This is a genomic window from Celeribacter marinus (assembly GCF_965656515.1).
GTDB classification, from domain to species: Bacteria; Pseudomonadota; Alphaproteobacteria; order Rhodobacterales; family Rhodobacteraceae; genus Celeribacter; species Celeribacter marinus_D.
In genome coordinates this window covers 7897-61640 of record NZ_CBFHKW010000011.1, presented here as the reverse complement: position 1 = coordinate 61640, position 53744 = coordinate 7897, and the positions used below count along the sequence as shown (strand labels likewise).

The 53744-nt window shown below is 59.1% G+C and carries 54 protein-coding genes; 34 read left to right on the top strand and 20 right to left on the bottom strand.

Annotated features, from left to right (window positions below):
* From ACTG34_RS04445 to mltG, 3 genes are all read left to right on the top strand, one after another.
* A partial coding sequence (locus ACTG34_RS04445) for a transposase (RefSeq protein WP_439103800.1) occupies window positions 1-266 on the top strand: 266 nt, incomplete at its 5' end.
* A gap of 440 nt (window positions 267-706) precedes the next feature.
* Complete coding sequence (fabF, locus tag ACTG34_RS04440) at window positions 707-1969, top strand: beta-ketoacyl-ACP synthase II (protein ID WP_439103799.1); 1263 nt, start codon at window positions 707-709, stop codon at window positions 1967-1969.
* Window positions 1969-3135 carry an endolytic transglycosylase MltG gene (mltG, locus tag ACTG34_RS04435; RefSeq protein WP_439103798.1) on the top strand — a complete coding sequence of 389 codons (1167 nt, stop codon included), beginning with the start codon at window positions 1969-1971 and terminating at the stop codon, window positions 3133-3135. Before fabF ends, mltG begins: the two co-directional genes overlap by 1 nt.
* Window positions 3136-3178: 43 nt before the next feature.
* Here the strand turns inward: mltG and ACTG34_RS04430 are convergent, their stop codons facing one another.
* On the bottom strand, window positions 3179-3952 hold the full coding sequence (locus tag ACTG34_RS04430; RefSeq protein ID WP_439103797.1) for an ion transporter: 774 nt from the start codon (window positions 3950-3952) through the stop codon (window positions 3179-3181).
* A 322-nt stretch (window positions 3953-4274) separates the two neighbouring features.
* On the opposite strand from ACTG34_RS04430, the gene ACTG34_RS04425 reads away from it, so the two are divergent.
* The 18 genes from ACTG34_RS04425 (at window position 4275) to cysE (ending at window position 19922) form a co-directional block, all read left to right on the top strand.
* Window positions 4275-4616, top strand: a complete 342-nt coding sequence (locus tag ACTG34_RS04425; RefSeq protein WP_439103796.1) for a hypothetical protein — start codon at window positions 4275-4277, stop codon at window positions 4614-4616.
* Window positions 4582-5895 carry a DNA-packaging protein gene (locus ACTG34_RS04420; RefSeq protein WP_439103795.1) on the top strand — a complete coding sequence of 438 codons (1314 nt, stop codon included), beginning with the start codon at window positions 4582-4584 and terminating at the stop codon, window positions 5893-5895. Before ACTG34_RS04425 ends, ACTG34_RS04420 begins: the two co-directional genes overlap by 35 nt.
* A 188-nt stretch (window positions 5896-6083) precedes the next feature.
* Window positions 6084-7274, top strand: a complete 1191-nt coding sequence (locus ACTG34_RS04415) for a phage portal protein (protein WP_439103794.1) — start codon at window positions 6084-6086, stop codon at window positions 7272-7274.
* A gap of 13 nt (window positions 7275-7287) precedes the next feature.
* On the top strand, window positions 7288-7908 hold the full coding sequence (locus tag ACTG34_RS04410; RefSeq protein WP_439103793.1) for an HK97 family phage prohead protease: 621 nt from the start codon (window positions 7288-7290) through the stop codon (window positions 7906-7908).
* On the top strand, window positions 7905-9110 hold the full coding sequence (locus ACTG34_RS04405) for a phage major capsid protein (protein ID WP_439103792.1): 1206 nt from the start codon (window positions 7905-7907) through the stop codon (window positions 9108-9110). The genes ACTG34_RS04410 and ACTG34_RS04405 overlap by 4 nt, the downstream gene beginning before the upstream one ends.
* 183 nt (window positions 9111-9293) lie before the next feature.
* Window positions 9294-9881, top strand: coding sequence for a head-tail connector protein (locus ACTG34_RS04400; protein ID WP_439103791.1), 588 nt, complete (start codon window positions 9294-9296; stop codon window positions 9879-9881).
* The gene (locus tag ACTG34_RS04395) at window positions 9881-10192 is read left to right on the top strand and encodes a head-tail adaptor protein (protein WP_439103790.1); all 312 of its coding nucleotides are present in this window, start codon (window positions 9881-9883) and stop codon (window positions 10190-10192) included. Before ACTG34_RS04400 ends, ACTG34_RS04395 begins: the two co-directional genes overlap by 1 nt.
* On the top strand, window positions 10189-10599 hold the full coding sequence (locus tag ACTG34_RS04390) for a DUF3168 domain-containing protein (RefSeq protein WP_439103789.1): 411 nt from the start codon (window positions 10189-10191) through the stop codon (window positions 10597-10599). The genes ACTG34_RS04395 and ACTG34_RS04390 overlap by 4 nt, the downstream gene beginning before the upstream one ends.
* 27 nt (window positions 10600-10626) lie before the next feature.
* Entirely contained in the window at window positions 10627-11040 is a 414-nt protein-coding gene (locus ACTG34_RS04385; protein WP_342842696.1) for a phage major tail protein, TP901-1 family, read from the top strand.
* Between the two features lie 3 nt (window positions 11041-11043).
* Entirely contained in the window at window positions 11044-11358 is a 315-nt protein-coding gene (locus ACTG34_RS04380; protein WP_439103788.1) for a gene transfer agent family protein, read from the top strand.
* A 10-nt stretch (window positions 11359-11368) separates the two neighbouring features.
* Window positions 11369-11620, top strand: a complete 252-nt coding sequence (locus tag ACTG34_RS04375) for a rcc01693 family protein (RefSeq protein ID WP_342842694.1) — start codon at window positions 11369-11371, stop codon at window positions 11618-11620.
* Window positions 11613-12275, top strand: coding sequence for a phage tail tape measure protein (locus ACTG34_RS04370; protein WP_439103787.1), 663 nt, complete (start codon window positions 11613-11615; stop codon window positions 12273-12275). The genes ACTG34_RS04375 and ACTG34_RS04370 overlap by 8 nt, the downstream gene beginning before the upstream one ends.
* A 29-nt stretch (window positions 12276-12304) precedes the next feature.
* Window positions 12305-12937, top strand: coding sequence for a phage distal tail protein, Rcc01695 family (locus ACTG34_RS04365; protein ID WP_439103786.1), 633 nt, complete (start codon window positions 12305-12307; stop codon window positions 12935-12937).
* The gene (locus tag ACTG34_RS04360; RefSeq protein ID WP_439103785.1) at window positions 12937-13845 is read left to right on the top strand and encodes a DUF2163 domain-containing protein; all 909 of its coding nucleotides are present in this window, start codon (window positions 12937-12939) and stop codon (window positions 13843-13845) included. Before ACTG34_RS04365 ends, ACTG34_RS04360 begins: the two co-directional genes overlap by 1 nt.
* On the top strand, window positions 13845-14300 hold the full coding sequence (locus ACTG34_RS04355; RefSeq protein WP_439103784.1) for an NlpC/P60 family protein: 456 nt from the start codon (window positions 13845-13847) through the stop codon (window positions 14298-14300). Before ACTG34_RS04360 ends, ACTG34_RS04355 begins: the two co-directional genes overlap by 1 nt.
* Complete coding sequence (locus tag ACTG34_RS04350) at window positions 14300-18241, top strand: baseplate multidomain protein megatron (protein ID WP_439103783.1); 3942 nt, start codon at window positions 14300-14302, stop codon at window positions 18239-18241. Before ACTG34_RS04355 ends, ACTG34_RS04350 begins: the two co-directional genes overlap by 1 nt.
* Window positions 18234-18941 (top strand): DUF2793 domain-containing protein, encoded by a 708-nt coding sequence (locus tag ACTG34_RS04345; protein WP_439103782.1) that lies wholly within the window; start codon window positions 18234-18236, stop codon window positions 18939-18941. Before ACTG34_RS04350 ends, ACTG34_RS04345 begins: the two co-directional genes overlap by 8 nt.
* A gap of 162 nt (window positions 18942-19103) precedes the next feature.
* Window positions 19104-19922, top strand: a complete 819-nt coding sequence (gene cysE / locus ACTG34_RS04340) for a serine O-acetyltransferase (protein WP_439103781.1) — start codon at window positions 19104-19106, stop codon at window positions 19920-19922.
* 91 nt (window positions 19923-20013) lie between these two features.
* Here cysE and ACTG34_RS04335 read toward each other — a convergent pair whose 3' ends face one another.
* The 6 genes from ACTG34_RS04335 to ACTG34_RS04310 form a co-directional block, all read right to left on the bottom strand.
* Window positions 20014-21315 (bottom strand): pyruvate dehydrogenase complex dihydrolipoamide acetyltransferase, encoded by a 1302-nt coding sequence (locus ACTG34_RS04335; protein ID WP_439103780.1) that lies wholly within the window; start codon window positions 21313-21315, stop codon window positions 20014-20016.
* A gap of 11 nt (window positions 21316-21326) precedes the next feature.
* On the bottom strand, window positions 21327-22700 hold the full coding sequence (locus ACTG34_RS04330) for a pyruvate dehydrogenase complex E1 component subunit beta (protein ID WP_439103779.1): 1374 nt from the start codon (window positions 22698-22700) through the stop codon (window positions 21327-21329).
* A gap of 21 nt (window positions 22701-22721) precedes the next feature.
* On the bottom strand, window positions 22722-23723 hold the full coding sequence (gene pdhA / locus ACTG34_RS04325; RefSeq protein ID WP_342842684.1) for a pyruvate dehydrogenase (acetyl-transferring) E1 component subunit alpha: 1002 nt from the start codon (window positions 23721-23723) through the stop codon (window positions 22722-22724).
* A 239-nt stretch (window positions 23724-23962) separates the two neighbouring features.
* A complete protein-coding gene (locus ACTG34_RS04320) occupies window positions 23963-24265 on the bottom strand; it encodes an FtsB family cell division protein (protein ID WP_439103778.1) in 303 nt (100 codons plus the stop codon).
* Window positions 24266-24462: 197 nt separating this feature from the next.
* Window positions 24463-25392 carry a class I fructose-bisphosphate aldolase gene (locus ACTG34_RS04315; protein ID WP_439103777.1) on the bottom strand — a complete coding sequence of 310 codons (930 nt, stop codon included), beginning with the start codon at window positions 25390-25392 and terminating at the stop codon, window positions 24463-24465.
* A 242-nt stretch (window positions 25393-25634) separates the two neighbouring features.
* Window positions 25635-26810, bottom strand: coding sequence for a phosphoglycerate kinase (locus ACTG34_RS04310; RefSeq protein WP_439103776.1), 1176 nt, complete (start codon window positions 26808-26810; stop codon window positions 25635-25637).
* Between the two features lie 211 nt (window positions 26811-27021).
* On the opposite strand from ACTG34_RS04310, the gene ACTG34_RS04305 reads away from it, so the two are divergent.
* The 3 genes from ACTG34_RS04305 to ACTG34_RS04295 all read left to right on the top strand — a co-directional run bounded on the left by ACTG34_RS04305 (window position 27022) and on the right by ACTG34_RS04295 (window position 28968).
* Window positions 27022-27528 carry a peptidylprolyl isomerase gene (locus ACTG34_RS04305; RefSeq protein ID WP_439103775.1) on the top strand — a complete coding sequence of 169 codons (507 nt, stop codon included), beginning with the start codon at window positions 27022-27024 and terminating at the stop codon, window positions 27526-27528.
* Window positions 27521-28078, top strand: a complete 558-nt coding sequence (locus tag ACTG34_RS04300) for a peptidylprolyl isomerase (protein ID WP_439103774.1) — start codon at window positions 27521-27523, stop codon at window positions 28076-28078. Before ACTG34_RS04305 ends, ACTG34_RS04300 begins: the two co-directional genes overlap by 8 nt.
* A gap of 89 nt (window positions 28079-28167) precedes the next feature.
* Window positions 28168-28968, top strand: coding sequence for a purine-nucleoside phosphorylase (locus ACTG34_RS04295; protein ID WP_439103773.1), 801 nt, complete (start codon window positions 28168-28170; stop codon window positions 28966-28968).
* A 61-nt stretch (window positions 28969-29029) separates the two neighbouring features.
* Here the strand turns inward: ACTG34_RS04295 and tyrS are convergent, their stop codons facing one another.
* Window positions 29030-30286: a tyrosine--tRNA ligase gene (tyrS, locus tag ACTG34_RS04290; protein ID WP_342842678.1), complete on the bottom strand. Its 1257-nt coding sequence runs from the start codon at window positions 30284-30286 to the stop codon at window positions 29030-29032.
* 72 nt (window positions 30287-30358) lie between these two features.
* Between tyrS and ACTG34_RS04285 the strand changes: the two genes are divergently transcribed.
* Window positions 30359-31456: an anhydro-N-acetylmuramic acid kinase gene (locus ACTG34_RS04285; RefSeq protein ID WP_439103772.1), complete on the top strand. Its 1098-nt coding sequence runs from the start codon at window positions 30359-30361 to the stop codon at window positions 31454-31456.
* A gap of 57 nt (window positions 31457-31513) precedes the next feature.
* On the opposite strand, the gene eno is transcribed toward ACTG34_RS04285, so the two are convergent.
* From eno to ACTG34_RS04265, 4 genes are all read right to left on the bottom strand, one after another.
* Entirely contained in the window at window positions 31514-32791 is a 1278-nt protein-coding gene (eno, locus tag ACTG34_RS04280; protein WP_439103771.1) for a phosphopyruvate hydratase, read from the bottom strand.
* Between the two features lie 154 nt (window positions 32792-32945).
* The gene (locus ACTG34_RS04275; RefSeq protein WP_439103770.1) at window positions 32946-33824 is read right to left on the bottom strand and encodes a DMT family transporter; all 879 of its coding nucleotides are present in this window, start codon (window positions 33822-33824) and stop codon (window positions 32946-32948) included.
* Between the two features lie 82 nt (window positions 33825-33906).
* Window positions 33907-34314, bottom strand: a complete 408-nt coding sequence (locus ACTG34_RS04270; protein ID WP_439103769.1) for a Fur family transcriptional regulator — start codon at window positions 34312-34314, stop codon at window positions 33907-33909.
* Window positions 34315-34401: 87 nt separating this feature from the next.
* Window positions 34402-35118, bottom strand: coding sequence for an endonuclease/exonuclease/phosphatase family protein (locus ACTG34_RS04265; RefSeq protein WP_439103768.1), 717 nt, complete (start codon window positions 35116-35118; stop codon window positions 34402-34404).
* A 105-nt stretch (window positions 35119-35223) separates the two neighbouring features.
* Here ACTG34_RS04265 and ACTG34_RS04260 point away from each other — a divergent pair, with 105 nt between their 5' ends.
* Window positions 35224-35892 carry a hypothetical protein gene (locus ACTG34_RS04260; protein ID WP_439103767.1) on the top strand — a complete coding sequence of 223 codons (669 nt, stop codon included), beginning with the start codon at window positions 35224-35226 and terminating at the stop codon, window positions 35890-35892.
* Window positions 35893-35896: 4 nt separating this feature from the next.
* Here ACTG34_RS04260 and ACTG34_RS04255 read toward each other — a convergent pair whose 3' ends face one another.
* From ACTG34_RS04255 to ACTG34_RS04245, 3 genes are all read right to left on the bottom strand, one after another.
* Complete coding sequence (locus ACTG34_RS04255) at window positions 35897-37300, bottom strand: protein adenylyltransferase SelO (protein WP_439103766.1); 1404 nt, start codon at window positions 37298-37300, stop codon at window positions 35897-35899.
* A 39-nt stretch (window positions 37301-37339) separates the two neighbouring features.
* Window positions 37340-38299, bottom strand: coding sequence for a nucleoside hydrolase (locus ACTG34_RS04250; RefSeq protein ID WP_439103765.1), 960 nt, complete (start codon window positions 38297-38299; stop codon window positions 37340-37342).
* 64 nt (window positions 38300-38363) lie between these two features.
* Window positions 38364-38867 (bottom strand): hypothetical protein, encoded by a 504-nt coding sequence (locus ACTG34_RS04245; RefSeq protein WP_439103764.1) that lies wholly within the window; start codon window positions 38865-38867, stop codon window positions 38364-38366.
* 150 nt (window positions 38868-39017) lie between these two features.
* Here ACTG34_RS04245 and ACTG34_RS04240 point away from each other — a divergent pair, with 150 nt between their 5' ends.
* Complete coding sequence (locus tag ACTG34_RS04240; RefSeq protein ID WP_439103763.1) at window positions 39018-39428, top strand: SufE family protein; 411 nt, start codon at window positions 39018-39020, stop codon at window positions 39426-39428.
* A gap of 16 nt (window positions 39429-39444) precedes the next feature.
* Here the strand turns inward: ACTG34_RS04240 and ACTG34_RS04235 are convergent, their stop codons facing one another.
* The 5 genes from ACTG34_RS04235 to ACTG34_RS04215 form a co-directional block, all read right to left on the bottom strand.
* A complete protein-coding gene (locus tag ACTG34_RS04235) occupies window positions 39445-40080 on the bottom strand; it encodes a DUF1638 domain-containing protein (RefSeq protein WP_439103762.1) in 636 nt (211 codons plus the stop codon).
* Complete coding sequence (locus ACTG34_RS04230; RefSeq protein ID WP_439103761.1) at window positions 40077-40772, bottom strand: corrinoid protein; 696 nt, start codon at window positions 40770-40772, stop codon at window positions 40077-40079. The genes ACTG34_RS04235 and ACTG34_RS04230 overlap by 4 nt, the downstream gene beginning before the upstream one ends.
* Before the next feature lie 76 nt (window positions 40773-40848).
* Window positions 40849-41883, bottom strand: a complete 1035-nt coding sequence (gene bmt, locus ACTG34_RS04225; RefSeq protein WP_439103760.1) for a betaine--homocysteine S-methyltransferase — start codon at window positions 41881-41883, stop codon at window positions 40849-40851.
* Window positions 41884-42032: 149 nt separating this feature from the next.
* Window positions 42033-44066, bottom strand: a complete 2034-nt coding sequence (locus tag ACTG34_RS04220; RefSeq protein WP_439103759.1) for a phosphatidylglycerol lysyltransferase domain-containing protein — start codon at window positions 44064-44066, stop codon at window positions 42033-42035.
* Window positions 44067-44366: 300 nt separating this feature from the next.
* A complete protein-coding gene (locus tag ACTG34_RS04215; protein WP_439103758.1) occupies window positions 44367-44681 on the bottom strand; it encodes a DUF1476 domain-containing protein in 315 nt (104 codons plus the stop codon).
* 238 nt (window positions 44682-44919) lie between these two features.
* On the opposite strand from ACTG34_RS04215, the gene purC reads away from it, so the two are divergent.
* The 7 genes from purC to ACTG34_RS04180 form a co-directional block, all read left to right on the top strand.
* Entirely contained in the window at window positions 44920-45687 is a 768-nt protein-coding gene (purC, locus tag ACTG34_RS04210; RefSeq protein ID WP_062218693.1) for a phosphoribosylaminoimidazolesuccinocarboxamide synthase, read from the top strand.
* A 26-nt stretch (window positions 45688-45713) separates the two neighbouring features.
* Entirely contained in the window at window positions 45714-45944 is a 231-nt protein-coding gene (gene purS / locus ACTG34_RS04205; protein ID WP_342842663.1) for a phosphoribosylformylglycinamidine synthase subunit PurS, read from the top strand.
* A 161-nt stretch (window positions 45945-46105) separates the two neighbouring features.
* Entirely contained in the window at window positions 46106-47143 is a 1038-nt protein-coding gene (locus tag ACTG34_RS04200; RefSeq protein ID WP_439103757.1) for a zinc-dependent alcohol dehydrogenase family protein, read from the top strand.
* A 134-nt stretch (window positions 47144-47277) separates the two neighbouring features.
* Window positions 47278-47946 (top strand): phosphoribosylformylglycinamidine synthase subunit PurQ, encoded by a 669-nt coding sequence (purQ, locus tag ACTG34_RS04195; RefSeq protein ID WP_439103756.1) that lies wholly within the window; start codon window positions 47278-47280, stop codon window positions 47944-47946.
* A gap of 146 nt (window positions 47947-48092) precedes the next feature.
* Window positions 48093-49895, top strand: coding sequence for a sensor histidine kinase (locus ACTG34_RS04190; protein WP_439103755.1), 1803 nt, complete (start codon window positions 48093-48095; stop codon window positions 49893-49895).
* Between the two features lie 57 nt (window positions 49896-49952).
* Window positions 49953-51290 carry a sigma-54-dependent transcriptional regulator gene (locus ACTG34_RS04185; protein ID WP_062218682.1) on the top strand — a complete coding sequence of 446 codons (1338 nt, stop codon included), beginning with the start codon at window positions 49953-49955 and terminating at the stop codon, window positions 51288-51290.
* Window positions 51291-51832: 542 nt separating this feature from the next.
* The coding region (locus tag ACTG34_RS04180; protein ID WP_439103754.1) for an Rne/Rng family ribonuclease at window positions 51833-53744 on the top strand (1912 nt) is incomplete at its 3' end.

The following is a 53744-nucleotide window of genomic DNA, read 5'->3' as shown; positions in this document are numbered from 1 at the left end:
TTCAGTCAGGGGAGCACGACAATCCTGGCCGAATATCGAAGGCAGGAGACCGAGATGTTCGTGCAACTCTATATGCAGCCGCCAACGCATTACTGATGCGAACGATGGCAGGGTCGCAGATTAAATCATGGGGCATGCGGTTGATGCGCACCAAAGGTCGCCGACGCGCCGTTGTCGCCGTCGCCCGCAAGCTTGCCGTCCTACTTCACCGTATGTGGGTCGATGGCAGTGAATTCCGTCAGGAACAGGTTGGAGGCACGGCATGAACAAGTAACTTACCACCCAACCTGACGGGATCGTCCAATCCGGACGAGGTTCGTGGACGAAGCCGAAAATGTCTGCTGCGCAACTTGAAGCGCGCCGGAAAGCAGGGCTCTCCACTTCCATTCCGACACATGCATGCAGCGGCGCACTTCGAACGCCAAACCAGACTGCGAAGAGAAGCGTGACCCGGAGAAACGATCCTTGAACATTTAAAAGAAGGAAAAACGAGCTTGACCCAGACACCCAATTAGAGAAGCTGCCATTGTCGTTGACCGAGCAGACTGTGACTTAGTCCGCAACGCGGGCATAGAGGCTTAAGCGCTCAACCAACACCACTCACCAAAATCCGCCAATCCGCCCTTAGGGGGCGTGCGGGGTCTTTCATCGGAGTGCGCACCCGTGTAATAAACGTCTAAACAAAATTTTAGAGGGGGCAGAGCACATGCGCCGCGTCGTTGTCACAGGACTTGGAATGGTATCACCGCTTGCGTGTGGTGTGGAAGAAACATGGACGCGTTTGCTCGCCGGAGAATCGGCCGCAGGCACGATTCAGCGGTTTGACGCGAGCCATTTGGCCACGGACTACGCGTGCGAAGTGCCGCGCGGTGACGGGACCAACGGGACATTCAATCCCGACGACTGGATGCCCAAGAAAGACCAAAAGAAGGTCGATGATTTCATTCTCTACGGTATTGCGGCGGCCAATCAGGCGCTGACTGATGCGAATTGGTTGCCCGAGGACGAAGAGGACCGGTTGCGCACGGGTGTTCTGATCGGGTCCGGCATTGGCGGGTTGTCGTCGATTGCGGATACGGCGATTTTGCTCAAGGAAAAGGGGCCGCGCCGTGTGTCGCCGTTCTTTATCCCCGGCTCTTTGATCAACCTCATCTCGGGGCAGGTATCGATCCAGTATGGTTTTAAGGGTCCAAACCACTCTGTTGTGACGGCCTGTTCGACGGGGGCGCACGCCATTGGCGATGCGGCGCGTTTGATCATGCTCGACGATGCGGATGTGATGGTTGCAGGCGGTGCGGAAGCCGCGATTTGCGAGTTGGGCATCGCGGGTTTTAATGCGTGTAAAGCGCTGTCCACCAAACGCTCCGACGATCCCAAAGCGGCGAGCCGTCCCTATGATGACGACCGTGACGGGTTCGTTATGGGTGAGGGTGCGGGCATTGTTGTGCTTGAGGAATACGAGCACGCCAAAGCGCGTGGCGCAAAGATTTATGCGGAAATCGTGGGGTACGGCCTATCGGGCGATGCCTATCACATCACGGCGCCCGCGTCCGATGGCGATGGTGGCTACCGTGCCATGGAAGCTGCGATCAAACGTGCGGGCCTGATGCCCGATGATATCGATTATATCAACGCGCATGGCACGTCGACCATGGCCGACACCATTGAGTTGGGCGCGGTTGAGCGTCTGATGGGCGATGCGGCGTCAAAGGCTACGATGTCGTCGACCAAATCCTCCATCGGCCACTTGTTGGGCGCGGCGGGTGCGGTTGAGGCGATTTTCTGTGTGCTTGCGATCCGCGATCAGGTGGCACCACCTACGATCAACCTCGACAACCCAGCAGTTGAGCCGAAACTCGATCTCGCGCCAAATGCGAAACGCGAGCGCGAGATTAACGTGGCGCTGTCGAATTCGTTCGGATTCGGGGGCACGAATGCGTCCCTCGTGATGAAGAAGGTCACAGACTAATGTGGCGATCTATCGCGTCTAACGCATTGACGCTGTTTGTTTTTGTTCTCATCGCGGTGGCGGGCGTCATCGGGTGGGGCAAAAACCAGTATACCGCAGATGGACCGCTCTCCGAGGCGATCTGTTTGCGTGTCCTGTCGGGTTCAAATTTCACGCGGGTGTCGGATGATCTTTATTCCCAAGGGGCCGTGACCAGCGCGTCCATCTTGCGGATGGGGGCCAAGTATTCCGAAAAGACATCACAGCTCAAGGCGGGTGCGTTTTTGATCCCTGAGGGCGCGTCGATGGGCGAAATCGTGGATATTGTCACCCGTGGTGGCGCGTCCAGTTGCGGGACCGAAGTGGTCTATCGCATCGGTGTGAACCGCACGCAGGTGCAGGTGCGCGAACTGGACCCTGCCACGCAAGCCTATGTCGAGACGGCAGAATTCCAACCGGGTGAGGCGGGCGACGAGGGGGATGTGATCCCTGCGGCCTTTACGGCGGTGCGCAGTGCGGCTGATACGCGGTACCGCGTGTTGATCGCCGAGGGCACAACGGTGTGGCGTGTGGTCGAAAGCCTCAAGGATGTGGACGTTTTACAAGGTTCTGTGGAGGCCGATGAGATGCCCGCCGAAGGGATGCTTGCGCCCGATAGCTATGAGGTTCTGGACGGCTCGGACGTGGATGATTTGATCGCCCGTATGGTGAGCGCGCAAGAGGCGCGGATTGCAGACGTCTGGGCAAAGCGGTCTGATGATCTGCCCATCTCGACGCCTGAGGAGATGCTGACCCTTGCCTCTATCATTGAGAAAGAGACTGGGATTGCCGAGGAGCGCCGCCAAGTGGCGTCTGTGTTCGTGAACCGCCTCAATCAGGGCATGCGTTTGCAAACCGATCCGACGGTGATCTACGGTGTGACCAATGGCGTTGGTTATCTGGGGCGCGGTTTGCGTCAATCGGAGCTGCAATCTGATAGCCCGTACAACACCTATGTGATCAATGGCCTGCCACCTGCGCCGATTGCCAACCCTGGTGTGGCGTCTTTGGAGGCGGCGGTTGATCCGGATACGACACCGTTTATCTTCTTTGTTGCGGATGGAACGGGGGGGCATGCCTTTGCGGTCACGCTGGCCGAGCATAACGCCAATGTCGCCAAGTGGCGCAAAATAGAAGCCGATCAATAGACAAAGAGAGCGCCCGATGTGGCGCTCTTTTCACGTGTGCGGGCTAGTATTGTCCTTCGGTTTCGATATGCACAATCGCGCCGCAATGTTTGCAATGTGTGGCATCAGCGTCATGGAGGAGTAAGCCGCAATCTTTGCATTCAAAGCGGACTTTGGACGGGCGAAACAACACTTGGGCCAGTCGCAAGAACAGCGTGACGCCAAAGAACATGACCCCGATCGACAACAAGCGCCCCGTTGTGCCCTCAAGGGTGATATCGCCAAAGCCCGTTGTTGTGAGCGTGGTGATGGTGAAATAGAGCGCATCGGCGTAGTTGCGGATATTGGGATTGTGGCCGTGCTCAATCGCGTAGATCAGCCCCGTGGTGACAAAGATGAACACCAACAGGTTGATTGCGGCGACGATCACCTCTTCGCGGCGACGAAAGAAGGTGAAGTCCTGACGTAGGCGGTTCATCAACTGGTAGGTGTGCAAGAGGCGTAATGTGCGCAAAATGCGTAAAAATCCCAAACCTTCGCCCGCAAGCGGCGCGATGAACGAGATCATCGCGGCAATATCGGCCCATGTGGCGAAACTGCGAAAATACCGCGCACGATTTTGGGTCACATAGACCCGCGCGGCGAAATCCATGAGGATCAGCACACCAAACACCATGTCTAGCCGCTCGATCAGCGGAGTGTGCACCACAAACGATGTGGCGATCACAAAAACGATGGTGAACAGGTCAAACGCCAAGAGCGCGTAGCGAAAGCGGTGCGCACGGTCGGTTTCACTCTCATAAAGTTCATGCAGTGTCGCAGCGAAGCGTTGGGCCATAAAACGGCCTCCCTCTTAGTGCCTGAAACGAGGCTATGGCGTTGGTTATGGCCAAAAATGCGCGCTGTTCAAGGGGGTGACATGCCGCGTGTGGGCGCGGGCGGCTCACGGCCTGAGGTCGCCGTGCGGTGCATTAGGCGCGTGTTTGCCCCATCTATGCCACTGTAACAGATGCTGGAAGGCGCGGGTCGATGGGCTGACGATATCTGAGGGGGTGTGTAAGCGCACGGTTTGGTCGGGGGTTCTTGTGCAAACAAGTGGCACCCGTCGGGCGTCCCGCGGCTCTTGTGCGGAGGATAACACAGCATAAGAGGCAGAACTCATGAAAGAGACGTCATCAGTGGGGGATGAGTACGACTGGGCCGAGAAAATGAATGAGGCCGTCGACGATCAATTGAAACGGGCCATTGTTGTCTTGCAACAGGCGATGGAGGCCATAGAGGCGGGAGACAGCGGAGCGACGAAGGGGATCAAGCCATTTTTGCTTGATCTGCATCGCGCACAGCAGTCCTTCATAACCGAAAGGCAAAAACGTGATGAGGACAGACGCAAAAACGGAGGATTGGGACGTGGCGAAGTCGACTTTGACGCCTCCCGATCTGAGATCCTTGATCGCTTGGCTCGCTTGTATGCCACGCGACACCCAAGATGCGTTTCTGACTGAACTGGGGGAGGGGGCGCTCACAGCGCTCCCTTTCATGTTCGAGGCATGGGCGTTGGATCATCAGGTGCCGCCCAAGGGCGATTGGCGCACATGGGTGATCATGGGCGGGCGCGGTGCGGGAAAGACGCGCGCGGGGGCCGAATGGGTGCGCACACAGGTCGAGGGCGCCAAGCCACTTGATAAGGGGCGTGCCAAGCGGGTCGCCCTAATAGGCGAGACCTATGATCAGGCGCGCGAGGTTATGGTGTTTGGCGATAGCGGCATTTTGGCGTGTTCACCGCCGGACCGCCGCCCCAAATGGGTGGCAACGCGGCGCGCTCTTGTGTGGCCAAACGGTGCGGAGGCGATGGTGTTTTCAGGCTCTGACGGCGAGGCGTTGCGCGGCCCGCAGTTTGATGCGGCTTGGGTTGATGAGTTGGCCAAATGGAAAGACCCGCGCGGGGCGTGGGATATGCTTCAGTTCGGATTGCGGTTGGGCGATGATCCGCGCCAAGTTGTGACCACCACGCCGCGCAACGTTCAGGTGCTCAAGGACATAATTGCCGCGCCGTCGACCGTTATGACGCAGGCCTGCACACAGACCAATGCGGCGAATTTGGCGCAATCGTTCTTGGAGGAGGTGCGCGTGCGCTATGCGGGAACGCGGCTTGGGCGTCAGGAATTGGACGGTGTGTTACTTGATGAGGAAGAGGGTGCGCTGTGGTCGCTTGCCAAACTGGATGCGGGACGGGTCGATGACATTCCCGAACTGGACCGCATTGTGGTGGCGGTTGATCCGCCGGTCACTGGGCATAAAGGCTCTGATGAGTGCGGCGTTGTGGTCGTGGGGGCGGTGACACGCGGGGAGCCGCGCAATTGGCGGGCGTTCGTGTTGGAGGATGCCAGCGTATCGGCGGCCTCGCCAACGGTTTGGGCGCAGGCGGCTCTTGATGCGCGGGCGCGGTGGGACGCGGACAAGATTGTAGCGGAGGTCAACCAAGGCGGCGACATGGTGGAAACCGTGTTGCGACAGATTGATCCGATGGTGCCGTTCAAGGCGGTGCGTGCCACGCGTGGAAAGGCGGCACGCGCCGAACCTGTGGCGGCGCTTTATGATCAAGGGCGGGTGGCGCACACCCGCAATCTTGGCGCGTTGGAAGACCAGATGGTGAAAATGACTGCGCAGGGGTTTCAAGCGAGCGGCTCGCCCGACCGTTTGGATGCGCTGGTATGGGCGATCCATGACGTGATGATTGCCCCCGCAGCGGTGGCAATGCGGCCTAAAATCCGCAGCCTATAGGGCCAAAACCCCAACGTGACTTGAACGGATCGCCTCGGCGGTCCGTTTTGCATTTGTGGGGTGTTGCGCGGTGCGCGGGGCAGCGTGCGCAGGGGTTACGGAGTCTTTTTACCTTTCGTTTAGAACTTGTCTCAACGACGGCGCGGGCATTTGCCAAGAGCGCGAAACGATCAGGAGACGAGAGACACATGTTTGATTTTCTCAAGCGCAGCGTAGACGGACCTCATGAGGTCAAAGCCTCCGCCACAGGTCCAGTCGTAGCGGCCATGTCGGGTGCGGGGCGTGTGGCGTGGAGCCCGCGTGATACCGTGAGTTTGACGCGGGTTGGCTTTACCGGCAATCCCGTTGGCTTTCGCGTGGTCAAGTTGATTGCGGAGGCGGCCAGTGCCTTGCCAGTGGTGGTGCAAAGCGCCACGCAGCGGTTCGACACACATCCGTTGTTGTCCGTCATTGAGCGGCCAAATTCGGCGCAAGGGCGCGCGGAGTTGTTCGAGGCGCTCTATGCCCAGCTTTTGTTGTCGGGCAATGGCTATCTGGAGGCTGTGGGCGAGGGGGCGGTGCGCGAGCTGCATGTGTTGCGCTCAGACCGTATGAGCCTTGTTCCCGGGGCAGATGGTTGGCCCGTGGCGTATGAATATGCGGTGGGCGGGCGCACGCACCGCTTTGCCGTGACGGACGGGGCAACTCCGATTTGTCATATCAAGTCCTTTCATCCGTCTGATGATCACTATGGCTTGTCACCGATCGTGGCAGCCGCCACGGCGATTGACGTGCATAATTCGGCGTCACGGTGGTCAAAGTCACTGTTGGACAATGCCGCACGCCCCTCTGGCGCGATTGTTTACAAGGGCGCGGACGGTCAGGCCGCGATGAGTTCGGATCAATATGACCGTTTGCTCAGCGAGATGGAAAGCCATCACCAAGGGGCGCGCAATGCGGGTCGCCCGATGTTGCTTGAGGGCGGATTGGATTGGAAGCCGATGGGCTTTTCTCCCTCCGATATGGAATTTCAAAAGACCAAAGATGCCGCGGCGCGTGACATTGCGGTGGCGTTCGGTGTGCCGCCCATGTTGCTCGGTCTCAATGGCGATGCGACATACGCCAATTACCAAGAGGCCAATCGTGCCTTTTACCGTCTGACGGTGCTGCCGCTTGTATCCAAGGTCACAAGTTCGGTGGGGCATTGGTTGTCCGAGATGACCGGCGAAGCAGTGACGCTCAAACCCGATCTGGACCAAGTGCCTGCTTTGGCCGCCGAGCGCGATGCGCAGTGGGCGCGGGTGGCAGAGGCAAAGTTCCTCACCCCCGATGAAAAACGCAGGATGCTTGGTCTGCCGCCCCTTGCGGATGGTGCGCCGTTTGATGCGCAGGAGGTTTAGGATGGATCACGCAATGATACTGGGACTTGAGCACAAGTTTTGCCGTTTGGGCGCCGCACAGGTCGTCGAGACGGGCGTAGAAATCGAAGGCTATGCCTCGCTCTTTGGCACGCAAGATAGCGGTGGCGATATCGTCGCCAAGGGCGCTTATAGCGCGTCTCTTGTGGCGCTCAAAGCCAAGGGGGCGCGCGTCAAGATGCTATGGCAGCACGATCCGGCCCAACCCATCGGCGTGTGGGACGTGGTGCGAGAGGATGCGCACGGCCTGTTCGTCAAGGGGCGTATTTTGACCGATATCGAAAAGGGCCGTGAGGCGGCAGCGCTCATTGAGGCGGGGGCGATTGACGGATTGTCGATTGGCTACCGGACGGTGCGTGCCCGAAAAACGGATGGCGGCGCGCGCGTCCTGTCCGAGCTGGAGCTTTGGGAGGTGTCGCTTGTGACCTTTCCGATGCTTCCGCAAGCGCGCATCGCAGCGCAGACCAAGGGCCACACGCTCGGGGACGGTGATGCGATGTTGCGCGATATCGCGGAGGCTCTGTCGAGCGCCCGCATGGAGTTGACCGAGGCCAATGCATCGCCCGCAGGTCAGTCCTTTCACCGCGAACCGACACACAAAGGATTGTTTGGATGAGCACACCCCAACCACAGGCGCGGGGCGCAATTGACGCGAGCACAGCCGCGTCAGACCCCGCCACACACGTGAAATCCGCTTTGGCCGGTTTCATGCGTGATCTCAAGGACTTTCAGTCCGCAATCGACACGAAACTCAATCAACAGGAAGAGCGCTTGACCATGCTTGATCAAAAAACACAGACCACTGGCCGTCCGGCCCTATCGGCCTCTTATGAGGTGGATCTCTCGCATAAATCCGCAATGGAGACTTATGTGCGCAACGGCGATGATGAAGCGCTACGCGGTCTCACGCTAGAGGGGAAATCCATGTCAACGGCCGTAAATGGCGATGGCGGATTTCTTGTTGATCCACAGACGTCTGCGACGATCCAGACGGTGCTCAAATCCACCGCTTCGATCCGTTCCATCGCCAATGTGGTGAATGTCGAATCCACGTCCTATGACGTGCTCATCGACACCTCGGACATTGGCTCTGGCTGGGTCTCTGAAACGGGTGCAGTGGGCGAGACATCGACGCCGACAATCGACCGTATTTCCATTCCGCTCTATGAGCTGTCGGCCCTGCCGAAAGCCTCGCAGCGTCTTTTGGATGATGCGGCGTTTGATATCGAAAGCTGGCTTGCGGCGCGGATTGCCGACAAGTTTGCAGGCTCCGAAGCATCGGCGTTTATCAACGGGGACGGTGTGGACAAGCCTACGGGTATTCTGGCCCACGCGCAGGTTGATAATGATGCGTGGGTTTGGGGCGCGCTGGGCTATGTGGCCACAGGCACCAACGGCGGGTTTGACACGTTCAACCCTGCGGATGCGATTGTCGAATTGGTTTATGCGCTTGGGGCGCAGTATCGTTCCAACGGCGCGTTTGTGATGAACTCCAAAACCGCAGGCCAAGTGCGCAAGCTCAAGGACGCCGATGGTCGGTTCTTGTGGTCAGACGGTCTTGCGGCGGGGGAACCTGCGCGTTTGATGGGCTATCCGGTTCTTGTGGCCGAAGACATGCCTGACATTGCGTCTGATGCCGCCGCGATTGCCTTTGGTGATTTCAAGGCGGGCTATACCGTGGCCGAGCGTCCCGATGTGCGCATTTTGCGTGATCCGTTCTCTGCCAAGCCGCATGTGTTGTTTTATGCAACCAAGCGTGTGGGCGGTGATGTGTCCGACTTTGCAGCGATCAAGTTGCTGAAGTTCTCGGTCTCCTAATCCTCAAACGACCCTGTCTCTGCCTGTCTTTACGACGACGGGCGGGGGCAACGGGATGCGCGGCGCAACGCCCAATGTGTTGTCTAGCTGCTCCCCCTCCGTCCGAGCGACACGGGCGGCCGCGCATCCTTCACACCAGTAGGTCCGAGGGGGACCGAGTTTCGGAGAGTTGCGATGATGTTGATGGAGCAGACACAAGTTCCCGTGGGTGTACTCCCGTTAGAGCTGTTCAAAGACCACCTGCGCCTTGGCACGGGGTTTGGAGTGGATAGCGTTCAAGATGGGATGCTTGAAACCTATGTGCGGGCGGCCATAGCCGCGATTGAGGCGCGCATATCCAAGGCGCTGATTGCACGTGATTATAGCTATACGGTGAGCGCGTGGCGCGATTTGGCGGCGCAATCATTGCCCGTCTCCCCCGTGAGCGCGATTACCGCGTTTGTAATTGTGGACCGTGCCGGCGGCGAGGTGATGATCGATCCGAGCAAATACATGCTTGAGCCTGACATGCACCGTCCGCGCCTTGTGAGCCTTGGGTTTATGTTGCCGCAGGTGCCCGTGGGAGGTGCTGCGCGGATTGAGTTTACGGCGGGCTTTGGTCCGGCGTGGTCGGACGTTCCCGGCGATCTTGCCCAAGCGGTGTTTTTGCTTGCGGCGCATTACTATGAGCACCGCTTTGAAGGGGCCGCACGTGAGCGCGACATGCCGTTTGGCGTGGCCCCGTTGTTGGACCGCTATCGCAACATCCGGATTTTTGGAGGGCGTAGCTAATGCAGAGCGTTTATCTAAATCGCCGTTTGACGTTGCAACAGGTGCAGCGTGTTGCGGATGGGGCGGGCGGATATCACGACACTTGGGGGGCGCTGGGGGTGGTGTGGGCTGCGATTGACGCGCCCTCGCAGGGCGTCCCCGCATTGGTGCGCATCACGGTGCGCGCCGCACCTGTGGGCCATGCCCATCGTCCAAAGCCCGATCAACGGTTTGTCGAGGGGACGCGCAGCTATGTGATTATTGCCGTCACCGAGAGCGATCCGCATGGTCACTACCTGACGTGTCAGGCCCGCGAAGAGGTGTCGCTATGAGCTATGGGGTTGGAGCGGCGTTACAATCCGCGATCTTTCAAGCCATCGCCAATGACGCGACGGTTGTGGGCTTTGTGGGAGCCAATGTGTTTGATGCACCGCCGTCAGGCACGGTGCCGCCGCTATATGTCACGCTTGGGCCAGAGACGGTTGTGGATGCCTCTGACCAGACGGGACAGGGCGCGCGCCATGCGGTTGTGGTGAGTGTGCTGTCGGATATGGCGGGATTTTTGCGGGCCAAGCAGGTCGCGGCCGCCGTGTCGGATGTGCTTGTGGATGCCGATTTGAGCCTCACACGCGGCCACCTTGTTGGACTGTCTTTCGTGTCGGCAAAGGCGCGGCGCGTCCCGAATAGTGATGTGCGCAGGATCGATATGACATTTCGCGCACGCGTCGAAGATAACTGATTTCAAACGATAAAACGGAGCATTCCTATGGTTGCGCAAAACGGAAAAGATCTTCTGATCAAGTTGGATATGGACGGTGCAGGTCTATTTGAAACCATCGCGGGGCTACGCGCCCAGCGGATCTCGTTCAACGCGGAAAGCGTTGATGTCACCTCGCTTGAAAGTGGCGGTGGATGGCGTGAGTTGTTGGGGGGCGCGGGCGTCAAAAGTGCCGCCATCTCGGGCTCGGGCGTGTTCAAAGACGCCAACACCGATGAGCGTGCGCGCCAGATTTTCTTTGAGGGCTTGGTGCCTAATTTCCAAGTCATCATTCCCGATTTCGGCGTGGTCGAAGGCCCGTTTCAGATCACCGCCATCGAATATGCCGGCAGTCACAACGGCGAGGCCACGTATGAGCTGTCGATGGCGTCAGCGGGTCAGATGACCTTTGTGGCGGATTAAGCCATGGCAAACCCGTTTCAAGGCGAAGTGGCGCTTACCCTAAACGACGAGCGGCGTGTGCTTAAGCTGACACTTGGCGCGTTGGCCGAGTTGGAAGCGGGGTTGCAGACCGACACGCTTGTGGCACTCGTCGAGCGCTACGAGGCGGGCCAGTTTTCGTCGGCGGATGTGGTGCGGGTTATTGTTGCGGGATTGCGCGGCGGCGGTTGGCAGGGCGGCTATGACGACATTCTGACCGCCGACATCACGGGTGGGCCGCTTGAGGCGGCGCGGGTTGGTGCGGCGCTTTTGGCGCGCGCGTTTACCGTGCCGATCTGAGGGGCGCACGATGAGCAAAATGTCGGATCAACGTTCGGATCAGGACGGTGTGGATTGGCCTGCGCTCATGCGGGCCGGGATACGGGGCTTGGGGCTACGCCCTGCCGAGTTCTGGGCGCTCACGCCCGCCGAGCTGTTGATGATGCTGGGTACAGATCGTGGTGCGACCGCGATGGGGCGCGTGCGATTGGACGAACTGGCGCGGGCATATCCCGATACGCCGCAATATTCTCCGAAGACGGAAGGGCAAAACAATGGATGATTTCAATACGCTGGACCGGTTCGAGGATCGGGTGGCGGACATGGAGAGTGTGATCGGCGGGGCCGAAGGAATAGCCGCTGCGTTCAACCGTGAAATGGTGCAATTGCAAGCCACCGTGGCGCAAACGCAGCGCGAGATCGGCGCGCTTGAGCGTGGCATTTCGCATGGGCTCAAACGCGCGATCGACGGGCTTGTGTTCGATGGTGATACCTTATCGGATGCGCTTAAAGGTGTGGGTCGGTCTATGCTTGATGCGGCCTATAACGCTGCTGTGCGCCCTGTGGCTACGCATGCGGGGTCGGTGCTTGGAAGTGGGCTAGAGGCGGTGATCCAAGGTCTGATGCCCTTCGCAAACGGTGCATCCTTTGCCCAAGGTCGCGTGCAGCCCTTTGCCTCGGGCGGGATCGTGTCTCAGGCGACGTATTTTCCCATGCGTGGCGGGGCGGGCGTGATGGGCGAGGCGGGACCAGAGGCCATCATGCCGCTTGCGCGTGGGGCCAATGGCAAGCTTGGGGTGCAGGCCTCGGGCGGTGGCCGCTCCGTTCACGTCACCATGAACATCACCACTCCTGACGTGCAGGGGTTCCAGCGCTCACAAAGCCAGATCGCCGCACAGTTGAGCCGTGCCGTGGGGCGTGGCCAGCGTAACCGTTGAGCGACAGTAGATTTTTCAAAGGATTAGACATGGCGTTTCATGATGTGAGATTTCCCGCGAACTTGAGTTTTGGATCTGTGGGCGGGCCTGAGCGGCGCACGGATGTTGTCACACTGGCCAACGGGTTCGAAGAGCGCAACACGCCGTGGGCCCATTCGCGCCGTCGCTACGACGCAGGACTGGGGATGCGGTCGCTTGATGACGTCGAGCGTTTGATTGCCTTCTTTGAGGCGCGCCAAGGTCAGATGTTCGGCTTTCGCTGGAAAGACTGGTCCGATTTCAAATCCTGTTTGGCCTCAAGCACAGTGGCCTATGATGACCAAGAGATTGCCAAGGGCGATGGTGTCACGATGAGCTATCCGTTGTGTAAACTCTATGCCTCGGGCCACGCGCAGTACCTGCGTCCCATCGTCAAGCCGGTGTTTGGTACGGTGCGTGTGGGGGTGGGTGGCGTTGAGTTGCAAGAGGGCATCCATTGGAGTGTGGATATTAACGCGGGATTGGTCACGTTCGTGTCGCCGCCAGAGGAACATGTGGAGATCACAGCGGGGTTCGAGTTTGACGTGCCGGTGCGGTTCGACACCGACCGTATTGCAACCTCCGTGGCCTCGTTTCAGGCGGGCGAAGTGCCAGATGTGCCGATTGTGGAGGTGCGGGTGTGATGGCTGTTCCCTCCGATCATTTTCCCGCCGCGCTCAAGGCGCATTTGGCGCGTGGTATCACGACCGTGTGTCGCGCATGGGCGTTGACGCGGCGCGATGGCGTTGTGCTCGGGTTTACCGATCACGATCTGGACCTGCGGTTTGAGGGCATCGTGTTCAAGGCCGATACGGGCCTCACCGCGCAGGCGTTGGAGCAGACCACGGGTCTGTCTGTGGATAACACCGAAAGCCTTGGCGCGTTGTCGTCGGTGGCGGTGGACGAGCGCGATATCGAGGCGGGGCGCTTTGACGGCGCAACGGTCAAATCGTGGTTGGTCAATTGGGCCGATGTGTCCGAGCGGGTGTTGCAGTTCAACGGAACGTTCGGAGAAATCACCCGTGTCGGTGGTGGCTTTCGCGCCGAATTGCGCGGATTGACCGAACGTCTCAACCAACCGCAGGGCCGCGTGTACCACTCTGCGTGTTCCGCTGTTTTGGGCGGGGCGAGCTGTGGGTTTGATCTGGACGCTTTGGGCTATAGCGCCGAGGTGAGTGTCGAGGCGGTGGACGGCGCGCGGGTGTTTCGTATGGCGGGTTTGGCGGAGTTTGATGACCGATGGTTTGAGCGCGGCCGCCTTGTGGTGCGCACTGGCGCGGCGGCGGGTCTGGTGGGCATCGTCAAGAATGATCGCCTAACGGCCACGGGGCGTGTGATCGACCTGTGGGACCCATTGCGGGGGGCCGTTGCTGTCGGCGATACGATCCGCCTAGAGGCGGGATGCGACAAGCGCGCGCAGACATGCCGCCTTAAATTCAATAACTTCAATAACTTTCGCGGCTTTCCTCATATTCCGGGTGATGACTGGCTGGCCTCCTATCCATCCTCATCGGATGATAATGACGGTGGCTCGCGCCAAGGGGGTGCGTGATGACGCGCTTTGAGATTGTGCGGATCGCGCGCACGTGGATCGGCACGCCGTATCATCATCAAGGGTCCGTTAAGGGCGCGGGTGCGGATTGTTTGGGCGTGTTGCGCGGTGTGTGGCGGGAGGCCTTTGGGGCCGAGCCTGCCGCGGTGCCCGCCTATACGCGCGACTGGAGCGAGCCACAGCGCGCTGAGCGGCTTTGGTCTGCGCTTTCAACCTATATGCGGGCCAAGCCTGTGGCCGATATGGCGGCGGGTGATGTGGTGTTGTTTCGGATGCGGGCGGGGGGTGTGGCCAAGCATCTTGGCCTTGTCACCCGCACAGGTGACGCCGCCGCGTTTGTCCATGCCTATAGCGGCCACGGCGTGGTCGAGGGGACGCTGACGTCCCCATGGGCGCGGCGCATCGTGGCGTGTTTTGCCTTTCCCGACACTTTATTTGAAAACGGAGACCAGTGATGGCGACGATCGTTCTTTCAGCAGTTGGTGGCGCAATCGGGGCCTCTGTGGGCGGTGGCGTGCTTGGCCTGTCCTCGGTCGTCATCGGGCGCGCTATTGGTGCCAGCATCGGTGCGCGTATGGATCAGCGACTTATGGGCGCGGGCAGTGCCGTGGTGGAGAGCGGCAAAGTGGATCGTTTCCGCTTTACCGGTGCGTCTGAGGGCGCGCCGATTGCACAGCTTTACGGGCGTATGCGCATCGGTGGTCAGGTGATTTGGGCCTCGCGGTTCTCCGAAGCCGTGTCCACATCATCCACGTCTGGCGGCAAGGGGGCGCCGTCCACAACCACAACGTCGTATGCATATAGCACGTCGTTGGCGATTGCGCTGTGCGAGGGAGCCATTGCACGGGTGGGGCGTATCTGGGCCGATGGGCAGGAAATCAGCCCCAATGATCTGAACATGCGTGTTTATACAGGGGCCGAGGATCAACTGCCCGATCCCAAAATGGAAGCGGTTGAGGGGGCGGGCAATGTGCCGGCCTATCGCGGGATCGCCTATGTGGTGATCGAGGATCTGGCGCTTGCGCCCTACGGCAACCGTGTTCCCCAGTTCACATTCGAAGTGGTGCGCCCTGAACAAGTCGTCACGGGCAATTCAGCGGGGGTGGGGGTCGAGCCTGACCTGAACGCCATTGTCAAAGGTGTCTCGATCATTCCGGGGACGGGCGAATATGCGCTGGCCACAACGCCCGTGTATTTCGAGGACGGTTTGGGCAATGTCGAGAGCACGAACGTGCATTCGGCCTCTGGTCTGACCAACTATGCCACCGCACTTGATGATCTGGTGGGCGAATTGCCCAATGCCAAAGCCGCCTCTCTCGTGGTGTCGTGGTTTGGCGATGACCTGCGGTGCGGCTCGTGCAGTTTGCGGCCCAAAGTCGAGCAAAACAGTCTTGATGGGACACAAATGCCGTGGACGGTTTCGGGCCTGACCCGCGACACGGCGCAAGTGTTGCCGCGCTTGCCCGATGACCGTGTGGTGTATGGGGGCACACCCACGGATCAGTCGGTGATCGAGGCGATTGTGGCGCTCAAAGACGCGGATCGTGAAGTGATGTTCTACCCGTTTATCTTGATGGATCAAATGCAGGGTAACACGCTGATTGATCCGTGGACGGGCGTTGCGGGACAGCCGCATTTGCCGTGGCGTGGGCGGATTACGGCCGCGCTTGCACCGGGGGTAGCGGGTGGTCCAAACGCGACCGCCGCCGCAGACGCGCAGGTGGCCGCGTTTTTTGGCACAGCGCAGGTGGGCGATTTCACCCAAGAGGGCGACCGCGTGGGCTACACGGGGCCAAACGAGTATTCCTATCGTCGCATGATCCTTCATTACGCGCATCTGTGTGCGCTTGCGGGTGGGGTGCATAGCTTTTGCATCGGGTCCGAAATGCGATCTTTGACGACGATCCAAGGGGCGGACGGCTTTCCGGCTGTGGATGCGCTGATCGCCTTGGCGGCGGACTGTCGCGCCATCTTGGGGCCAGAGTGCAAGATCGGCTACGCGGCCGATTGGTCGGAGTATTTCGGCTATCAGTATCAGGGCAATCTGTTTTACCACCTCGATCCGCTGTGGGCCGATGCCAATATCGACTTTGTCGGGATCGACAACTACATGCCGATTTCGGATTGGCGCGAGGGCGATGATCACGCGGACGCCGCATATGGGTCGATCTATAACCTCGACTACCTCAAGGCGGGGATTGAGGGCGCAGAAGGGTATGATTGGTATTATGCCCACCCCAACCATGCCGAGGCGCAAATTCGCACACCGATCTATGACGGGCTACACGGCGAGGATTGGATCTGGCGGTATAAGGATATTCGCAGCTGGTGGCAGAACGATCACCATGACCGCGTGGACGGCGTGCGCATTGAAACGCCCTCCGCGTGGGAGCCACGGATGAAACCGATTTGGTTCACCGAAATCGGCTGTGCTGCCGTCGATAAGGGCACCAACGAGCCAAACAAATTCCTCGATCCCAAGTCCTCGGAAAGCGATCTGCCCGCCTATTCAAACGGGCGGCGTGATGATTTCATCCAGTTGCAATATCTGCGCGCGCAAACGCAATACTGGAATGATCCCGACAACAATCCCGTATCGGACGTGTACGGCGGGCCGATGATCGACATGGATCGTGCGTATGTTTGGGCATGGGATGCGCGGCCGTTTCCCGCCTTTCCTAATGCCACATCCGTGTGGTCGGACGGGATCAACTATACCAAGGGCCATTGGCTCAACGGGCGCGCAGGCTCGCGGTCTTTGGCGGATGTTGTGGCTGAAATATGCGAGCGCTCCGCTGTGCATGACTACGATGTCAGCGCGCTGTGGGGCGTGTTGCGCGGCTATAGCGTGCCCAATGTGACCGATGCGCGTGCGGCGTTGCAACCGCTGATGCTGGCCTACGGGTTTGACGCCATCGAGCGTGAGGGCAAACTGATCTTTCGCACGCAAAACGGCAAGCCATCGGTGACGGTGGACGAGCCAAATCTGGCGCGCATTGATAGCCTTGACGGGATTATTGAGCGCACCCGCGCTCCTGAGGCAGAGGTGGCGGGGCGCGTGGGCCTGACGTTCGTAGAGGCGGATGGCTCCTTTGCGGCGCACACACAAGAGGCGATCTATCCCGACGAAGAGACTCGCACTGTGTCGCTCTCGGAGCTGCCATTGGCGCTCACCCGTTCGGAGGGCAAACAGGTGGTGGAACGGTGGCTTGCGCAATCGCGAGTGGCGCGTGACACCGCGCGTTTTGTCCTGCCGCCGTCGATGGGCGCATATGGCGCGGGCGACGTGGTCCAGATCGAGGAAGATGCAGGGCCGGCGCTCTACCGCATTGACCACTCGACGCTCGACACCGCCCGTCAGGTCGAAGCGGTGCGCATCGAGCCGGCCAATCTCGAACCATCGGACGCCGACGAAGAGATCGTTGAGGCGCGCGCCTTTGCGGCCCCTGTGCCGGTGTTTGCGCTGTTCCTTGATCTGCCACTTCTGAGCGAGAGCCAAGTGCCACACGCGCCATTTGTCGGAGCGGTGGCCAATCCATGGCCCGGATCAGCGGCGGTCTATGCCGCAGCGTCCGACGAGGGCTATACGCTCAACACGCTTTTGCCCACATGGGCCACGTTTGGCGTGACGCAAACCGAATTGGAGCCTGCGGTGTCCGGCCTTTGGGATCGTGGCGCGCCGTTGCGGGTCAAACTCACCCGTGGCGCTCTCACCTCTGTCAGCGAGGACGCCGTTCTAAACGGGGCAAATGCGGTGGCAATTGGCGATGGGACGTCAGGGCGATGGGAAGTGTTCCAGTTCGCGCATGCCGAACTGGTTGGCGCGCAGACCTATGACATTTCGCTGCGCTTGCGCGGTCAGGCGGGGACGGATGCGCTTGAAAACGGCGCTTTGCCGACATGGCCCATCGGGGCGCGTGTGGTTCTACTCAACGAAGCCTTGTCGCAGATTGATCTTGCCTCATCGGCGCGTGGTTTGGCGCGTCACTACCGCATCGGCCCCGCACAGCGCGGGGTTGCCGATCCCAGTTACAAACACCGCACCGAGGCGTTTGACGGCATCGGGTTGCGCCCCTATGCGCCGTGCCATTTGCACGCCGCGCGCGATGTTACCACGGGGGATTTGAACGTGACGTGGGTGCGCCGCACGCGCCTCGATGGCGACAGCTGGGTCTCGGTCGAGGTGCCACTGGGCGAGGCGTCCGAGATCTACACCGCCCGTGTCATCAAAGACGGCGCCGTGATGCGCGACGACATCACGGTGTCGCCCGCGTGGACCTATGCGGCGGCGCACCAGACATCGGATGGCGTGACTGCGCCATTCACCATCGAAGTGGCTCAAGTGTCCGAAAGCTTCGGCGCGGGCCTATTCACAAGGATCTTGATCAATGACTGATACACCCCGTCTGAACCTGCCGCTTTTGGCCCCCTCGCAGGCGCAAAAACATGTCACCGTGAACGAGGCATTGACCCGCCTTGATGCGCTTGTCCAACTCGCTCTTGGCTCCACCACGATCACAACGCCGCCACTGGCCGCATCCGAGGGGGATGCCTACGGTGTGCCCGCGGGTGCGGTCAATGCGTGGGCAGCTCACGCGGGCCAGATCGCCGTCTACGTCAATGCAGGTTGGGCGTTCGTGCCCGCAACCCAAGGCATGCGCGCCTATGTCGTCGATCAGGGGGTTCACGCCTGTTTTGATGGCACCCAGTGGATTGAGGGGCTGCAATCGCTCTCGCCAAATGGCGCGGGCATGATCCAACGCACCATCGAGATTGACCATGTGATCGGAGCAGGGGCGACCTCACACGTGTCCTTTGCGTTACCGTCTCAATCGGTGGTGTTCGGCGTCACAGGCCGCGTCACAACGGCCATTGCCGGCACGGCGACAGGGTTTTCGCTCGGGGTTGCAGGCTCCGTTGATCGCTACGGATCGTCTTTGTCGATGCCTCAAGGATCATGGTTGCGGGGGCTGACGGGTGCGCCCGTGACGTATTATAGCGCCGAGGATTTGATCCTGACGGGCGAGGGCGGCGATTTTGCAAGCGGTGAAATTCGTCTTGCGGTGCATTGTCTGCAATTTGCTATTCCGACCTGATCTCAGGAAAACTATAACCTGATCAAAGGCGTAGCGACATCCGTGTGGCTACGCCCTTACGTTGCGTTTTGCTCATCACGATGGTGAATTGTCATCATCACACACTTGCGCTTTGGCAGTTCAGCCTATCTATAGTAGGATCACGCTGAAGAGGATGTCACGATGGCGAAAACCAAAGTCCAGATTTCAAAGATCGATCCCGTTTGGACGCGGATCGTGTCCGAGGCCCAAGCGGCGGTGGGCGATGAGCCGCTTTTGGGCGGAATGGTGCATGCGTGCATCTTGCATCACGAGGGATTTGAGGACGCTTTGGCCTATCGTTTGGCGCAAAAGCTGGCCTCTCCAGAGATGTCGGAACAGCTGATCCGCGAGATTGCCGATGAGGCCTACGCCGATGATGACAGTTTGGCAGATGCGGCCCGCGCCGATCTTGCCGCCGTATATGATCGTGATCCAGCCTGCCATGCCTATATCCAACCTTTGTTGTATTTCAAAGGCTTCCAAGCTGTTCAGGCGCATCGCGTCGCGCATTGGTTGTGGAAGCGGGGGCGCAGGGATTTGGCCTATTTCATCCAGATGCGCGTCTCCGAATTGTTCTCGATTGATATTCACCCCAATTGCCGCATCGGTAAGGGGATCTTTCTTGACCACGCCCATGCGCTTGTGTTCGGCGAGACGGCTGTCATTGGTGACAACGTGTCGATCCTGCATTCTGTGACGCTTGGCGGGACGGGCAAAGAAGAGGAAGATCGCCACCCTAAGATTGGTGATGGTGTGTTGATCGGAGCAGGGGCCAAGGTGCTTGGCAACATCCAGATCGGGCATTGCTCGCGTATCGCTGCCGGATCGGTGGTTTTGAACGAAGTGCCACCCTGCACCACGGTCGCGGGCGTCCCCGCAAAGGTCGTGGGCGAGGCAGGATGTTCGCAACCATCTGTGTCGATGAACCAATTGATCGGGACACGGTCAACAGATAGCTAATCGCGAAATTATCGAATTTAGACAGTAAAAAGCCCCCGCAGAATGATCTGCGGGGGCTTTTTGTTCGATTTGTGCAAGTTTTGATGCGGCCTTAGGCCAACATCGCCACAGGATTTTCGAGGTTCTCAACGATGGCGTTGATCAATTTTGCCCCAACTGCGCCGTCGATCACGCGGTGATCTACGGACATGGTCATGGACATAACTGTTGCCACTTTCAACTCACCGTCCGCGCCCACAACAGGTTTGGGTTTACCCGCACCGACCGCGAGAATGCCCGCGTGGGGTGGGTTCACAATGGCGTCGAAATTGTCGATGCCGAACATGCCGAGGTTGGAAATCGCGAAGGAGCCACCTTGGTATTCATGCGGGGCCAATTTGCGATCCCGTGCACGTCCTGCGAGATCTTTCATCTCTTTGGACAGCGCGGAGAGCGATTTCATATCGGCGTCTTTGAGCACAGGTGTAAACAACCCGCCCTCGATTGCCACAGCCACCGCCACATCGGACGGTTTGAGTTGCAAGACGCGGTCGCCAGCCCACACTGCGTTGGCCTCAGGAACCTCTTGCAGCGCATTTGCGACAGCTTTGATGATGAAGTCGTTGACCGAGAGTTTCACGCCCTTGCCCTCAAGCTGCTTGTTGAGCTGTGAGCGGAATTTAAGGAGCGCGTCCAACTGAACATCGCGGCGCAAGTAGAAATGCGGGATGGTTTGTTTGGCCTCGGTGAGACGTGCGGCAATGGTTTTGCGCATCCCGTCGAGTTTGACCTCATCGTAGTCGCGCTCCGCGTACATCTTCGCCACAACATCGGCAGACATGCCCGTGGGCGCGGCTGTCGTCGGTGCAGGTGTCGCTGCTGCGGCTTGTGGCGCGGCCGCTTTGGGTGCGGCTTGTGCGCCCTCAACGTCTGCTTTCACAATGCGACCCTTTGGGCCTGTGCCCGTGATCGTTGTCAAATCAACGCCATTTTGCGCAGCAATGCGGCGTGCCAAAGGTGAGGCAAACACACGTGCGCCGCCCGAAACAGGTGCGGCGGGGGCAGGGGCCGCTGCGGCAGGAGCAGCCTCGGCCTTGGGTGCATCCGGTGCGGCGGCAGGAACGGCCGCAGGGGCGGATGCCCCTACAGTGTCCGCCGCAGAGGCATCTTCGCCGTCTTCCAAAATCACCGCAATCGGCGCGTTTACTTTCACGCCCTCGGTGCCCTCAGCGACAAGGATTTTACCAATCACGCCTTCGTCCACGGCTTCGAATTCCATCGTTGCCTTGTCCGTTTCGATCTCCGCAATCACATCGCCGGATTTAACGGTATCGCCCTCTTTGACGAGCCATTTTGCAAGCGTGCCTTCCTCCATTGTCGGAGAAAGCGCGGGCATAAGTAGTTCAATAGCCATTGTTTTTCTCCTTAACGGTAGGTGACTTCTTTCACGGCGGCGATCACTTCGTCGGTTGTGATAAGCGCGTGTTTTTCGAGGTTGGCGGCATAGGGCATCGGCACGTCTTTGCCTGTGCAGCAAATCACAGGGGCGTCGAGGTAATCGAACGCGCGCTGCATGATCGTGGCCGACAGGTGGTTGCCGATTGCGCCCACTGGCCAACCCTCTTCGACGGTAACGCAGCGGTTGGTTTTCTGAACCGAGGCCAACACAGTGTCGTAGTCGATGGGGCGCAGGGTGCGCAGGTCGATAACTTCGGCTGAAATACCCTCTTCGGCCAGCTTGTCAGCGGCTTCGAGTGCGTAGGTCATGCCGATGCCAAAGGACACGATGGTCACATCAGTGCCCTCGCGCCAGATGCGGGCCTTGCCGAATGGCACGGTGTAATCCTCAACGTCAGGCACATCGAATTGCTTGCCATAGAGGATTTCGTTTTCGAGGAAGATCACGGGGTTGTCGTCGCGGATCGCGGTTTTCATCAGACCTTTATAGTCGGAGGCCGAGTAGGGCATCACAACCTTGAGACCTGGAACCTGTGCGTACCATGCGGCGTAACACTGCGAGTGCTGTGCACCTACGCGCGCCGCGGCACCGTTGGCCCCACGAAACACCATCGGCGCACCCATTTGACCGCCAGACATATAAAGTGTCTTGGCCGCCGAGTTGATCAGGTGGTCAATCGCTTGCATGGCGAAGTTGAAGGTCATGAATTCGACGATAGGACGCAAGCCACCAAAGGCAGCGCCCGTGGCAATGCCCGCAAACCCGTGCTCGGTGATTGGCGTGTCGATGACGCGCTTGGACCCGAACTCGTCGTGCATACCTTGCGAGATCTTATACGCACCTTGGTATTCAGCGACTTCCTCGCCCATCAAGAACACGTTTTCGTCGCGGCGCATTTCCTCCGACATTGCATCACGCAGCGCTTCGCGTACGGTCTGCTTTTTCATCGGGGTGCCTTCGGGCCAATCAGGTGTGACCTCTTTGACGGCCACAGGTGCCGCAGCGGTCGCAGGCACCGACGCAGGTGCGGCGGCCACTGGTGCAGCCTCGGCGGGTGCGGCAGGGGCAGCGGCGGCGCTGAGATCGGAGGCGTCTTCGCCTTCCTCAACCAAAATCGCGATGACGGCGTTTACTTTGACGCCTTCGGTGCCTTCAGCGATCAGGATTTTGCCCATCACGCCCTCATCCACGGCTTCGAATTCCATGGTTGCTTTGTCGGTTTCAATTTCCGCAATAATGTCACCGGATTTAACGGTGTCGCCCTCTTTGACGAGCCATTTCGCGAGCGTGCCTTCCTCCATCGTGGGGGAGAGGGCGGGCATAAGAAGTTCGGTAGCCATTGGTTTAAATCCTCCCTCGGATCACGCGTAAATGTCGGTCCAGAGTTCTTCCAAAGCTGGCTCGGGGCTCTCTTTGGCAAACTCTGCAGAGGCGTTCACCACCTCTTTGATCTCTTTATCGATCGCTTTGAGGTCATCCTCGGTGGCGTGGTTGCCTGTCAAAAGCAGCCCGCGGATATTCTCGATCGGATCGCGCTCTTCGCGTATTTTTTGCACCTCTTCGCGGGTGCGGTATTTTGCGGGGTCAGACATGGAGTGACCACGGTAACGGTATGTTTTCACTTCGAGAATGTAGGGGCCAAGACCGGCGCGACAATGTGCGACAGCTTTCTCGGAGGCTTCTTTCACGGCCAGAACGTCCATGCCGTCAACCTCTTCGCCTTTGATGCCGTAGGCGGCACCGCGTTCCCAAAGGGAGGGCGATTTGGTGGAGCGTTGCACGGAGGTGCCCATAGCGTATTGGTTGTTCTCGATGACGAAAATCACCGGAAGATCCCAAAGCTGGGCCATGTTGTAGGTCTCGTAAACCTGACCTTGGTTGGCTGCGCCATCGCCAAAGTAGGCAAAGGTCACGTTGTCGTTGCCTTTGTATTTGTCGGAGAACGCCAGACCCGCACCGAGTGGCACTTGTGCGCCGACAATGCCGTGGCCGCCGTAGAAATGCTTCTCTTTGGAGAACATGTGCATTGAGCCGCCCTTACCTTTGGAGTAGCCGCCTTCGCGACCGGTAAGCTCTGCCATCACGCCCTTGGGGTCCATGCCGCACGCGAGCATGTGCCCGTGGTCGCGGTAAGATGTGATGCGCTTGTCGCCCTCTTTTGTTGCGGCCTCAAGGCCTACAACAACGGCCTCTTGGCCGATATAAAGGTGACAAAATCCACCGATGAGACCCATGCCATAAAGTTGGCCTGCCTTCTCTTCAAAACGGCGGATAAGGAGCATGTCCTTATAATAGGCGAGCAGCTCGTCTTTTGAGACGTTTGCTTTGCTCGCCGCAGTTGCGGTGGTTTTCTTGGCTGCCATGCGGCCTCCTCCTCCAAAGTCGCGGCTGATCTGTCGGGAATTCGACAGAGTCTTGGTATATAGTTTAACGTTAAACAATATCATACAGGGGTTGCATTCAAAATGCACGGATAATTTACACCCATATGCGGGACGCAGCCATGCACAGGCGGAATGCCTGCGTTGAAATGCGCAAGTCAGCGTGTTTTGTGTGATTTATATGGGATTGCGCCGCTGGGTTTAACCCGCAGATCCGCAGATTAACGGATCACAATTTCATCTGTACGCAAATAGCCCAAGACATCGCGCGCCTGCTCATCGAGCAGATCAAGATCAAGATAGCCATCGGACAGGCGCATGGATTTATTGCGCATGTCGGTCAGTTCTGCCTCAAGCGCGTTAGAGGTGTTTTGCAATGCGCCGCGTTCAGCCTCGATCTGGATACGACGAAACAACCCGTATTCGCCCTGAACGGACGCAAACGTGAAATACCCGCCAAGCGTCACGACGCTGGCGGTGTAAATCAGAACAGCGATGGAAGGACGGCGTTTTGCGACTGCCATGTGCCCGGTTGCCTCGTTGGGTTGTATCTGCCTCACGGCCACCTCTTGAACGGGTGATCCGTTGGACCTCTATGCCACAGGTGATTCGCTTTGTGAATCCCCTTTTTGAAACAATGGCCTACAAAAGCAAAAAGGCGCTCGAAAGCGCCTTTTGACATATCTTTTCGTGTCTTTTCGGACTCACCAAAGGGTCGAAATCACGCTTTGCCTTTGTAGATCTCGACCAGTTGGGCAAGCATGGCCAAGGCCTCGGGGCGTGAGCGTTGGAACGAATTGCGTCCAATGATCGACCCGTTGCCGCCGCCGTCACGAATTGCGCGAGCATCGTCATAGACCGCATCGGCCCCTTTGGACGCGCCACCCGAGAACACGATGATACGACGACCACCAAGCGAGGCATCGACGCAATGTTTGACGCGCTCGGCCATGGTCGAAATCGCAATCTTTTTGTCCTCGTAGACCGCCTTGGCTTCGGGCAGCATCAGGTGATCGGTGGACAGCTTGATCTTGATGATATGCGCGCCCAGAAGGGCGGCCATGTGCGCGGCGTAGGCGGCCACATCAATTGCAGTTTCACCGTCTTTGGTGATCGCCTCACCACGCGGATAGGACCAGATCACGGTCGCGATCCCTTTGGAGGCGGCGTCGCGGCGCATATCTTTGATCTCTTCGATCATGTCCACGGCCATGTCGGAACCGGGGTAGATGGTGAAGCCGATTGCGGCACAGCCAAGGCGCAGCGCGTCATCGACGGAGGCGGTAATCGCTTGGTTCTTGCCCGCGCCGTTGCCCATCAGGGAGTTGGCGGAGTTCACTTTGAGAATGGTGGGGATTTGACCGCAAAACGTGTCTGCACCGGCCTCGAGTGGGCCGAGGGGCGCGGCGTAGGCCGACATGCCCGCATCAATCGCCAACTGGTAGTGATAGTGGGGGTCGTAGCCTGCGGGGTTCGGGGCAAAGGAGCGCGCGGGGCCGTGTTCAAACCCTTGGTCAACGGGCAGGATGATCAACTTGCCCGTGCCGCCCAGTTTGCCTTCCATCAAAATCCGCGCAAGGTTGGCCTTTACGCCTGGAGTTTCGCTTTCGTAATTGGCAAGAATTTTTTGAACAATGCGTGTGGTTTTCATCAGGGTGCTTCCTAGGATTTGGTCCGATCTTGCGAGCGGTTTAGCAAGCCTTTTCACAACGGCAACACGGGTTGCGCTAACAGCCGCAATGATTGCGCTCACATCTCCTGCACGCACCGATATTATATCGTTTGAGAGCGGTGAAACCTTGATCTGGGGCAATGTTTGCGCCCCACCCACACGCAAAACGGGCCACCTCATGTGAGATGGCCCGCATAGATTCAAGGGTGTTGTGAGGATGATTAGCCGAGCGCGGCGACACCGGGGAGGGTCTTGCCCTCCATCCACTCAAGGAACGCACCACCCGCGGTCGAGATATAGGTGAAGGCATCGGCGTGCCCAGAGGCGTTGATTGCGGCCACCGTGTCGCCGCCGCCCGCCACAGACACCAGTGCGCCCGCCGTGCTTTGTGCCGCAATCGTATCAAGCATGGCGAATGTGCCGGTGCCGAACGGCTCAAGCTCGAACACACCCAGCGGGCCGTTCATCACAAGGGTTTTTGCCCCCGTAATGATCTCGTTGATACGAGCGACAGACTGTGGCCCTGCGTCAAAGATCATTGCGTCACTGGGGCAGGCGTCGACGCCAACGGTCTCGTTCGCCGCGTTGGCTTTGAATTCGCGTGCCACCACGAGGTCCACGGGCAAAATGATTTCGCATCCCGCTTCGTCGGCTTTCGTGAGGATCTCACGCGCCGTTTCGGCAAGATCATGCTCGCACAGCGATTTGCCGACATCGATCCCTTTGGCGGCCAGAAATGTATTGGCCATGCCGCCACCGATCACAAGGAAATCGACCTTGCGCACGAGGTTGCCCAACAGATCAAGTTTGGTCGAGACTTTCGCGCCGCCAACCACGGCCACAACGGGGCGCTCGGGCGTGGTGAGTGCCTTTTCCAACGCGCCAATCTCTTGGGCCATGAGGCGACCCGCGCACGATGGTAACAGATGCGCCACACCTTCGGTCGAGGCATGCGCGCGGTGCGCCGCAGAAAATGCATCGTTGCAAAACACATCGCCAAGCGAGGCCAGAAACTGCGCCATTTTAGGATCGTTGTCGGTTTCCATATTGGTGAACCGCGTGTTCTCCACCAAAACCACAGTGCCCGCAGGCAAGGCATCCAGTGCCTCACGCGATGGTTGTTCAATAAATGTCACATCACGCCCCAGTGTCTCGGTCACAGCGGGCAAGATATGGGCCAATGACATCTCGGGCACCACTTCGCCTTTGGGGCGACCAAAGTGGGCCAACATCACGGGCGTGCCGCCCGCAGCGATGATATCGTCAATGGTCGGTTTGATCCGTGCAATACGGGTGGCATCCGTGACGCGCCCGCCGTCCATCGGCACGTTGATATCTACGCGCGTGAGGACGATTTTGCCGTCCAGATCCATGTCGTCGAGAGTTTTCCAAGCCATTGGTGTGTCCTTACCTTCAGTACAGTTCAGTACGGGGTCTTCAATACGGGGTTCAAAATCAGGGTCGGGCCATTTCCCCCTGTTTGCGCTGTCACGGGCGCGGCGTCAACAAAGAGGTCGCGCGGATGTGAGTGCTGCGCGGCAAAGCGGGGTCTTTCCCTTCGCGCGCGGGGCGATTAGAGTGCCGCCAAATTTGACCTTTGGAGGCACTATGACCGATTATAAAGATCCCGAAAACACCATCCTGATCGAACTTGAGCACGGCGAAGTCGTCATCGAACTTCTGCCCGATATCGCACCCGAGCATTGTGCGCGCATGAAAGAGCTGGCACGTGCGGGTCTGTATGACGGCGTTGTGTTCCACCGCGTGATCGACGGGTTCATGGCGCAGACGGGTGACGTACAATTCGGCAATCAAAACAAAGACTTCGAACTGCGCCGCGCGGGCACAGGCGGCTCTGATTTGCCAAATGTCAAAGCGGAATTCTCGGGCATCCCGCACGATCGCGGCACCATCGGCGCGGCGCGTAGCCAAGATCCGAACTCCGCCAACTCGCAGTTCTTTATCAACTTCTCCGACAACCACTTCCTCAACCGTCAGTACACGGTCTATGGCCGCGTGATTTCGGGCATGGAAGCGGTCGACAAGATCACCCGTGGCGAGCCGGCTCAATACCCCGATGCGATGATCTCCGTGAAAGTGGCCGCAGATGCTTAAATCTCTCGCCCTTATCGCCGCGCTGGCGGCAGGTCCGGCATTTGCCACCGGTCTCGATATCGAGATCGCAGGCGAGGCCAATGGCAGCATTCACATCGACCTCGCGGATGATGTGGCGCCAAATCACGTGGCCCATATTGTGAAACTTGCCAATGAGGGCGCGTATGACAACGTGGTGTTTCACCGCGTGATCGACGGGTTTATGGCGCAAACGGGTGACGTTGAATTCGGCAAGCAAGGCGTGGACGCGTTTTCGATGCAAGCCGCAGGGCGTGGTGGATCGCAATACGACGATCTGGCCGCAGAGTTCTCCGAAGAGAGCTTTGAGTCGGGTGTTGTAGGCATGGCGCGCAGCCAAGATCCAAACTCCGCCAACTCGCAGTTCTTTATCATGTTCGCGCCTGCGCCTCACCTCAACGGGCAATACACCGTTGTAGGTAAGGTCACGAGCGGCATGGACGTTGTGTTCAACATCAAGCGCGGGCGCGGCCCAAACGGTGCCGTGATCGGCGCGCCTGATGTGATGACAAAAGTGACCGTGACCGAGTAATCGCGAACGCAGTGTGACTTTACGCGGCGCGGGGGCTTGCCTCTCGCGCCGTTTTTCGTCTGAGTAGGGCAAACCAACCGGAGTGCCCGATGCCTGATTTCACCAAATCCCTCACCGCCATTCGCGCCGCTGCCCCTAATGCCCGCCCGCGTGTGGGCTTTATCCTCGGCTCTGGCCTTGGTTCCTTGGCCGATGCGGTGGAGGGCGTGTCGATTCCCTACGCCGATCTTGCGGGATTTCCCCATGCGGGCGTGTCGGGCCATACGGCGGCGCTCACCATCGGAACGCTAATGGGTGTCGAGGTGGCCATCTTGGGCGGGCGCGAACATTACTATGAAAATGGCCGCGCCGATGCGATGCGATTGCCGTTGGAAATCCTCAAGGAGTTGGGCGTCGAGACACTGTTCGTCACCAATGCCTGTGGGTCATTTCGTTCCGATATTCCTCCCGGAAATCTGATGCTGATCAACGATCACATCAACTATTCGGGCCGCTCGCCGCTCATCGGCGAACCTACGGATGCGCGGTTTGTAAACCTCACAGCGGCCTATGATCCCGCGTTGCGCCTGGCGCTACACGCGGCGGCGGCGCAAGAGGGCGAAACCCTGATTGAGGGCGTCTATGCGTGGTATTCTGGCCCGAACTTTGAGACCCCCGCAGAAATCCGTATGCTCAAATTGTTGGGCGCGGACGCGGTGGGCATGTCGACGGTGCCGGAGGTGATTTTAGCGCGGTTTTTAGGTCTTCAATGCTGCGCGGTCTCTGTCGTCACAAACATGGCGGCGGGTCTGGGCAATGAGCATATCAGCCACGAACACACCAAGGCCTCAGCGCCCGTAGGGGCCGAAAAGCTGGGCCGCATCATTCGCCGCTTTCTCACTGATTTATAACGAAAAACGGCGCCATCTCATCGGGATGAGCGGCGCCGTTTGATCGGATTTAGGCGTGCGATCAGCCCTTGATCTGGACCAAGGCGTGACGCTTTTTCCCCGCGCTGAGTTTCATCGGCGTGGCCAACATGTCGGCGGTGATCATCAGCCCTGCGTCCTTTTGGTCCGCATCGTTCACCTTTGCGCCATTGTCCGAGAATAGGCGTTTCGCCTCTTTGCCAGACCCCGCAAGGCCCGAGCGCACGAAAAGCTGCACGATGGAAATGCCGTCTCCGATCTCGTCGGCGGTTAGATCAAGCGTGGGGAGATCATCGCCCATGCCGCCCTTTTCAAACACTTCGCGCGCCGTGGCCTCTGCCGCCGCTGCCGCGTCCGCGCCGTGGAGCAGCGTGGTGACCTCATTGGCGAGGATGATTTTTGCCGCGTTGATCTCGGAGCCTTCAAGCGCGCCGAGGCGTTCACATTCGTCCACGGGCAGCTCGGTATAGAGTTTGAGGAAACGGCCCGTATCGGCGTCCGTGGTGTTGCGCCAGAACTGCCAGAACTCGTAGGGTGACAACATATCAGGGTTGAGCCAGATCGCCCCAGACAGGGATTTACCCATCTTTTTGCCGTCCGATGTGGTGAGCAACGGCGAGGTCAGCCCGTAGATTTCATGGTCCAACACGCGCCGCGTCAGGTCGATCCCGTTGACGATATTGCCCCATTGATCCGAACCACCCATTTGTAGCAGGCAGCCATAGCGGCGATTTAGCTCAAGAAAATCATAGGCTTGCAGGATCATGTAGTTGAATTCGAGAAAGCTCAGCGATTGTTCGCGGTCCAGACGCGATTTCACGCTCTCAAACGATAGCATTCGGTTGACCGAGAAATGCCGCCCGATGTCGCGCAGGAATTCGAGGTAATTGAGATCTTCCAACCATTCGGCGTTGTTGAGCATCAGCGCCTTGTTGTCCGCCTCTGTGTCGTAGTCGATATAGGCCGAAAACACCTTTTGGATGCCCGCGATATTCGCGTTGATCGCCGCATCATCAAGGAGCGGACGCTCATCGGCGCGAAAACTCGGGTCGCCCACTTTGGTGGTGCCGCCGCCCATGAGGGTGATCGGTTGGTGACCGGTTTTTTGCAGCCACCGCAGCATCATAATCTGGATCAGCGAGCCGACATGAAGCGAACTGGCTGTGGCGTCAAAGCCGATATAGGCGGGGACAACACCCTTGGCAAAGGCTTCATCGAGGCCTTGATAATCCGTGCAATCCGCAAGAAAGCCACGTTCAATCATCACAGCCATGAAGTCCGATTTAGGGTGGTAGGTCATCGCGCTCTTTGTCCTTTCAAAGCCTTGGTGCGGCCTGATATATCTGGGCAAAGACCAAAGGGGAAGAGTGGTATGGGGCACGAGGGGCGCAGTGAGCCGATTTGGGTGGCGGGATGCATGTCGGGGACGTCCCTTGACGGCGTCGATGTGGCATTGGTGCACACCGATGGGGTTGAGATTATTGCCTTTGGCGACAGCCATTTTCGCGCCTATGCCCCTGAGGAACAATCGCTTTTGCGTGCGGCCCTTGGCACTTGGGATGCGCCCGCGCAGACGGTGGAACTGATCGAGACTGCCCATGCCGAAGCCCTGTCATGCCTCACGGAACCCTTTGACTTCATTGGATTTCACGGTCAGACCTTCAACCACGATCCCGACAATGGCCGCACCTATCAGGCGGGCGATGGCGCGGTTTTGGCCGAGGTGATGGGCGTGCCGGTGGTGTGGGATTTTCGATCGGCGGATGTTGAAATGGGCGGGCAGGGCGCGCCGCTTGCGCCGTTTTACCACCATGCTTTGGCACGCCATATTCGCGCCACGTCCCCCGTGGTCTTTCTCAACATGGGCGGTGTCGGCAATCTGACGTGGGTGGACCCCGCCGTGGCCGATCCCGCCGCACAGGGCGCACTGGTGGCATTTGACACCGGGCCTGCCAATGCGCCCGTGAACGATCTGATGCAGGTGCGCCGTGGGCAACCCTATGATCCGGGCGGCGCATTGGCCGCGCAGGGCACCCCCGATATGGAGATTGTGGCGCAAGGATTAGAGCACAGCTATTTTTTGAAAATTCCCCCCAAGTCATTGGACCGTAACGATTTTAGCGGCGTTCTGACAGCGGTCGAACATCTATCCGATGCGGATGCCGTAGCCACGCTCACCGCCTTTGCCGCCGCCTGTGTCGCTCGTGCGATGGAGCATTGCCCGCGCCCGCCCGAGGCGGTCTATGTCTGTGGTGGCGGGCGGCACAACGCGACCCTTATGGCCATGCTTGCGGCCGGAATCGATTGCCCCGTTGAGGCGGTTGAGGCGGTCGGTTTGGACGGCGATATGTTGGAGGCGCAGGCCTTTGCCTACCTCGCCGCACGCGTCAAACGCGGCCTGCCAACCTCAGCCCCAAGCACCACAGGCGTCGCTGCCGCAATCGGCGGCGGACGGGTGTCGCGCCCATGATATAAAAAAAGCCCCACCAAATGGCGGGGCTTTCGTTGTTGCGTCAAGCGGTTATGCTTACTTCTTCAGGATGCTTTTGCCTGCGTATTCAGCTGTTTCACCGAGCTGTTCTTCGATGCGGATCAGCTGGTTGTATTTGGCCATACGGTCGGAGCGCGACAGGGAGCCGGTTTTGATCTGGCCGCAGTTGGTGGCGACAGCGAGGTCGGCAATTGTGGCGTCTTCGGTTTCGCCCGAGCGGTGGCTCATCACGTTGGTGTAACGCGCGCGGTGGGCCATATCGACGGCTTTGAGCGTCTCGGACAGGGTGCCGATCTGGTTCACTTTGACGAGCATGGAGTTGGCCACGCCTTGGTCAATGCCGTCTTTGAGGCGCTTGGGGTTGGTCACGAATAGGTCATCGCCCACAAGCTGGATTTTGTCGCCGATTTTGTCGGTGAGCAATTTCCAACCGTCCCAATCGTCCTCGTCCATGCCGTCCTCGATCGAGATGATCGGGTAGTCGGCGCACAGCGCAGCAAGGTAGTCTGCGTTCTCGGCGGAGGTCAGTGATTTTCCCTCGCCTTTGAGTTCGTATTTGCCGTCGACGTAGTATTCGGAGGAGGCACAATCGAGCGCGAGGTAGATGTCCTCACCCGGCTTGTACCCTGCTTTTTCGATCGACTTCACAATGAAATCAAGTGCTTCTCGTGCGGAGTTGATTGCGGGGGCAAAGCCGCCCTCATCACCGATACCGGTGTTGTAGCCCGCGTTCGACAGCTCTTTTTTCAGAGTGTGGAACACTTCGGCGCCCATGCGGATCGCTTCTTTAACGTTCGCCGCAGAGACGGGCATGATCATGAATTCTTGGATGTCGATGGGGTTGTCGGCGTGTTCGCCGCCATTGATGATATTCATCATCGGCACGGGCAGAACGCGCGCGGAGGAGCCACCGATATAGCGGTAGAGCGGTAGCGCGGAGTAATCAGCGGCGGCTTTGGCTACAGCAAGCGAGACACCGAGGATGGCGTTTGCGCCAAGGCGGGCTTTGTTCGGGGTGCCGTCCAGCTCGATCATCGTGGCGTCAATCGCCTCTTGTTCGGTGGCGTCCATGCCAACGAGAGCTTCGGCCAATTCGCCGTTCACCGCCAACACGGCCTCAAGCACGCCTTTGCCAAGGTAGCGCGATGTGTCGCCGTCACGTTTCTCAACGGCTTCGTGTGCGCCTGTGGATGCGCCTGATGGCACCGCCGCGCGGCCCATTGTGCCGTCTTCGAGGATCACGTCGACTTCGACGGTCGGGTTGCCACGGCTGTCGAGGATCTCGCGGCCGATAATGTCAATGATGGTGCTCATGGGGTGTGTCCCTCTCTCGGTGAGTTAAATCTTGGGCCAGTTGATTGCTTGATACCACCCGTGACGCCCACGTCAACGTGAACGACGCTAACAAATGGCGTTGTATGTGATAGCGGTAACATTTTTGTGGCGGTTTGTGCAAATCCGGTGCGCGTTACGCGGCACGGCCTGCCCGCGCCAACTGGCGTTCACGCATGAAGGTGTAGAGGCCCGCGCTGATGATGAGGGCCGAGCCGATCAGCATCGGTAGGTCGGGGCGCTCCGAAAACACCACCATGCCCGCGATGATTGAGAACACGAGGCGCGTGTAGCGAAACGGCATGATAACGGCGGTCTCGGCGATGCGCAGTGCGGTGACAAGGAGGAAATAGCCAACAACAGAGACGGTTGACGCGATGCTCAACAAGACCACGGAGGACACGTCGGGGACCACAAGCGGGGTTTGCGCAAAGCCGGTGAGCAACACGCCTGCGGGTACGACTGCGGCAAAGGCTTGGAACCCGATCAGGGTGGAGGGCACCGCGACATTGACCGAGCGCGTGACGAGGTCGCGAAAGGCAATCAACACGACCGTGGCCAGCACCAAAAGCGTGGCGGGATCAAACTCGGACGCACCGGGTCGCACAATGAACAACACGCCGGAAAAGCCGACCAAAATCGCGGTCCAGCGCCGCCATCCGACCTTTTCACCCAAAAACAGGGCCGCGCCTAGGGTGGTGGCCAAGGGTGTGGTTTGAAACACAGCCGCCACGGTCGACAGATCGACCAGTGCAAGGGCGGTGACAAAGGTGACTGCAACCGCCCCCTCGGACAAGCCCCGCAAAATCAACAGCGGCGTCCAATAGGAGGCGACAAAAATCCGGTGGCCCTTGCGCAGTGTCAGGCCGAGGAACACCGCCGCGCCGATAAATCCCAATCCGATCAGAATTTGGCCCACAGGCACATCGGCGGAGATCACTTTGAGGAGGGTATCCTCACATGTGAACGCGGCCATTGAGCCCAAAATATACAAGATGCCGCGCGAGTTTTGCATGTCAAATCCAATGAAGAATACGGCGCACCGTGTCATGCACGGCGCGAGGTGCCAAGAGGTCAAAAGGGGGAAGGGAGGTGTTTTAGGTCTTTTTCACACCGTAAAGCTCAAGGCGGTGTCCCTTAAGGGCGTACCCGAGTTTGGCCGCGATGCGGTCTTGGAGAATTTCGATCTCGGGGTCGTAGAACTCGATCACTTTGCCCGTATCCATATCGATCAGGTGGTCGTGATGGGCGCGGTCCGTGGTCTCGTAGCAGGCGCGTCCGTAGCCGAAATCATGACGCTCAAGGATGCCTTTCTCCTCAAACAATTTCACCGTGCGGTAGACCGTGGCCAAGGACAGTTTCGGGTCTTTGCGCGCGGCGCGTGCAAAAAGCTCGTCCACGTCTGGGTGATCTTGTGCCTCTTCGAGGACAGCCGCGATCACGCGCCGTTGCTCGGTCAGGCGTAGGCCTTTTGCCTCGCAACGTGCTAAAATGGTGTCGGTCATGGTCGCTCCGTCCTGCTGTCGTCATAGTAAAAAATTGCGGGCGCGGGGTCTAGTGCGATTGCGAGTCATGTCGCAACTGGCGCGGGCTCAGACGCGCGGCGACGATCCCATTGCCAGATCGGCCCAAATGGGGAGGTGATCGGAGGCGCGGCGGGTGATTGCCGTTTCGACCACGCCCGCATCGCGCAGATCAAGCCCGTATGGCACGGCAATGCGGTCAAGGGCCGCCATGGGGCGCGCCGCGTGAAACGAGCGCCCAGGGGCAATGACGTCAAATGCATCGCGCAACGGGTCAAGCCCGCCTGTGCGTGACCATTCGTTAAAATCGCCCAAAATGACGGTCGGACGCGCATCCAGTGTCGCCAGATGCGCGCGGATGGCGTGCAGTTGCTTTTGACGTGAGGCGCGCAACAGGCCCAAATGGATGCCGACCACACGCAGCCCGTCCAGATCAACCGCCACGGCGCCGCGCGGCTCCAATCCGGGTAAATCAATGCGGTGCGTGGCGTGCGCAATCCTATCTTTGCGCACCAAAATGGCATTGCCGTGCCACCCCAACGAGACGGGCGATGTCGCAACAGGCAGGGCAATGAAATCCGTGTGAGTTTCGATCATACGCGCGGGCAGGGCGGCGGGGCGCGCCCCCAGTCGCATATCGGCCTCTTGCAAGGCGACCACATCCGCGCCCAAGCCGTTGATCACATCCAAAACCCGCGCAGGCGCACGCATGCCATCTGTTCCGCGACATTTGCGCAGGTTGTAGGAGGCAAGGCGCATCGCACCGGTTTGGGTTTTGTGCAACATAGGATTAAGATAGGGATATGGCGTTGCAATTACACCCCCGCGTGGGGCCGCAACGTCGCCCGTCGATCGCTGTCCACTCCTGTATGTCCAAAAGGCTATATGCACGTGTTCATTTCCCTCGCCACCTTTAAAGCTGTTCTCACATCCGTGCCGCGCCCGACATGGCTCATCTGGGTGTTGCTGTTGGTCGAATTTGGTGCGGGGGTTTGGACGGGGCGGTTTACGGCCTCGTTTGTGGCGCTTGGCACGCTTATGCTGACGCTCGCACCGATCTTTTTCGCGCGCAGATTTCATATTTACGTGCCGCGTGGATTTATGGGGATGATCATCCTGTTTATCTTTGCCACGTTGTTTTTGGGCGAGGTGGATGACTTTTACGAGCGCTATTGGTGGTGGGATTTAGCCCTGCATGGCGGGTCAGCGATCGGTTTTGGCCTGATCGGCTTCGTCGCTATGTTCATGCTGTTCCAAGGTGACAGGTTCGCCGCACCACCCCTCGCCATCGGTCTTTTCGCGTTTTGCTTTGCGATGTCGATCGGGGGGCTTTGGGAAATCTTTGAATATCTGATGGATCAGGCATTCGGCACCAATATGCAAAAGTCGGGCATCGACGATACGATGGGCGATCTCATGGTCGACGCCTTGGGCGGGTTCATCGGCGCGGGCGCGGGGGTGCTTTATTTGTGGTATGAGCGCGGGGTGTTCCTATCGGGATGGATCGGCGATTTCATCACGCGCAACCGCCGATTGTTCTCCAAATACCGATCAAAGTAGCCGGTTATGTGCCGCAAAATGTAGCGGGGACGATCTCTGCGCGGGTGGGCGGGGCCATCAGATCGAGGTCGGCGTCCGCGACATCAAATGGTGTGACCAGAACGCGGGCCAATCGGTGTGCCTTGCTAAAATCGCCGTCTGTTGCGGCCACAATCGCCTCTTCCAAACGGTGTGTGCGCGGGATCACCTGTGGGTTGGCGCGCGCCATTGCGGGGCGGTCCGGCGCGCTGTCCACCCGTGCGTTCCAGCGCGCATTCCATGCATCAAAGGCAGGGCGGTCAGTGAATTCGTCGCGGGCTTTATCACTGCCCAACCGCGCAAACACATTGGCGAAATCCGCGCCAGTCGCGGCCATGAGGCTCAAGAGATCTTGTGCCAAATCTTCGTCGCCGTCGCGCGGCTGCGCAATCCCAAGCTTGGCCGCGAACACATCGCGCCATGCAGCTTGATACAGGGCGGGAAAGCCGTTCAACACGCCTGTGAGCGCCTCAATGGCGGCGTCTTGGCTGCCTGTTTCCTGCGTCAGCATGCCGACAAAGCATGTCCCAAGTTGGGCGAGGTTCCAGCCGGCAATATTGGCCTGTTGATCAAAGGCATAGCGACCATATTGGTCGATGGAGGAATAGCGCGCGGTGGGCGTATAGGCGTCGATAAAGGCGCAGGGGCCGTAATCAATCGTCTCGCCCGCGATGCTGGTGTTGTCTGTGTTCATTACGCCGTGGACAAACCCCAGACCCATCCAGCGTGCAATCAGACGTGCTTGGGCCGCGACAATCGCGCTGTACAGCTCCAACATCGTGCGGGCCTGTGGATAGTGGCGGTCGCGCACATGTTCGGCCAACAGGCGTAGCCCCTCGTCGTCCTCTTGTGCGGTGAGATATTGGAAGGTGCCCACACGGATGTGTGACGCGGCTACGCGGGTCAACACCCCACCGGGGTAGGCGCGTTCGCGTTGGACACGCTCGCCCGTGGCCACAGCCGCCAAGGCGCGGGTGGTTGGCACGCCGCACGCGGCCATAAACTCGGAGACGATGTATTCGCGCAGCACCGGCCCAAGCCACGCCCGCCCGTCTCCATTGCGCGAATAGGGCGTGCGCCCCGCGCCTTTGAGTTGGATGTCAAACCGGCCCTGATCAGTGACCACTTCGCCAAGCAAGATCGCGCGGCCATCGCCCAATCGCGGCACCCATCCGCCGAACTGGTGCGCGGCGTAGACCTGAGCCAATGGCTCGGCCCCGTCAGGAATCACATTGCCCGCAAACACCGCCGCGTCCCGCTCGGTCACACCCAAAGAGCGCGCCAGATCGTCGTTGAACAAGATCATCTGCGGCGCTGCGACGGGATCGGGATCGATACGCGCAAACAGGCGGTCGGGCAGGCGGGCGTAGGAGTTGTCAAAATCGGTCATGTGATCTCATTTAGCCCCGCTTTGCGGTGCGTAAAGGGGTTAAAGCGTGGCGAGACGCGCCGTCAGCAAGGTAAAAAACGCATCCGCATCCGCGTCCCCCATGAACATCGCATTGGGCGCACGGTCGGTGACGCCCCACCAATCGGCCACAGTCATGCCGCGCGTCAACTCCGATCCTGTTTCGATCTCGACGTTGATGAAGCGGCCCGAAAATATCTGCGGCGCGATGAGATAGGCGATCACGGTCGGATCATGCAGCGGGCCACCCGCCGATCCGTATTTCTCGATATCGAAGCGTTCAAAGAAATCGAGCCATCCCGCAACCACATCGCCCACATGATTGCCAAAGGCCTCAAACGCCTCAAGGCGCGGTTTGGTCACAAGCACTTTATGCGTGACGTCAAGCGGCATCACCGTCAATTTCGCGCCTGATTTAAACACAATATCAGCGGCTTCTGGGTCGACGTAGATGTTGAATTCGGCGGCGGGGGTGATGTTGCCCACCTCGAAATAGGCGCCCCCCATCAGCACGATCTCTTGGACACGTTCAATGATGTCGGGGGCTTTGGTGAATGCGGTGGCGATGTTCGTCAGTGGTCCCATCGGGCACAGCGTCACCGTGCCTGCGGGCTGTGTGCGTAGGGTGTCGATGATGAAATCCACACCGTGTTGCTCTTGTAGGGGCATCGTGGGGGCGGGCAATTCAATCCCGTCCAGACCCGTTTTGCCGTGCACATGTTCGGCGGTGACAAGCGTGTGGGCCAGGGGACGGTCGCAACCGGCAAAGACTTTGACATCGGGGCGTCCGGCAACTTCGCAGATTTTGCGGGCATTTTCGCTTGTACGCGCAATCGGCACGTTTCCAGCGACCGCCGTGATGCCCAACACGTCGAGTTCGCGCGAGGCAAGGGCGAGCAAAATTGCGACCGCATCGTCCTGTCCGGGATCGGTGTCGATGATGATTTTGCGTGCTATGTTGCTCGGGTGTGTCGTGGGCATGTGCGGCTCCGTGGCTGTGGGTCGAGTGTCCACAGTGACCACGCCGCGTTGGGATGTAAAGCGCTCAGCGGCGGGTTTGACGTGATCCGTCTGCACCGCGCACAACGATGCGTGTGACGCCCTCGAGTTGGGGGAAGGTCAGCGAATATGCCACGGTAATGCGGCGTTGTTGCGCCGTGCCAAGGGCGGGGGCGGTTTCGGGCGCGGATATGCGGAAATCATAGGTCAATGTGCCCTGTTCCTCATTGGCGACAGGGACGAGTTGCGCGTCATAGTAGCCAAGTGTCGGCACAACGCCCGTTGCCGTGACAATCGCGCCGGATGTGGAGCGCGCAATCGTGATGTCCGCGACTGATGGCACCAATGGGCGGGTGTCGACAAATGCGGGATATCCCTTGCGCGGGGCCAGTGCCTTTAGAACAACGGCTGTTTGCCCCTCTGCGGTCGTGGCGGTCACGGCCTCGGATTTGCCGAACCAGTTGAGAGGGTTGAGGTTGGATGAGCCGAGTGAGGCACAGCCCGATAGGCCAAGCACAACCAGTCCACAAAGTAACACCTGACGCCGCATCTGATTTCCCCTTGGCCACAATTGTCTCGTTGCAAAAGGCGTAACGGATGTGGCGCGCGTTGAAAAGGGGGCGCGGTATTGGCCTGTGCAGATCTGGACGTCTGTGTCGTGGCGGATTATGTGTCAGACAAGCAAAAAGGATGATCCACCATGGCCAATGCCCGTTTCGAAGACCTCGTTGATACATTCGAATTTCTGGACGACTGGGAAGATCGCTACCGTCATGTGATTGACATGGGAAAAGCGTTTCCCGCGATGGATGAGGCGCTCAAAGTCGCGGCGACCAAGGTCGAGGGCTGCGCCTCCCAAGTCTGGATCGTGCCCACTGTTGAGGATGGCACGTTTCAATTCCAAGGGGCGTCTGATGCGATGATCGTCCAAGGGCTGATTGCGGTGTTGCATGAATTATACGCGGGTCTGACGGTGGATGAGGTGCGCGGTGTTGATGCCGTGGCCGAGCTGTCGCGTTTGGGTCTTAATGAGCATTTGTCTGCGCAACGCTCCAACGGGTTGCGTGCGATGGTTGAGCGGATTGAGGAAACTGCGGCGCGGGCGGCCTAGCGCCGCCTGGGGCCGCTTAAGGTGTCAAAAACCGGTCAAGATCGCCGTAGCCTGTGACCCTGCGCTCAAACGCAAGGCCAAGCCTGTGCGCGCATCTCTGTGCCGTAGCTGTGAGGTCCGCATCCTCTGTCTGGGCCAGATAGACCAGTTTTTCGTAATTGCCGAAATACATCTCCAACAGGTCGGGATAGCGATCCAGCCCCAAAGGCCGCCACACAAAGGCGTCGAATTGGCGGGCGAGAAAGTCGGTGAGGTAGAAACTTGTGACTTCGCCGCGCGCCGCAAACACCTCGGACCCTTCAAAAAACGAATAACAATGGGGGGCATCTATCATCTGTGCCCCGTATTTCTTGCACAAATCGAACAATTGCCCGCCCGTGCCACAATCACCGTAGGCGACAAGGATGTGATCATAATCCGCGCGGTGTTTGAGGATCGTGGCCTCAACAGCGGGTGTGATTTTGTCGGGCGTATTGTGCAAAATGGCCGGCAGGCACGTCAGGGTCAGATGCGATAGTCCGTTGGCCTCGATCAGGGCGAGGACTTCGCGGGCCAGCGCGCCGCACGCGATGACAAGCGTTTTGCCCGCCCCGAAACGCACAAGGCCCCGCTCGCGCAGGGCCTCGTCGCTTATGTCCGAATGCGCGCTCACGCTTGTGGTTGGCGTGCCGCGATCAGACGTTTGGCAGTCTCGACCGCAATCGCCGCATCATCGCAATAGGCATCCGCGCCAATGGCCGTGCCGAACTCCGCATTTAGCGGCGCGCCGCCACACAGCACGATGTATTTGTCGCGCAGCCCTTGGGATTTCAGGCTCTCGATCACGGTTTTCATGTAGGGCATGGTCGTCGTCAAAAGGGCAGACATGCCAATGATATCCGCACCTTCGGCCTCTGCCGTGCCGATGTATTCGGACGCTTCGGTGTTGATACCAAGGTCGATAATTTCGAAACCGGCTCCCTCCATCATCATCGCGACGAGGTTCTTGCCGATGTCGTGAATGTCGCCCTTGACCGTGCCGATGACCATTTTGCCCATCTTTGGCGCGCCAGTTTCAACAAGCAGCGGCTTGAGAATGAACATGCCGCCCTTCATGGCTTGCGCGGCTTTGAGCACTTCGGGGACGAATAGAATTCCATCACGGAAATCATTGCCCACGATCTGCATCCCTGCGACCAAAGATTTGGTCAGGATGTCGTAGGGGGTCCAGTCGCGGTCCAACAAGATGCGCACGCCCTCTTCGATCTCTTCTTTGAGACCGTCATACAGGTCGTCCATCATCTGTTCGCACAGATCGGCATCGTTGAGGTTAGAGAGGACCAGATCGTCGTTGTCGTCAGACATGTGCGTATCCTTTTGCGCCCGCTTTGCGGTGTCGTCAGGAGGGAAAGCGGAACAGTCGTCCCGCCACATCAATCAATTAGCTACGGCGCGCGCGGCGCCCTGTGCGTTCGCGCGCAGCGGGCCCCTTGTCGTCGGTGCCATCCGAGGCCGATGAAAACCCGCCAAGCGTTTCAACAATTTGCTCGAGCGTTGGACGTTCACCGCGTGGGCGGGTCTCAAGGGCGGCTTTCATTGCCACCAGATGCTCGGGCGTGGTGCCGCAACATCCGCCAATAATCCGCGCACCCGCATCGCGTGCCAGACAGGCGTAGTCCGCCATCAATTCGGGGGTGCCATCATAGTGGATGTGGCCGTCCATGTAGCGTGGAATGCCTGCGTTGCCTTTGGCAATGATCGGGCGTTCGTGGCCTTGTGCGGCAAAGCCAAGCACCGTGCGCATCAGATCGGACGACCCCGTGCCACAGTTGGCGCCGTAAGCCACAGGCGGGGTTGGCAGTTTCTCGACCATATCGGACAATTGCGCCGATGTGACGCCCATCATGGTGCGTCCAGCGGTGTCAAACGACATGGTGCCGACCCACGCAAGGCCCGCTTTGGTGGCGCCTTCGGCGGCGGCGGTATATTCTTCGGGGGCAGAAATAGTTTCGATCCATGCGACATCTGCGCCGCCCGCTTTGAGACCCTTGGCTTGTTCATAGAACATCTCGACAGCCGCATCGTAGGTCAATGTGCCCATCGGTTCCATGATTTCGCCTGTTGGTCCCATCGATCCTGCCACGATGACGGGGCGTCCTGCGGCGTCTGCGACTTTGCGGCCAATCGCTGCGGCGGCTTTGTTCAATTCGAACACGCGATCTTCGGATTGGTGCAGTTTGAGGCGCGCAGCGGTGCCCCCAAAGGAGTTGGTCAGAAAAATGTCTGACCCCGCATCAACCGCCCCTTGGTACAAGGCCTCGATGTTTTCAGGTTTGTCGACATTCCAAAGCTCGGGCGAGTCGCCCGATTCCAGTCCCATGTTGAACAAGGTGGTTCCCGTCGCGCCATCGGCCAAGAGCCAGTCGCGGGTCTCAAGCAATTTGGTCAGGGCGTCTGTGGTCTGGGGCGCGGTCATGGGTGGGTCTCCGAATGTGGACAAGAGCACGCACCCAATGGTGCGCACCCGATACGTGTGGCGCCCATGTGCCATGTGGGAGCGGATTTGGCAAATTCATTCCCGTCATAACGATTATGAGGCGGGTATGTGCCGGCGTGGGCTGTCGATTACTTTGGCGGTCGCGCGCGGCGTTTGAACGCGTGCCTCATGGGGTGTGTGGCAAAGCGGCTTGCTTTCATCGGGTTGGAGGCGGTCTTTGGCGGTGGCGCGGTGATCCGTCGCATGATGTCCATGGCCGCCACACTGAGGGCGAGACGCGAGGGGGCGGCCAGATAGAGCGTTTCCCATTCGGGGCCAAAGGCGGATTTGAACCGGCGCAAACCGGACGCGCCGGATTTTGCGAGCATCTTGGTGCGCAGGTGCGCGAGCAGCGGGTTTGCATCCGGCCCCGCCCATGGCACGGCGGCGAGAGAGACGCGCGGACACCCGTAGGCCTTGGCGGTCTCGATGGCATCGACGATCAGCTGTTGGATCGTGCCGTCAGGAGCCTCATCGGTTTGGCGCATCAGATCGAGGGTCATTTCCGCGCGGGTCTCATGGAAGGTGACAAAGGCCACAAGGCGCGTATCGCGGTAGGCCAGAAACACACGTTGGCACGTCACATAGTCGCGTTGATATGTCCCCATGGAAAAGCCGCGCTCGCCGCCGCGGGCCTCTTTCCACGCTTGTGCCACGCGGTCCATGTCATCAAGGGGCAAGACGCGTCCGCCCTCGCATGTGGTGATCTGTGCCTCCGCGACTTTGCGCAAGACACGGCGCAACTGTCGGCGGCTTGATCCGTCGATGGAAAAGGTCGCGGGCGTGATCCATGCCTCTTGGCCGGTGGGAATGACGGCCCATCCCGCACGGCGCGCAGAGGCGGCCATACGCTTCCCGCATTTGTAGATCGCGGGCATTCTGAACCGGTCGCGCGCGGTGCGGGTCAGGGCGTCACGGGCCGCTTTGGGGCATCCTGTGCGCGCTAACGGGTCCGATAGCATCACAAGCGATTGTCCAATGGGCGCGGCCAAGGCCACAGCGATGTCGGTGTCATCGCGTAGGACGGAAAAATCACGTGTGCGCAAGAGGTTGGCCTCGGCGCGGGGGGCAAAGAACACTTGGCGTTCCAACTCGGGTGGCAAAAACGGCGAATGGGACGTGCGCAAGAGGCGCGGCTCTGTGGCGAGGTTGCACTTGCGCGGCCCGAGCACGACAATCACCGCCGACAGCGCCGCAGGGAGTAAATAATACACGGCGCGAAACGCCAAGACCGAGCCAAGCAACACTTCGAGCGGGATCGCGGGCAACAGATTGGCTAACGTGGCCTCGAACGGGCCAACCCCGCCAGGGGTCGAGCCGATGAGTCCCGCGCCAAGGGCAAACAAATAGGCCGAAATCGCTTGTGCAATCGAGACGGCAACGTCTGGTGGCAGCAGAATGAAGAACGTGGCACCTGCGAATATGGTATCAATCCCCGCAAGACCCACAACCGTGGCCATGGTGCGCAGGGAGGGCCACGGCATGCGCACGAGGGGCGCGGGGGGGTAGACGGAGAGCGCGGCCATGGTGCCGGCAAGAGCAATGGCAAGGGTGGCCAATGTCTTCATCCACGGTAATTCGGGTTGCAGGAGCAACACCGCGAGAGCCGCAACAATTGCCCATCCTGCCAAAAACGAGAGCGCCACCGCCCCTGAGAGGCGCAACGACTGCCACAGGGTCAGTTCGGGCAAAAGACGCCACCGGATCAAACTGCCAGTGAGAGCGCCAAAGCCCAAGAATTGCGAAAGGCCAATGGCGGCAATTCCCGTGCGGCGCGCGGCGCGGCGTGAAATCCCTGTATCGAGTTGGGCATGCAGCACAGCATCATAGCGCCCCACCGCCCAAAAACTAATGGCGGCAAAGACCAGCGATAGCGCCCAATTGGCAGGGGCGATATCACGGGCTGCGGCGTGTATAGCCCCAAGATCAAGCGCTGCGGCATGATCCCAAAACACCCATCCCATCACCACGACCATCCCTAGCGGGATCACCTGTTTGCGCGCAAGGTCACGCCACCTGACACCCGTCCCGCCGTGCCCGACAAAAGAGGCATCTGACGGAAGGGGCCGATTGGGTGCGGGCACCTCGGTGACGGCACTTTGGTCAAGAGAAACGTGGCGCATAGCCTGTGGCGTGCTCCGATACGGGATATGTTGAGACACAGCTATAGATATCCATTCGCGAAGATCGGGTTAACTGGAGGGCGATCGTTTGGGGAGATTTGCGCGCAGGGGCAGGTGAGCGGGGCGCGGTGGACGATCCTGCACAGGTTTGCGGCGTGACGGGCGCAGGTTTGCGCAATCAGCGGCAAGGCAGCGGTCGCCAAAACAGTCTGGCAAAGCGCGAACACACAAAAGACCCGCAGATGAGTGCGGGTCTTGTTTTTACGGGCGCTTTAAGCGCGCCCTCTAAGAGCCGCCTGTTTAGTGCTCTTCGAACAGTTGGGTTTTGGCAATGGCGAGACAGTTGGCGCGTTTGGCGCGGATCTCGTCATCCGTGGCTTTATCGCCAAGATCGCCTGCAACTTTGCGGATCACATCGTCGTGGCCGGCTTCTTCGAAATCGGCTTTGATCACTTCGAGGGCGTATGCATCCGCGTCAGCGCCGGTTTTGCCGAGCATTTCAGCGGCCCAAAGACCCAACAATTTGTTGGCGCGGGCATCAGCCTTGAACACCATTTCGGCGTCATGGGCGAATTTGTTTTCAAAGGCGGATTCGCGTTCGTCGAACGTGGACATGGTGTTCTGTCTCCCCAGATTGGATGTTATCGTATTATATGACCGCCCAAGCCCGCAGGTTCAAGACGCGAATTGTCGATTGCCGCCGATGATCCTTGGGCGCATGCGGTGCGGATCGCGTCTATCAGGGCGCGCGGCCAAGCACGCGTCCTTGCCCCTGCGGCCCCCTTGGCCTAAAGATCGCCTAACGATGGCGCTCTCTCGTGATTCTGCGCCGTGCAATCTATTGGAGGCCCATATGGCGCGCCGTAAAAAGATTTACGAAGGCAAAGCAAAGACACTCTATGAGGGTCCAGAGCCAGGCACCATTGTTCAGTATTTCAAAGACGATGCGACCGCGTTCAATGCCGAAAAGCGCGCGACCATCGAGGGCAAGGGGGTGTTGAACAACCGCCTGTCCGAGTTCTTTATGAACGGGTTGACCAATCTTGGTATTCCCAACCACTTTATCCGCCGTCTCAACATGCGCGAGCAGCTGTGCCGCCAGTGTGAGATTGTCCCGCTCGAAGTGATCGTGCGCAACTATGCCGCGGGTTCGATGTCCAAGCGTCTGGGGATCGAAGAGGGCACACGACTGCCCCGTCCGATCATCGAGTTCTCTTATAAGGATGACGCACTGGGCGATCCGCTCGTGCCTGAAGAATACATCATTGCCTTTGGGTGGGCCTCACAACAGGACATGGACGATATCGTCGCCTTGGCCCTGCGGGTGAATGATTACCTGTCGGGTGTGATGTACGGTGTTGGCATCAAACTGGTTGATTTCAAAATCGAGATCGGTCGCGTTTGGGATGGTGATTTCATGCGCCTGATCGTGGCTGACGAAATTTCGCCTGACAGCTGTCGTTTGTGGGACATCGAAAGCGGGCAGAAGCTCGACAAAGATGTGTTTCGCCGCGACTTGGGCAATCTCACCGATGCCTATACCGAAGTGGCGCGCCGCCTTGGCGTTTTGCCGACGAATGGCCCTGTTGCCAATGGCGACAAGCCGACACTGATTAACTGATCCTAAAGACAAGAAGGTTTGACCCTATGAAAGCCCGCGTACACGTTATGCTGAAAACCGGTGTTCTGGACCCACAAGGCGCCGCCGTGCAACATGCACTTGGTGCGCTGGGGTTTGCAGGCGTCAACGAAGTGCGCCAAGGTAAGGTGATCGAACTTGATCTGGCGGATGGCACGTCCGAGGACACGATCAAGGACATGTGCGAGAAACTCCTCGCCAACACTGTGATCGAGGGCTACTCGGTCGAGCTGCTGTAAGCACGCCGACATCTCACTCTCTCAATGAGCCGCTCCATTCGGGGCGGCTTTTTGTTTGCGCAGGTCTTGTTTGCGCACAGGGGGAGTTGCACGTTGTGGCGTTGACGGATGCGAGGTGGCGCGCAAAGGTGGTGTGACGCCACTCACCTTAGGAGACCCCAATGCGCGCAGCCGTTTTAAGAGAGTTCAACAAGGATCTGGTGATTGAGGACGTGCCAATGCCAGAGTGTCCGCCTGACGGTGTGGTGCTCAAGGTTCTGGCGTGCGGCGTGTGTCGCTCTGACTGGCACGGCTGGGTTGGAGAGCATCCGCGTATCAAGCCCGGTCAGATTGGCGGACATGAGTATTGTGGCGAGGTGGTCGAGGCGGGGCCAATGGCCACCTATAAACTGGGCGACCGCGTGGTTGCGCCGTTCATTCTGGCCTGTGGCAAATGTCCCGCCTGTCACTCCGGCCATTCCAACACCTGTCCCGATCAACGTTTGCCGGGCTTTATTGAGCCGGGGGCGTTTGCGCAATATGTCGCGGTGCCGTTTGATCACAACCTGACCTTGTTGCCCGAGGGGCTATCGCCCACGGTTGCGGCGGGGCTTGGCTGTCGTGTCACAACCGCGTGGCACGCGTTGACCGACCGTGCGGCTCTGATGGGCGGGGAATGGTTGGCGGTGCATGGCACGGGCGGGGTCGGCCTATCTGCGGCTTTGCTTGGCAAAGCGCTCGGCGCGCGGGTGATCGCCGTGGATATTGTCCAAGACAAGCTGGATCACGCTGTGGGCTTGGGCATTGATTACGGCGTGAACGCGTCTGGTGGCGATGTCGCCGCACAGATCAAGGAGATCACGGGCGGCGGGGCGCATGTCTCCGTCGAGGCCTTGGGGATCAACCAGACTGTGCAGGCCTCCATCGATTGTCTGCGCCCACTGGGGCGTCACGTACAGGTTGGGATGCCCGTGGGCCACACCGCGACGATGCAAATCAATATGAACACGGTCTACATGGGCAATCTGGCGCTCTATGGCACGCGCGGGATGCCTGCGCACCGCTATCCATCGCTTTTGGCGCTGATTGAGGCGGGCATGGTGGATTTTACGCCTCTCATCGCGCGCGAGATCAAATTGTCGGAAACAGGCCGCGAATTGGCGGCCTTCAACGGTCCAACCCCGCCTGGCGTGGCCGTGATTACCGATTTTCTCAATTGAGAGGCGCGCCATGACGCCAATCCACTTGAACGCGGGGGTGGCCTGCTTTATTGCGGGCGCCAAGACAGACCAATGCGACACCTAAGGGCGCATCCCGCGCCGTTGTACCCCTGCTGACCTATCGGAGACGCCCCATGAAAGCTGCCGTCCTGCAATTCCCCGGTTCGAACTGTGATCGCGATATGGCTGTGGCCCTGCGCAATGCGGGCGCGGATGTCACGATGGTCTGGCATAAGGATGCACAATTGCCAGAGGGGCTTGATATTGTCGGTGTTCCGGGTGGATTTTCCTACGGCGATTATTTGCGTTGCGGGGCCATTGCGGCCAACTCGCCGATCACCACCGCGCTCAAGGCGCATGTGGAGCGCGGCGGCTATGCCTTTGGGATTTGTAACGGCTTTCAGGTGCTGACCGAGGCAAAACTCTTGCCCGGTGCGTTGCTGCGCAACCAAGGCGTCAAATACATCTGCAACACCCAAGAGTTGATCGTCGAGACCACCGATAGCGCCTATACCTTCGAGTATGCACAGGGTCAGCGTATCCAGATCCCGATTGCCCACCACGATGGCAATTACACCGCCGACAAAGAGACGCTTGACCGTCTTGAGGGCGAGGGCCGTGTGGCGTTCCGCTATGGGGCCAACCCCAACGGCTCCGACCGCGACATTGCGGGGATTTTGTCCGAGAACCGCCGCGTGCTTGGCATGATGCCTCACCCCGAGCGGGCCGCCGAGGCAGCGCAGGGCAATGAGGACGGCAAAGCGTTCTTTACCTCCTTGCTCTCGGCTGTTGTCAGCGCCTGATCCGAGCGACTACCCCGCGACCTCACATCCAACCCCGCCGCGATCTCTCTGATCCCAAGCGGAAAACCGCCAGATCACTGGGCGGGGCGCAAAACCCGTCTCGCTACCTCTTGCAGGTCCGGCGCGCTCCTGCGTAACGTCCGCATATGAGTGAACACGGGCTTTCAACGCCAAACGGCACCGCAGAGGTATCCGACGCGTCTTTGACGTGGCTCGGACGTTTGGCGATCGCGGGGTTTGTGGCGGTGGCGATCGCGGTTGTGTGGTTTTCGAACCTGCTGCTGACAGAGCGCTATACAATTCTGACCCGCAACCGCGCCGAGGTTCGTCAGGCGCTCTATGCCGGCAACTTGATCTCCGAATTACAGCGCAATTCTATTGTGCCGCTGTTGTTGTCGCGTGACCCTGTTTTGGCCTCGGCTTTGTCGACGGACGATTATGTCACGACCTCGCAGCACCTGATCACCTATGTGGATGAAATTGGCGCAGCATCTTTGCTATTGCTCGATGAGTCTGGCCGCGTTGTGGCCGCGACCGACCGTGCCGAGTTGGGCCGAAACGGACGTTTGAGCCCATATTTCGTTGATGCGTTGCGCTCGAATGACACCACATTTAAGGCGGCAAAACTCGACAGCGGGGCGTATGAGTTCACTTATGCGCGCCGCATTGAGGTGGGCGGTGTTCTAGCGGGTGTGATCGTGGTCGAGGTGGATTTGGCCAAGTTTGAAACCCAGTGGGCGAGTATTTCGGACGCTGTTTTGGTGGTCAATTCCGAGGGCGATATCATCCTGTCGACCGAGCCGAAATGGCGCGCACGCAAAGAGGCGGAGGCCTTGGACGTGCGTGACGCACCCACGGCGATAGAGCGGGCGCTGCGGGCCACTTCGGAATGGTCCAACCCCGCGCCTGAGGTCTATTTGGGCGGTGAGGCCGTGATGCGGTTGGAAAGCCGTATCCCGTTTCGCGGGTGGCGCATGGCGTCCTTTACCACGTACACCTCTGTGCGTGAGCGGGTGAACGGGGTTCTTGCCCTTGAGATTATGGGGTTTGCGATCCTGCTGTCGCTCGGGTTCTATCTAACGTCGCGGCGCGCGGTCTCTCGTGCGGGTCTATTTCAACGCGAAAGTGCCGAATTGCGCCAGTTGAACACACGGTTGCAGCGTGAGATTTCGGAGCGCAAGCGGGCGGAAAAGAACCTTGAGGTTGCCGAGCAAACCCTTGCACAATCAAGTAAATTGGCCGTTTTGGGGGAGATGTCGGCGGCGGTCAGTCACGAGTTGAACCAACCGCTTGCGGCGATGAAGACCTATCTGGCGGGGGCGAAATTGCTGTTGCAGCGCAAGCGCCCTGATGAGGCCTTGGCGTCCTTTGGCCGTGTCGATGATCTGATCGAGCGGATGGCGGCAATCACCAAGCAGTTGAAGTCCTACGCCCGTAAGGGATCGGAGCACCTTGAGCCGATTGATTTGCGCGATTGTGTCAATGCGGCCATGTCGATGATGGAGCCGCAAATGCGCCAACGCGCGGTGGAGATCACGCGGACCTTGCCGCCTGAACCGGTTGTGGTCGACGGGGACCGTGTGCGCCTTGAACAGGTGCTCGTAAACCTGCTGCGCAACGCGTTTGATGCGGGTAAAACCGCGCCCGATCCACAGATCGATATTATTGTTGCAGGGGGGGCACATGCCTCTGTGTCGGTGCGCGATAACGGGTCTGGGATTGAAGATCTCGATACTTTGTTCGAGCCGTTTTACACCACCAAAGCTCCTGGGGACGGGGTAGGGCTTGGCCTTGCGATTTCGTCGGGCATTGTGACCGAGCTTGGCGGACGTTTGACCGCGCACAACCGACCCTCGGGCGGCGCGGTGTTCGAGATGATCCTCCCCTTGTCCAAACAGGACGAGGATGATGACGATGCGCAGACGCCAAGCGTGCGCGCGGCGGAATGATCCGCTCTGCGCGTGTTGTGAATTTAGAATTTTAAGACCTCAAAGAGGAAGTGACCAATGGCCAGTGCAATGAAAATCGCGATTGTGGATGACGAACAGGACATGCGCCAGTCGATCAGCCAGTGGCTCGCCCTGTCGGGGTTTGACACCGAAACCTTTGCCAGTGCCGAGGACGCGGTGAAGGGACTTGGTCCCGATTACCCCGGCGCCGTGATCACCGATATCAAGATGCCCGGCATGGACGGGATGCAGTTCCTCAAGAAGCTGATGAGCGTGGATAGCGGGTTGCCCGTCATTATGATCACAGGCCACGGCGATGTGCCGATGGCGGTGGAGGCGATGCGCATTGGCGCGTTTGATTTCCTTGAAAAACCGTTCAACCCCGACCGGATGACCGAACTGGCCAAAAAGGCCACGAATGCGCGGCGTCTGACCCTTGATAACCGCGCGTTGCGCCGTGAATTATCGGGGGGCACGGGGATTATGAACAAGCTCATCGGCGCGTCCGATGTGATGGAGCGGCTGCGCGAGGATATTTTGGACCTCGGTCAAGCCGACAGCCATGTGTTGATTGATGGCGAGACGGGCACGGGCAAGACCCTTGTCGCGCACGCGCTGCACGCAGTGGGCGCGCGGGCCTCTAAAAAGTTCGTTATGTTCTCATGCGCGGGACGCGAAGAGGCGGAGTTGTCCAAGCGTTTGTTTGGCCCTGATCCCGATGGCGCGGCGCAACCGCTGATCGAGGAGGCCCGTGGCGGCACTTTGGTAATCGAGGATATAGAGGCGCTGTCCGAAGGATTGCAGGCGCGTCTGCTCACATGGATCAACGAGCAAGGCACACCGCCCGAAACCCGTGTGATCGCGATTTGTAACTTGCAAGAGCAGGGGCGCACCTGCGAAAGCGCCCTGCGTCCCGATCTCTATTTCCGTCTGGCCGCGATGAAAATCACCACGCCGCCGCTGCGGTCACGCGGCGAGGATATCTTGTCGTTGTTCACCCAGTTGAGCCAACAGTTCTCCGAGGAATACGGCTGTGACGCGCCCGAGATCGCCGCACAAGAGGCCGCGCAATTGTTGCAAGCCCCGTGGCCGGGCAACATCCGCCAGTTGATCAATGTGGCCGAACGTGCCGTGTTGCAATCGCGGCGCGGGTCGGGGTCGATTGCCTCCTTGCTCTTGGCCGAGGACGATTCCGCGGAGGCCCAAACCATGACCACGGACGGCAAACCGCTCAAGGAATATGTCGAGGCGTTCGAGCGGATGTTGATCGATAACACCATGCGCCGCCACAAAGGATCGATCGTGGCGGTGATGGACGAGTTGTGTCTGCCACGGCGGACATTGAATGAGAAAATGGCCAAATACGGCCTGCAACGGTCCGACTATTTGGGATAGCGGGCCGCGCGCCGATGTGGCGCCACGCCTAGATGTGGTCGCCCGTCCGTGATCGCCCCCTGTGGATAAAACGGGCGCGCACGAAATTGCGTGTTGTGTTCATGGGGTTGGATCACTACTGATAGGGGACGCAGGTCTCGTATAACGCCACCTTTGGGTTCGTTTTAACGGGAAACCGCGACGAAAGATTCGCTGCATACGTGTGCAGGACGCGACCTTGACCCCGTGAATGAGCGGGCAGGTCCACCGCCCGTAGCGCAGACCGATACCGCCCCACGGCATGACAAAACCGTTTGGCAATGAACGCTCGAACCCACGCTAAAACGGGAACGGGATCTTAAAATGGGCGACGGGTGGCACGGTGTCACACGGACGCCGGAGAAAAACGCGATGCAACGCGCAGAGGCAAATAGAGAGCAAGTGACGGGCGTTTTCGCCCGCGCGCTCTTGCCCGCGCATTCGCTCGCCCCTGACAATCACCCGAACCTGCACTCCTTGGCGCTTGCGCTGGAGGGTTCACTTTTGGGTGTCGAAAGACAATTATGGCTAAAAAAATGCTTATCGATGCCACCCACGCGGAAGAGACCCGCGTTGTGGTGGTCGACGGAAACAAGGTTGAGGAATTCGACTTTGAATCGGAAAACAAACGTCAGCTCGCTGGCAACATCTATCTCGCAAAAGTAACACGAGTCGAACCCTCGCTTCAGGCGGCGTTCATTGATTATGGCGGAAACCGTCACGGATTCCTCGCGTTTTCCGAGATTCACCCTGATTATTACCAAATCCCTGTGGCAGACCGTGAGGCCCTGCTCAAAGAGGAAATGGAATACGCCAAACAGCAAGAAGAAGAAGATGAAGAGCGCGAAAAGTCCAAGCGCGGTGGCGGTCGTCGTCGTCGCACCTCGTCTTCGCGTTCGCGCGGCCAATCTGTAGCCGCCGATGCCGTGTCGGGTGATGCGGTGGAGACCAAAGAGGTCGACGCCCCATCCGATGCTGCGCCAAGTGGTGAAGGTTCAAGTGGTGAAGCGGCCTCAGATAACGGTGCAACCGGCGTCAAAGGCATGGACGTGTATGAGCCGGAAGCCTCCGAAGCGGATGCGCTGATTGCAGACGACCACGCGCCCGCAGACGAACACGCGCCCGTAGACGAGGGCACATCGCCCGCGTTTGCGGTGGCAGATACGCCCGTTGAAGAACCCGTTGAGGATGACGCCTCTGAGGATCAGTCCGGTGAGGATCAGTCCGACGACAATGATGATGACGATGCTCAAAGTGCTGCAGACAAAGACGATGACATCGAAAGCGTGGCCGACGATGACACCGCCGAAGAGGTGCGCCGCGTGCGTAAACCCCGTCCGCGCCGTTACAAAATCCAAGAAGTTGTAAAAGTCCGTCAAATTCTGTTGGTTCAGGTCGTTAAGGAAGAGCGCGGCAACAAAGGCGCGGCTTTGACCACCTACCTGTCGCTTGCGGGTCGCTACTGTGTCTTGATGCCAAACACCGCGCGCGGGGGCGGCATTTCACGCAAAATCACCAATGTGGCCGACCGTAAGAAACTCAAAGAGATTGCCCAAGAGATCGACGTGCCACAAGGTGCGGGTCTGATTGTGCGCACTGCTGGCGCACAACGCACCAAGACCGAGATCAAACGCGACTATGATTACCTCAAGCGTATGTGGGAGCAGATTCGCGAGTTGACGCTCAAATCCACCGCGCCCGCGAAAATCTACGAAGAGGGCGACCTTATCAAACGCTCGATCCGCGATCTTTATTCGAAAGAGATCGACGAGGTCATCGTTGAGGGCGAGGGCGGGTTCCGCATCGCCAAAGACTTCATGCGGATGATTATGCCGACCCACGCCAAAAACGTGATCAACTACAAAGAGCAACTGCCGTTGTTCGCCCGTTATCAGGTCGAAACCTACCTTGGTTCGATGTTCAACCCGACTGTTCAACTCAAATCGGGTGGCTACATCGTCATCGATTGGACCGAGGCGCTTGTCGCCGTTGACGTCAACTCGGGACGTGCGACCAAAGAAGGCTCGATTGAGGACACCGCGCTCAAGACCAACCTAGAGGCCGCCGAAGAGGTGGCCCGTCAGGCCCGTCTGCGCGACCTTGCGGGTCTGATCGTGATCGACTTTATCGACATGGAAGATCGCCGCAACAACGCGGCCGTTGAAAAACGTCTCAAGGATCATTTGAAAACCGACCGTGCGCGCATCCAAGTGGGCCGCATTTCGGGCTTTGGTTTGCTTGAAATGTCGCGTCAACGTCTGCGTCCGGGCATGTTGGAAGCCACGACACAGCCGTGTCACCACTGCCACGGTACGGGTCTGATCCGCTCTGATGACAATATGGCGCTCACGATCCTGCGCCAGTTGGAGGAAGAGGGCACACGCAAACGCTCGCGCGAAGTGCTGCTTAAGGCGCCGGTTGCGGTCATCAACTATT

What these genes read in the sequence shown, in the direction of transcription:
- cysE (WP_439103781.1), top strand. Translation starts at nt 19,104, where the DNA reads ATGGCGAAAACCAAAGTCCAGATTTCAAAGATCGATCCCGTTTGGACG.
- fabF (WP_439103799.1), top strand. Translation starts at nt 707, where the DNA reads ATGCGCCGCGTCGTTGTCACAGGACTTGGAATGGTATCACCGCTTGCG.
- ACTG34_RS04425 (WP_439103796.1), top strand. Translation starts at nt 4,275, where the DNA reads ATGAAAGAGACGTCATCAGTGGGGGATGAGTACGACTGGGCCGAGAAA.
- ACTG34_RS04305 (WP_439103775.1), top strand. Translation starts at nt 27,022, where the DNA reads ATGACCGATTATAAAGATCCCGAAAACACCATCCTGATCGAACTTGAG.
- mltG (WP_439103798.1), top strand. Translation starts at nt 1,969, where the DNA reads ATGTGGCGATCTATCGCGTCTAACGCATTGACGCTGTTTGTTTTTGTT.
- ACTG34_RS04295 (WP_439103773.1), top strand. Translation starts at nt 28,168, where the DNA reads ATGCCTGATTTCACCAAATCCCTCACCGCCATTCGCGCCGCTGCCCCT.
- purQ (WP_439103756.1), top strand. Translation starts at nt 47,278, where the DNA reads ATGAAAGCTGCCGTCCTGCAATTCCCCGGTTCGAACTGTGATCGCGAT.
- ACTG34_RS04285 (WP_439103772.1), top strand. Translation starts at nt 30,359, where the DNA reads ATGGGGCACGAGGGGCGCAGTGAGCCGATTTGGGTGGCGGGATGCATG.
- ACTG34_RS04405 (WP_439103792.1), top strand. Translation starts at nt 7,905, where the DNA reads ATGAGCACACCCCAACCACAGGCGCGGGGCGCAATTGACGCGAGCACA.
- bmt (WP_439103760.1), bottom strand. Translation starts at nt 41,883, where the DNA reads ATGACCGCGCCCCAGACCACAGACGCCCTGACCAAATTGCTTGAGACC.
- ACTG34_RS04275 (WP_439103770.1), bottom strand. Translation starts at nt 33,824, where the DNA reads ATGCAAAACTCGCGCGGCATCTTGTATATTTTGGGCTCAATGGCCGCG.
- ACTG34_RS04315 (WP_439103777.1), bottom strand. Translation starts at nt 25,392, where the DNA reads ATGAAAACCACACGCATTGTTCAAAAAATTCTTGCCAATTACGAAAGC.
- ACTG34_RS04270 (WP_439103769.1), bottom strand. Translation starts at nt 34,314, where the DNA reads ATGACCGACACCATTTTAGCACGTTGCGAGGCAAAAGGCCTACGCCTG.
- ACTG34_RS04420 (WP_439103795.1), top strand. Translation starts at nt 4,582, where the DNA reads ATGCCACGCGACACCCAAGATGCGTTTCTGACTGAACTGGGGGAGGGG.
- ACTG34_RS04320 (WP_439103778.1), bottom strand. Translation starts at nt 24,265, where the DNA reads ATGGCAGTCGCAAAACGCCGTCCTTCCATCGCTGTTCTGATTTACACC.
- ACTG34_RS04185 (WP_062218682.1), top strand. Translation starts at nt 49,953, where the DNA reads ATGGCCAGTGCAATGAAAATCGCGATTGTGGATGACGAACAGGACATG.
- ACTG34_RS04255 (WP_439103766.1), bottom strand. Translation starts at nt 37,300, where the DNA reads ATGACCGATTTTGACAACTCCTACGCCCGCCTGCCCGACCGCCTGTTT.
- tyrS (WP_342842678.1), bottom strand. Translation starts at nt 30,286, where the DNA reads ATGACCTACCACCCTAAATCGGACTTCATGGCTGTGATGATTGAACGT.
- ACTG34_RS04360 (WP_439103785.1), top strand. Translation starts at nt 12,937, where the DNA reads ATGGCTGTTCCCTCCGATCATTTTCCCGCCGCGCTCAAGGCGCATTTG.
- ACTG34_RS04355 (WP_439103784.1), top strand. Translation starts at nt 13,845, where the DNA reads ATGACGCGCTTTGAGATTGTGCGGATCGCGCGCACGTGGATCGGCACG.
- ACTG34_RS04265 (WP_439103768.1), bottom strand. Translation starts at nt 35,118, where the DNA reads ATGTTGCACAAAACCCAAACCGGTGCGATGCGCCTTGCCTCCTACAAC.
- eno (WP_439103771.1), bottom strand. Translation starts at nt 32,791, where the DNA reads ATGAGCACCATCATTGACATTATCGGCCGCGAGATCCTCGACAGCCGT.
- ACTG34_RS04370 (WP_439103787.1), top strand. Translation starts at nt 11,613, where the DNA reads ATGGATGATTTCAATACGCTGGACCGGTTCGAGGATCGGGTGGCGGAC.
- ACTG34_RS04385 (WP_342842696.1), top strand. Translation starts at nt 10,627, where the DNA reads ATGGTTGCGCAAAACGGAAAAGATCTTCTGATCAAGTTGGATATGGAC.
- ACTG34_RS04335 (WP_439103780.1), bottom strand. Translation starts at nt 21,315, where the DNA reads ATGGCTATTGAACTACTTATGCCCGCGCTTTCTCCGACAATGGAGGAA.
- ACTG34_RS04395 (WP_439103790.1), top strand. Translation starts at nt 9,881, where the DNA reads ATGCAGAGCGTTTATCTAAATCGCCGTTTGACGTTGCAACAGGTGCAG.
- ACTG34_RS04215 (WP_439103758.1), bottom strand. Translation starts at nt 44,681, where the DNA reads ATGTCCACGTTCGACGAACGCGAATCCGCCTTTGAAAACAAATTCGCC.
- ACTG34_RS04350 (WP_439103783.1), top strand. Translation starts at nt 14,300, where the DNA reads ATGGCGACGATCGTTCTTTCAGCAGTTGGTGGCGCAATCGGGGCCTCT.
- ACTG34_RS04220 (WP_439103759.1), bottom strand. Translation starts at nt 44,066, where the DNA reads ATGCGCCACGTTTCTCTTGACCAAAGTGCCGTCACCGAGGTGCCCGCA.
- ACTG34_RS04400 (WP_439103791.1), top strand. Translation starts at nt 9,294, where the DNA reads ATGGAGCAGACACAAGTTCCCGTGGGTGTACTCCCGTTAGAGCTGTTC.
- ACTG34_RS04375 (WP_342842694.1), top strand. Translation starts at nt 11,369, where the DNA reads ATGAGCAAAATGTCGGATCAACGTTCGGATCAGGACGGTGTGGATTGG.
- ACTG34_RS04240 (WP_439103763.1), top strand. Translation starts at nt 39,018, where the DNA reads ATGGCCAATGCCCGTTTCGAAGACCTCGTTGATACATTCGAATTTCTG.
- ACTG34_RS04250 (WP_439103765.1), bottom strand. Translation starts at nt 38,299, where the DNA reads ATGCCCACGACACACCCGAGCAACATAGCACGCAAAATCATCATCGAC.
- ACTG34_RS04390 (WP_439103789.1), top strand. Translation starts at nt 10,189, where the DNA reads ATGAGCTATGGGGTTGGAGCGGCGTTACAATCCGCGATCTTTCAAGCC.
- ACTG34_RS04365 (WP_439103786.1), top strand. Translation starts at nt 12,305, where the DNA reads ATGGCGTTTCATGATGTGAGATTTCCCGCGAACTTGAGTTTTGGATCT.
- ACTG34_RS04330 (WP_439103779.1), bottom strand. Translation starts at nt 22,700, where the DNA reads ATGGCTACCGAACTTCTTATGCCCGCCCTCTCCCCCACGATGGAGGAA.
- ACTG34_RS04380 (WP_439103788.1), top strand. Translation starts at nt 11,044, where the DNA reads ATGGCAAACCCGTTTCAAGGCGAAGTGGCGCTTACCCTAAACGACGAG.
- purS (WP_342842663.1), top strand. Translation starts at nt 45,714, where the DNA reads ATGAAAGCCCGCGTACACGTTATGCTGAAAACCGGTGTTCTGGACCCA.
- pdhA (WP_342842684.1), bottom strand. Translation starts at nt 23,723, where the DNA reads ATGGCAGCCAAGAAAACCACCGCAACTGCGGCGAGCAAAGCAAACGTC.
- ACTG34_RS04345 (WP_439103782.1), top strand. Translation starts at nt 18,234, where the DNA reads ATGACTGATACACCCCGTCTGAACCTGCCGCTTTTGGCCCCCTCGCAG.
- ACTG34_RS04190 (WP_439103755.1), top strand. Translation starts at nt 48,093, where the DNA reads ATGAGTGAACACGGGCTTTCAACGCCAAACGGCACCGCAGAGGTATCC.
- ACTG34_RS04410 (WP_439103793.1), top strand. Translation starts at nt 7,288, where the DNA reads ATGATACTGGGACTTGAGCACAAGTTTTGCCGTTTGGGCGCCGCACAG.
- ACTG34_RS04230 (WP_439103761.1), bottom strand. Translation starts at nt 40,772, where the DNA reads ATGTCTGACGACAACGACGATCTGGTCCTCTCTAACCTCAACGATGCC.
- ACTG34_RS04245 (WP_439103764.1), bottom strand. Translation starts at nt 38,867, where the DNA reads ATGCGGCGTCAGGTGTTACTTTGTGGACTGGTTGTGCTTGGCCTATCG.
- ACTG34_RS04200 (WP_439103757.1), top strand. Translation starts at nt 46,106, where the DNA reads ATGCGCGCAGCCGTTTTAAGAGAGTTCAACAAGGATCTGGTGATTGAG.
- ACTG34_RS04310 (WP_439103776.1), bottom strand. Translation starts at nt 26,810, where the DNA reads ATGGCTTGGAAAACTCTCGACGACATGGATCTGGACGGCAAAATCGTC.
- ACTG34_RS04430 (WP_439103797.1), bottom strand. Translation starts at nt 3,952, where the DNA reads ATGGCCCAACGCTTCGCTGCGACACTGCATGAACTTTATGAGAGTGAA.
- ACTG34_RS04300 (WP_439103774.1), top strand. Translation starts at nt 27,521, where the DNA reads ATGCTTAAATCTCTCGCCCTTATCGCCGCGCTGGCGGCAGGTCCGGCA.
- ACTG34_RS04415 (WP_439103794.1), top strand. Translation starts at nt 6,084, where the DNA reads ATGTTTGATTTTCTCAAGCGCAGCGTAGACGGACCTCATGAGGTCAAA.
- purC (WP_062218693.1), top strand. Translation starts at nt 44,920, where the DNA reads ATGGCGCGCCGTAAAAAGATTTACGAAGGCAAAGCAAAGACACTCTAT.